The following is a 57,671-nucleotide window of genomic DNA, read 5'->3' on the forward strand; positions in this document are numbered from 1 at the left end:
TTAGAGCGGTCGCCGTCGCCGCAATCTCATCGATATCGAGGGGTGCCACCTTTACCGGGCTGATGGAGGCGATGCCAAACACCTTCTGTAGTGTGTCAATCATCTGTTCATACGGCTCCCCGTTTAATACAACGTATAATCGCCCAAACTCATGGTTCAGCTTTGCTTGCGGATAGTCCCGGAGCAGCTCCTTAACACGAGAAAGTGCAGCCCTCTCAAACCGTCCGCGGTTTCTCCCTTTAAGGGTAAACTCTCCGAAGCGTACCAGCAGCATATCATAATTCAATTTACCGTCCCCACCTTTCAACGCTTTTCAGCCGTTTCATCATTTCCTGTATAGCCAGTGCCAATTGCTTCACTTCTTCCGCGCTGTGACTATCTCCGAAGCTGATCCGGATTCCGCCCGATGCGGCACTCCCGCTTCTGCCCATGGCGATCAGCACCCGGCTCGGCTCCGCGAGTCTGGAGGAGCAGGCCGATTTCGTGGATACGGCTGCGCCCAGTTGCTCCAGCGTATGAAGCATAACCTCTGCCTTCATTCCCGGGTGGGAGAAATTCACGATATGCGGAGCTTCAGCCCCGCTGTTCAGCACAAGCGAAGGAATCTGACGCACTTCCTCCAAAATCATATCCCGCCATTCGGCCGTGCTGGCAGCAAACTGCTTGTGCCCTTCCTCAGCCATCCGTACTGCCTTGGCCAAACCTACGATCAGAGGTACGTTCTCCGTGCCGGCCCGCAGGTCAAATTCCTGTCCTCCCCCGGTCAACAGTGGTAAGAGCTTTATTCCTTCCCTAACATATAGAAGACCTGTACCCTTCGGTCCCCGTATTTTATGACCAGACAGACTGAACAAATCAATGCCCCAATCCTTGAGCTTAACCGGGAGCTTACCGAAGCTCTGCACGCCGTCTACATGAAACAGAACCTTCGGGTATTCAGCCTTCAGCCGTGGCCCAATTTCGTGAATCGGCTGCATACGTCCGGTTTCATTGTTCACATGCATAATGCTGACCAGCACCGTGTCTTTACGAATGGCCCCAGCAACCTGATCAGCGCTGACATGTCCCTGTTCGTCCACAGGCAACACGGTCAACTCATAGCCCATTTGCTCAAGCTGCCGGCAGCTCTCAAATACCGAAGGGTGCTCAGTTGCCGCCGTAACCAGGTGCCGACCTCTGGATGCATACTGAAGGACTGCGCCTTTTACAGCCAAATTATTGCTTTCTGTAGCCCCTGAGGTAAATATAATTTCCCCGGGCTTAGCATCCAAGGCGGCCGCGCACACTTCACGTGCCCGTTTTAGCAGCTTCCCGGCCTCTTCCCCGTATTTATGCAAGGATGACGGATTCCCGTAATGCCTTCTCATCAGCTCGGCAACCGTCTCAACAACCTCTTCATAAGGAGGAGTCGTTGCCGCATGATCAAAGTATAACAACTCTATGCCCCCTTTTCTTTCACCCAACACAAAAAGACCAACAGGAGGAGCGCTCGTCCAAGCCGGCTTCCCCGTATTGATCCTTTGGCGGACCCTCATCCGGTTGAGGAATATTCATTCACAGTCCATGCTTTAACCAGAAAATTTTGCGCGGGCGATTTGAATTTTAGCTACATAATTTTGCGTCTCGACCGGCAATTGATCCAGAACGGACATCAGCTCAGCATCACTGGATATTCCAAGTCGCTCCACCCTGGATGGACCAGCATTATAAGCCGCAAGCGCCATATTCTCCTGTCCGCCAAAACGCTTCAGTTGATAGGACAGGTAGCGGACACCTGCGTCAATGTTCTCCGCCGGATCAAACGGATCGTTGACACCCAGCCCCTGGGCAGTCGCATCCATCAACTGCATCAGCCCCTTGGCTCCTGCGGAGGAAACGGCATTCGGGTTAAAGGAGGACTCCGTATCGATGACTGCCTTGATCAAGGATTCGGAGACTCCGTATTTTCTGCTGGCCCCAGAAATCAGCGCATCGAAGGTTGAAGGAAGGCTGAATTCTTCTGCTGGTTGCACAGCACTATTCAACTGAACCGGGTAGGAGGATGCGCCTCTAGCCGAGCCAAGTTGCAGCCACAGCAGACCGTTCTCTTGCGTCATTGCACCTTGAACTGCAGGCTCTGCCTGTTGTTGTGCAACCTGCGTGATCAAACCGGCAAAATCGGAACCGCTGACCTGAGCATCACTTGTATTTGTGTTATTTACCAACTGCATATCGACGGCTTGCTTTGATACGCGCTGATCTATTTGCATGTATATTTCCCAACTTTCTTTTACATATAGTGTAAGCTGCTGGTCTGAAGCTGTATGCTGCCATATACGGCATTATTGCCTATGATACAACTTTTTGTTAGGGTCTGCCAGAGGTTTTGTCGAAAAAAAGCAGCCCCTTCCCGTTTGGGAAGGGGCTGCTCCGGCCAATTCTCTGAATTGTAGCTTATCGAACGAACGGAATAAATGCGAAGTAGCTGACCGTCGCCAGCACTCCCAAGCCGATAGCCCAACCGCCCAAGGTTTTTTTACCGTTCATGAAGGCATAGATACCAAGAACGGCTGCGATTGGACCAAGCACAATAGACCATATGAACATGGCCAGAATTCCCAGGACTATCCCTGTATAACCTGCGGTTTTACCTTTTTTACCGCTTTCCGTTACTTCTGCTCTGCCTTCTACTGGTCGGCCTGGGGCCACTTCAGCCGCATACTCCTCTCGGTGTTCCTTGCGCGGATAATCCACACGGTCACGCACAATAGGAGTTCTGGAGGACCGGAAATCCGCTGTCTTCTTGTCCTGAAACCGGTTGTTGTCTTCCATTAGGACTGCTGCACCTCCGCATGTTGTGTTAGGGCTACAAATCGGTCTGGATTACTTTGTTTTTTTCGGTGTAAAGGTGTGACAGCAGGTAGCAGCAGAAGTTTCCGCATAGTCACGTTCGCTGGTGCTAAACGTCTCTCCAGCGTATTCCTCATGCAGCTCCCTGCCTGCATGGCGGTCGATATCAATCATAATAACGTCCGCCTTACAAATGTTGTTTTGGTCCCAATAATGACAATTCGAAACACTGCACCGGACTGCCGGCTTGGACTGTTGACTCATATTTATCACCTCAGGCTCATTATGTCCCCTCCTGCCCGCCCATATGCCATAAGTGGCATGGGAGTTGATAACATAAGGAAAACGTCTATTGACGTACTTAAAAAAAGCCGCCGATGGCCCACCAAGTTCAGCTTGGTGTAAGCCATCGACGGCTTCTGAGTTTTATTCTAAGCGTGACTGCGCTGGTTCTGCATGCGGCGTTGGGTCAAATAGTCGCTCTCATAATAGGTGAGATCGTCGCGCAGCTCCTCGTAGCTTCTGGTAATATCCATAACAACCGCACGTACTTCAGGAAGAATAGCTCTGCGGAAGCGAATGGCATCCTGTCCTGTATAAGCATAACGACCGTCTTCCACATAGGATTCGTTCTTGGGATAGAAAAAGCTGTTCACACAGTCATGGTACACATTATACAGAGCCCTTTCGGCAAAATCGACATCAAAATTGGCGCGACGCAAAGCTACGCCCAGCTTTTCGTAAGAAACCTCCGAGAAAACAAGCAGGTGGCGGAGATCCGAAAGAAATCCCCTGTAATACTGCACGGTCTCTTCATCCTGCTCCCCGGACAGTTGTGGCAAGGCATGCTCATTTAAAAACAATTCCATACGCCCGATGGCGAATTTTAACTTCTCCCGAGTGGACTCACATAATTTTTGTACATTGACTGCTGACATAGGTGCAGCTCTCCCCCTCTAATCAATTCCTTCATTATCGGTGTACCCGATATAACTCCATTTAAACATCAACCCTTAATTTCAGTAATTATCCTACCACAAATGGCGGACAAACGGTATAAAAAACTGCGGAGTTTCTCACGCTAAAGCATACCCAAATTCGATTACAGGAGGACGACCTGACATGTCCCGTCACAGTTGGATCAAGGCAGCCTTAGGTGTCGCCGCCACATTGCTGATCGTTAGTGTGCTTCTGCCCTGGAACGATGGAAAGCAGAAGCAGCCGCAGTCTCCCCAAACCCTTTCCGACCGCCCGACGGACAGGCAAGGAACAGAGATGGAAATGAAACAGACGCTGCTATCGGAGGATATTAACGCTACAAAGAAACTGCTCAGACAGGATGCACAAGGCCATCTTCATGCGATGGTCGCTGCTTTAAGCAGCAGCAATGACGGCGGCATTACCGCATACGGGGAGCAAATGAAAAAAAGCCATGGCCAGCTCCATGCGCTGATTTGGGTAGATAGGCACAACGGGCGGTCCCGGCAGATCGCTGGAAGCGCTCTTGATCGTGATGCGGCAGGCAAGGCTCAATCAGTCCGCTTAGGCATCCAGGCTGCCAAAGAAGCGGTCAAGCACGGACGTTCCTATGAGTCCCCGTCGCTTCAGGCAGGAAAGGACCGCTATTTCATCCTGGCTGAGCCATCTGCAGACGGCAAGCATGCTGTCATCGGCCTCTTTAACGAGCATATTCTTCGTGCTGTCGAGGAGCATCAGCGACGCAATCTCCGTATGATCCCTTATCCCCGTGAAGGACGTTTTCGGGTTGAGTCCGTATACCCGAATACGATGCGGGACATCACCGTCAAAACCGGGCATGACAACGAGAATGCCAGCCATTTTTACGAAAATGAAATCGTCGTGCGTTTCCGAAATAAACCTGAAAAGGAACAGTTGCTTCAAATCCGCCGTGACCTGGGCAGCAAAGAGGAAGGACGAATGCTTGGGGATACCTATATTTTTCATTCCGAAAGTATGAGCTTCCGAGAGCTGAAGCAGTATTTTGTGAAAAGGTGGAATCCGCTCTATACCGAGCCGCATTACATGTATATGACCAATGACAATACGGCAAAGGATACCAAAGACGTATCCATGCCCAACGACATTCTCTTTTCCCAGTACCAATGGAATCTGCCGGCCGTTGAAGTCAATCGGGGCTGGAATTTGTCGAGAGGAAACAAGAACGTCACGGTAGCCGTTATAGATACAGGCGCGGACTTAGAGCATCCGGATCTGAAGGGACAGTTCGTTAAGGGCTACAACCTCATTGATCCCGCCAAAGCCCCCTACGATGATGTCGGACACGGCACGCATGTCGCGGGCATCATATCCGCACTGGTCAACAACAATGAAGGCGTGGCAGGCATGACCTGGTACAATAAAGTCATGCCTGTGAAGGTTCTGGACCAATCGGGTTCAGGCACAACTTATTCCGTCGCACAGGGCATCATTTGGGCCGCTGATCATGGAGCCAAGGTCATTAACTTGAGCCTTGGCAACTATGTGGACTCGCAATTCCTGCATGAAGCGATCAAATACGCTTATAACAAAGATGTAGTGCTCATATCGGCAGCCGGCAATGATAATACGGAACGACCGGGCTATCCGGCGGCGTACCCCGAGGTATTGGCCGTGGCCGCTACGGATTCGTCGATGAAGCGGGCCACTTATTCCAACTACGGGGATTACGTGGATGTATCCGCTCCCGGCACCAACATTGCCAGTACTTATCCTGGCAGCCAATACGCCGCCCTGTCTGGCACGTCCATGGCCAGCCCTCACGTATCTGCTGTAGCTGCATTGATACGCTCGCAGAATCCCGAGCTGCAGAATACGGAGGTCATGGATATTTTACGCAATAATGTTGTTGATCTGGGTGAAGCGGGACATGACAAGTATTTTGGATACGGGCAAATCGACGCATACAAGGCGCTTAGCGCAGCGCAAGGTGAAGGTGCTCCACTTCAGCTTTGGCCCCAGCATCTGCGCAGCAGGTTCGAATCGATCTTGCACAGATTCAATCCATAACGGTTAATCCGCGAAAAGGCAGATCCGAAGCAAGCACCTGGGTCTGCCTTTTCCATTTTCTTTCTTAAAGACTCCAAGCTGTTATACTGGCACTTTACTGTTATGCATTAAACCATGTATACTACTAAAAATTTTATTGTTAAGATTAGAAACGAAGGGCTATGGCTGCTGATGTCTGTTATCTACTATTTAATAGTTAACGGATTAATAGTTAACGGAATTTCAGTACAGTACATAACACCTGTTTCGTAACCCCTTTCAGGAGATGATCATATTGACCCACCATTTTTCAACCATGACCCAGCACTTGGGTTCGTCCGCAGTAAGAGACATTCTGAAATTAACTCAAGGAAAAGACATCCTGTCTTTGGCTGGCGGACTCCCCGCAGATGCCTTTTTCCCCGTTGATGCCGTACGAGAGGCATACGAGCGGGCATTGCAAGGTGGTGGTACCGCACTGCAATACGGATTGACCGAGGGCTTTCTCCCGCTGCGCGAGCGTATCTCCGAACAAATGGCCGCAGATGTCTGCCGGGTACATCCGGATGAAATACTCATGACGACTGGCTCCCAGCAATCGATTGATTTGATTTCACGTATTTTTCTTGACCCTGAAGATGTGATTCTGGTCGAGGCACCGACTTACCTGGCCGCACTTCAGGTATTCCAGTCGTACCGGGCCATCCCCATAAGTGTGGAGACCGATGAACACGGCATGCTGCCGGACGATCTGGAAGCGAAGCTGATTCGTCACCGCCCGAAATTCATCTATGTCATTCCGACCTTCTCCAACCCAGGAGGCAATGTGTGGAGTCTGGAACGCCGCGAGGCTGTTGTAGAGCTGTGCCGCAAGCACGGAGTGCTCATTTTTGAAGATGATCCATACGGGAAGCTGAAGTTTAATGCTGATCTTAATTTTCCATCCCTGTACTCCATGGATCAACAGTATGGAGAAGGTGGTAATGTCATCTATACCAGCACATTTTCCAAAACCGTGGCTCCAGGCGTTCGGACCGGTTGGGTTATGGCAGAGGCGTCTATCATACGTACTGCCGCCAAAGCCAAGCAGGCTGCTGATCTTCACTCCAGTATTATTGATCAGCGGGCACTGCATGAGCTACTCGGTTTCTTCGATCTGCAAGACCACATTCGGACGGTTTCCACAGAGTACCATACCCGCATGGTGAAAATGACCTCTTTAATCAAAGCTCGCCAATGGGAAGGCGTCTCGTGGATCGAGCCGCAAGGGGGAATGTTCCTGTGGGTACAATTACCTAAGCATGTAAAAGCCGACCTTCTCCTGCAGCATGCTGTCCGTGAAGGGGTCGCATTTGTCCCAGGCCAGGTGTTCTATACCGATGGTTCCGGCTTCAATCGGATGCGGTTGAACTTCACTCACACAGACCCGCATCTGCTTCCCGAGGCTATCGAACGTATGGAACGTGCTTTCAGCAGCTATGCGGCTGAAGTCGTCTCGATCTAAACCAGCTGCCAAAAAAACAAGGCCGTGCCAACCGGATTTCCGGAGGCACGGCCTTGTTTCATATAGGCTGTTCATCGTTAAAAAGAAATAAAAATGTTGCAGTTTGGAAAGCTTTCCGTAAGCCGGGTTCTGTACTCTTCGTGGTCCAAACGGGAACTACCCTCCCACCACAAGCGACAATCATCTATCTAGGCCGTACATTACTGCACAGCTCCAGCGACCAACCCGGACACGCCTCGGGCTAAGGCTGCTTCTCGAAGAAGCTGTGTCCCATTAGGTCTTGCTCCAGATGGGGTTTACCAGGAACGAAGTCACCAGCGTTCCTCGGGGTCTCTTACACCTCGGTTCCATCCTTGCCTGTGCCGCCACGTAAGCGGCCATCGGCGGTCCATTTCTGTGGCACTATCCTTCAACTCGCGCTGACTGGACGTTATCCAGCATCCTGCCCTACGGAGCCCGGACTTTCCTCTCGCGGCTTGCGCCACCAGCGATTGTCTGTCAAACTTTCCGCACAACATTGTATAGTATACAGGGTTTGGGCAAGCGGCACAAGACTATATTATCTGGAAGTCCGTCCTCTGCCTGCCACTGACTGCTACATAAACCGGAATGGCTCCGTATCGACGGCCGATGCCTGCACCTTCGTAGCGCAGCGGCTTTCCTCCAACTTGACACGAAGCCAGTTCGCGGTTTGCTCCTTCATCATTTTCTCTGCATTGTGCCCGGGGTCAACAATCGCAATTCCGGCCATAAGCGCGTCATGCGCAGTATGATAGTCAATGTCACCGGTTACGATCACATCGGCTCCTTTATACAGCGCTTTGTTCACGTAACGGCTCCCTGATCCGCCCAAAACAGCCGCCTTTTTCACGTCCCGGTCAAGATCCCCAACAACGCGGACATGAGGCACCTTCAGCCCTTTTTTTACAACGTCCACAAATTCACGAAGCGTACAGGGCTGCTTCAATTTGCCGACACGGCCTAGTCCGAAGGTACGTCCTTTCAGATCCATGGGGTACAGATCATAAGCCACTTCTTCATACGGGTGCGCTTTAAGCATCGCCTGGATGACCTTGCCACGTATTCCTGCCGGAACCATGGTCTCCACCCGCACCTCTTCCACCTGTTCCAGCTTACCCTGCTGGCCCAGATACGGATGGGCACCCTCCTGCGGTACAAAGGTGCCGATGCCCTCTATATTAAAGCTGCAGTGGCTGTAATTTCCGATATGGCCTGCTCCTGCCCGAAGCACAGCGTCCTGTACCTGCTGATGATGCGTTTTCGGCACAAATACGACCAGCTTGAACAATTGATCCGTGTGCACATCCTCCAGCGTACCTGAGCTTTCAATTCCCAGAGCATCAGCCATCCAGTCGTTCATGCCACCCTCGGCGGTATCCAGATTGGTATGGCTGATATAAACCGCGATATCGTTTTTAATTAGCTTCTCATACAGCTTTCCTACCGGCTGGTCGGTGTTTAAAGTTTTCAGTGGCCGGAAAATAATGGCATGATGCGCGATGATGAGATCCGCCCCAAGACCGATAGCCTCTTCTACCACTTCATCGGTCACATCAAGGGCAACCAGCACCTGCTTGATCTCCTTCTGCAGGCTGCCGAGTTGAAGTCCGATCCTGTCGTCCGGAACAGCCAGATGCTTCGGAGCTAGTTGCTCCATCAATTGAATCACAGTCTGTCCTTTTGCATACATGCAAGCACCTCCTCCAATTGTTCAATTTGCCTCCGTAGCTCTTCCTTTTTCTCGCGCGCGGATTCCAGCTCTGATCGTTCCACCTGCTTTAGCACAGACTGGAGCTTGGCAATTTCCCCCCGCCATTTTTTGAAAAAAACTTCGTTCGGCGTTTTGACGAGATGGGGACCCATACGAATGAGCAGGTCGGAGGCAAGGGCTAAACCGCCTTCAAGCTGAACAGGTGCATAGAGCTCCTCCTGGGACAGAGAGCTCTCCGCTTCCGGAAGAGCAGTCAGAACTTCGTATATTTTTCCGTCTTCCTCCAGAATATGTTCTCCGGTGATCACCCATCCGGAATGGAGCAGCCACCTCCGCAGCATATCTTCACCTACATTCGGCTGCAGCACAAGCTGACGGACACCGGACAGTTTGTCCTGTCCTTCATCCAGTATGGTCGCTATGAGCGCCCCTCCCATGCCCGCAATCGTAATTACATCCGCCTCACCTGCATTCAATACCTGCAGACCGTTGCCATGCCTTACATCGATCTTGCCGGAAAGGCCCGCATCTGCCACCTGTTTCCTTGCCGCCCGCAGCGGACCTGCATTGACCTCGCCCGCGATCCCCTTGATTACCCTCCCGCTTTGCACGGCCGCAACTGGCAGCAGAGCATGATCCGAGCCGATATCGGCCAGCACGGAGTCGGGCGGGATTTGTTCTAATATATACTGCAAACGTTGTGATAATTTCATGAAGCCACCCACGCAATCCATTTTTTTCTAGTTAAACATGATTTGCATTAGCGCTGGAAAAGAGCTAAAATAAAACCCAATAAAACAAATCAAGGAAATTATGACAAAAGAAGACATTCTAAGCAGAGAGTAAGCAATGAAAAAAGACCCTCTGCACTCAAGACGCAGAAGGTCCGCTTATTACCTATTCGAGAAAATCCTTGAGACGTTTGCTCCGACTCGGATGGCGAAGCTTGCGGAGAGCTTTGGCTTCAATCTGCCGAATCCGCTCGCGCGTGACGCCAAAGACCTTGCCGACTTCCTCCAATGTTCTGGTGCGGCCGTCATCAAGACCGAAACGAAGGCGCAATACGTTCTCTTCCCGTTCAGTTAGCGTATCCAGCACATCTTCAAGCTGCTCCTTGAGCAACTCATAGGCGGCAGCATCCGCAGGCGCCAGCGCCTCCTGATCCTCAATGAAGTCTCCAAGATGAGAGTCATCCTCTTCCCCAATCGGTGTTTCAAGCGAAACGGGCTCCTGAGCGATCTTCATGATTTCCCGCACTTTTTCCACACTTAGCTCCATTTCAGCCGCCACTTCCTCAGGTGAAGGCTCCCGTCCGAGCTCTTGCAGAAGCTGACGCGATACACGAATCAGCTTGTTGATCGTCTCAACCATATGAACCGGTATCCGGATCGTTCTGGCCTGGTCAGCAATTGCGCGTGTAATGGCCTGGCGAATCCACCAGGTTGCATAAGTACTGAATTTATAACCTTTGCTGTGGTCGAACTTCTCGACGGCTTTGATCAAGCCCATGTTGCCTTCCTGGATCAAATCCAGAAACAGCATGCCTCTGCCTACATAACGCTTAGCGATACTTACAACGAGACGCAGGTTAGCTTCAGCAAGCCGGCGCTTCGCTTCCTCGTCGCCTTTCTCAATACGTTTGGCCAGTTCTACTTCATCATCCGCAGACAGGAGCGGAACCCGGCCGATCTCTTTCAGATACATCCGGACAGGATCATTAATTTTGATGCCAGGCGGCAAGCTCAGGTCATCGTCAAAATTAAAATCGTCGCTGTCATTATTTCTATCTGGATCATCGCTTTGGCGCATCGTTGCAAGGTCCTCGTCGCTGTCATTGACAACCTCAATTCCCATGTCACCAAGCTGCTCGTAAAACTCATCCATTTGTTCGGGATCCTGGTCAAATGGCGACAGTTTTTCCATGATGTCTTTGTAATTCAGAGTAGATCTCTTTTTACCCGCTTCAATTAACTGATCCTTCACCTGATCCAGCGTCAATTCCGTTTCTAGTTCAGTATGCTGATCATTCGCCATAATTCGACTCCCTCCTCCCTAGAAACATCCGACCTACCTTTTATTGTCTCTCTAGGGCTATAATCTCACTTGCAATTTGGGCTGCCTCCAGAAAATCACCGGAACGTTCGGCCGCAATCATTTCTTCCCTCTTCCGATCCAGCATCTGCTGCAGCGGGTATTTCTTCACTTCCCGAATACAGTCATCCAAAATTTCCGACGACCACATTCCCGGTGTATCCATCATGACGATGGAACTGACCGCTTTTTCAAGACGGTCATCATGGAGGGAAGCGATAAACCGGCTGGAGTCCGGTGGCTTACCTTGTGCATAGTATGCATATAGATATGCTGCAATTGCCGCATAATCCTCAATGTTAAAGGCATCCCCCAGGTGATCCTCAACGTACCGGGCGGCCTCGGCATCCTGAAGCATCCAAGACAGCAGCCTTCGTTCAGCCGCATGGTAGGCAGGAAGCAAATTCGGTGTCGGTATGTGGCCTTTTTTATGCCTACCATTATTCCACCTTTTCTCGTTATTATCCCCTGCCTGTTGTTTTTTTTGCAGCGACTGCCTGAGCAGATTGCATTCCTGCTTCAGCGTTTCATAATCCACCTTGACCTCCGAGGATACCTCGCGGAGGTAAACCTCACGCTCTGTTGGAGAAGATAAGGGCGCGATCACCTTCAAAGCTTCGCGGGAATATGCAATCCTTCCTTCTTCTTCTAGCAGTATATGGTTTTTCCTCAGATATATAAGCTTAAATTTAACCGTTGAAACGGCACCGTCAATGATTTGCCTTTTGAAGCGTTCGCTCCCGTGCTGGCGAATGAAATCGTCCGGATCCATACCCTCATTTAACAGTCCGACTTTGACGTGCAGTCCGGCAGCCTCGAGTATAGGAAAATTTTTTAGCGCGGCGGCTTGTCCAGCAGAATCCCCATCGTAACAGATGATGACCTCGTCGCACAGACCTTTCAGCATCATGGCCTGATGCTCGGTTAGTGCAGTACCCATTCCCGCCGTCGCATGCTGAACCCCGGCTTCCCAGGCGGCAATCACATCCCCATACCCTTCAAAAAGAACCGCCTGCCTCAGCTTGCGAATCGCCGGCTTGGCCTGATGAAGGTTGTACAGCGTACGGCTCTTATTAAACAAACGTGTCTCCGGTGAATTGAGATATTTAGGCTGTCCTTCCCCGATAATCCGGCCCGCGAAGGCAATAACCTTACCGTTCCGGTTCCAGATAGGGAATATGACACGATCACGAAAGCGGTCAACATAACCGTCCTGTTCATGACGGGCCGACAGCAGGCCGCCCTTCTCCATTTCCGCAGGATCATAGGAGCGTTTCTCCAAAAATTGAACGAGTGTATCCCAGCGGTTGGGAGCATAACCGATCTGAAATTGGTCAATCACCTTATCGGTAAATCCTCTTGACCGAAGGTATTCCATTGCGGCTTTTCCATACTCCGTATTTTTAAGCAGAAAATGATACAGCTTTGCAGTTACCTCGTATGCCTGCAGCAACCGCTCCATTTCAGGATTCTGGTGAGCCGATTCACGGCCCTGCCAATCCCCCAGCGGTATGTGACTCTCTTCTGCCATCGATCTGACGGCCTCGGGAAAGGTTAATCCTTCGATTTCCATCGTAAATTTGATGGCATTTCCTCCCTTGCCGCAGCCGTAGCAGTAAAAGATCTGGCGCTCGGGCGTCACCGTGAAAGAAGGGGTTTTCTCCGAATGAAAAGGGCAGAGGCCTTTCATATATTTCCCCTGCTTGGTCAAATGCACGTACTTGCTTACCGTATCTACGATATCATGCTGCTGCAGCACCGATTCAATGATATGCTCCGGTATGTTCCCATGTCCGGCACTCATTCAAACCACCTTCATCTCTTTAGCACGTAAATATATTCGCTATTTCAACGCATTCTCCTGCAAGTCTGTTAAAAGTTTTGTCAATTTATGTTGAAATGTTATACGATCCTCTTCCGTAAGAGCTTTAGGACCCTTGCCATATCGCCCGCGCCGCCTCTCTTTGGCGGACACATGACGCCGGTCAAGCATAAAGTCAATCGAATCATCACTGTACAGCGCTCCACGGAAAGAAATAACGCTGCAGCCTTTGGCCAGCGCCAGCGCGGCTAGTCCGTAATCATTCGTTGCCACAACATCCCCCCGGCGGATATGATTTGCAATGTAGAGATCCGCACTCTGACTGCTGCGATCGACGGTAACGACCGTTATGCCGGAGCCGCCGTTTAACCTATGATCATAAGAAGATACCAATACAACCTGCATATGAAATTCGGATGCGGCTGCCGCTATTTCAGCTTTGACCGGGCAGGCATCCCCATCCACAACAATACGCCGGTCACTTAGATCCAAAGCCCTCACCGCCGCCCTCTATATAAAGCGTAAAATACGGAACGATGCTTAAAAAGCATCGTTCCGTACCTTATTTATACCCTTATCTTCCACTACGGTATACATTTAGGCAGCAATAGCCCTATCTCTACCAGACCAGCTTTGAGAAATCGGCGAATTGTTTCAGATCCCCATGGATGACAGCCAGCAGCGCCAACCGATTATTGCGGACTCCTTCATCTTCGGCCATAACCATAACGGAATCAAAGAATGAAGTTACGGCCCCTGTCAACTGACCGGCAAGGGTGAGAGCTTCCACGGCCTTGCGTCGGCCGAGCGCATCGAGATAAGGCTGGTGCACGTCCTGCCAGGCGGAGTACAACTCCCTCTCTCCCGCATCCGCAAACACATCAGGATTCACTGATGCATGTACGGCTTTACCAGCCAGGTTGCCCACCCGATTAAAGGATTCAACCGTATTCTTGAAAGCTTCCCCGGTCTGCACCGCATCCATTAACGCCGTACCGCGCGCCACGGCGGAAGCAACATCGTCATACCCGGCGCTGAGCACTGCGTCCACCACATCATAGCGCAGCGTTTCGGACAACAATTTTTTAACTCTGAGACCGAAGAACTCATGCAAATCCTTGCGAACTTCCTCAGCGGAGCGCTTCATACTGCCGTAGTTCTGATGAATGTCCAGCGCGATGCCGAACAGCGCCGACAATCCGATGGAAAGCTCTCTGTCTAGGACAATCTGCACAATCCCGGCAGCTTGACGGCGCAAAGCATACGGATCCTGGGAGCCTGTTGGAATAATGCCGATGGAGAAGCACCCGGTAATCGTATCCAGTTTATCGGCAATACTGACAATAGCTCCCGCCAGCGTCGACGGAACCTCATCGCCTGAAAACCGCGGCTGGTAATGCTCAAACACCGCTTTGGCCACTTCTTCTTTTTCACCAGCCTTACGGGCATAATCCTCTCCCATCAAGCCTTGCAGCTCAGGGAATTCGTAGACCATCTGTGTTACGAGGTCAAATTTGCAAATATCAGCGGCTCGGCTGACGGATTCTACCGTATCCGCCGGAGCACTCAGCTTCTGCGCGAGCGTATCCGCAAGGCGGCGCACCCGCCGCACCTTATCGCCAACTGTTCCAAGCTCCTCATGGAATACAATGGTCTCCAGCTTGGATACCGCCTCTTTAATTTCCAGCTTCTGATCTTCCTCATAGAAGAACTTCGCGTCCGACAGCCGTGCACGTAGCACCTTCTCGTTCCCTTTGGCAATCACGTCCAGCGAATCCTTGCCGCCATTGCGGACGGTTACGAAATAAGGAAGCAGTTCACCTTTCTCATCCAGAACCGGGAAGTAACGCTGATGCTCGCGCATAGACGTAATCAGCACCTCCTGCGGAATGTTCAGAAAAGAAGGATCAAATGTTCCGAACAGCACCGTCGGGGTTTCAACGAGGAAAAGCACTTCCTCCAGCAGATCATCCTTAACGGCGATTCTCCATTGCTTTTCCGCTGCCAGGGCATCAATCTGCTCCAGAATCATGCGCTGGCGCTCTTCGATATCGGCGATGACATGCTGCCCGCACAGTGTTTCCACATAAGCCGCAGGCTCGACAATTTCGGCAGCCTGCCCGAGGAAACGATGTCCGCGCGTCATATTGCCTGCCTTGACGTCGGTGATTTCCATCTCAATCACATCGGTTCCGTACATCGCAACAAGCCAACGGATCGGTCTTACAAATTTAAAATCATAGGCAGCCCAACGCATAAACTTCGGGAATGTCATGGCATGCAGAATACCCGTAAGTCCTTCTGCAAGCACCTCTGACGTCGGCACGCCAATGCTGCTCTTGGTTGCATAAATGTATTCTACCCCGCCCAACTCTTTGAAGGTAAACTGTTCAGGGTTTACTCCTTGACTACGGGCAAAGCCAAGCGCAGCCTTGCTCCAGTTCCCTTGCTCATCCTGCGCGATTTTGCGTGAAGGCCCTTTGACTTCCTCCTGCACATCCTCCTGCTTCTCCGCCACCTCACGAACGAGGACGGCCAGTCTGCGCGGTGTCGCATAACCTTCTACTGCGCCGTGAGCTATCCGTGAGCCGTCCAGCCATTGAGTCATTCTTTCCTTCAACTGGGCAATGGCTGCAGGAATAAAGCGGGCCGGTACTTCTTCAAGACCAATTTCAAACAGCAAATCCTTAGACATGCTCCGCACCTCTCTTCTTCATCAGCGGGAAGCCGAGCTTCTCGCGCTCCTCCAGATACGTTGCCGCCACCTGGCGGGCCAGATTGCGCACGCGCATAATATAACCGGTACGCTCGGTAACGCTGATCGCTCCGCGCGCATCAAGAAGGTTGAATGTGTGGGAGCATTTCAAGACATAATCATATGCAGGAAATACCAAGTGCTGCGCCATCGCCTTGTTCGCTTCTTCCTCATACATATTGAAGAGCGTAAACAGCATCTTCACATCCGATACCTCGAAGGTATACTTGGAATGCTCATATTCAGGCTGCTGGAATACATCTCCGTAGGTTACCCCGTCAACCCATTCCAGATCGAATACGTTCTCTTTATCCTGAATATAGGACGCAAGACGTTCCATTCCGTAAGTGATCTCCACCGCTACCGGGCTGGCGTCAATACCTCCAACCTGCTGAAAGTACGTAAACTGGGTGATTTCCATGCCGTCAAGCCATACTTCCCAGCCAAGTCCCCATGCACCAAGTGTCGGCGCTTCCCAGTTGTCTTCCACGAAACGGATGTCATGCTCAAGCGGGTTGATGCCAAGACGCTGCAGACTTTCCAGGTATAACTCTTGAATGTTGTCCGGTGAAGGCTTCAGAATAACCTGAAACTGATGGTGCTGATACAGCCTGTTCGGATTCTCGCCATAACGTCCGTCCGCCGGACGGCGTGAGGGCTCCACGTAAGCGACATTCCACGGCTCGGGCCCGATGGAACGAAGATAGGTCATCGGATTCATTGTACCGGCGCCTTTTTCCGTGTCATAAGGCTGCACGATGATGCAGTTTTGTTCAGCCCAGAACTGCTGAAGCGTCAGAATCATCTGCTGAAAATTCATGAATACATGCCTCATTTCCAATAAAATAGTTTCATAGCATGTACAGGGAGGCACAACACGGGCAGACACATGAAAAAGCCCCCGTCCCTCTACGCCTGTACAGACGTAGGGACGAGAGCTTGCTCCCGCGGTTCCACCCTACTTGACCACAGCACCCTTAATCTCTTAAGGATGACGCAATCCGCTTTTCCGTGTCTTCCATGCTCCCGGGCGCCGTTCACTGATGGTTCCCGCCAGGCTTCCACCGTCCCCGACTCGCTTGAAGAAAGGAATTGATCACCAGTTACTTTCCCGATCTTTGCATGTCTCAATTACGAGATAATTAACGATATATTACACGATAATAACACATTAGTCAAACAAAAATCGTTATTGAAATTCATACTTGTCCAGTTGATCAAGAAAATTACGGGACTTGAGCTGCATGCCAAGCTGCGCATCCATAAAGCGGCGCATGACACCTTTAATCTCATCCCGCGTCGATTCACTGACATCCACATTGCCCAGCCGGGTCAAATCCAGGCGGGCGAATAACCGCAGCAGCTTCATCGTACGGGGCGTTACACTGGCGGCAGCGGGGTCGAAATGCTTGCAAGCTCTGCACAGTACGCCCCCCAGAGCCGTGCTGATCCATTCCTGTGGCTCGTCCTGTGCACATGGTCTTCCACATGAAATACATTCTTCCAATTGGGGAGCATATCCCGCAGCCTGAAGAACTTTGAGCTCATAGATATTGACAATGACCTGAGGATCCTTTCCACTTTCCAGCGCTTCCAGACAAGCCTTGAGCTGCCTGAACCAAAAAGCCCCGGTATCTTCATCCTGCAGCACCCGGTCGAGCAGCTCGCAGGCATAGGAAGCATAGGCCGCCTTGAAGATGTCTTCCCTGAGTCCGTGATGGGATTCGATTAGCTCTCCAGCGTTCAGCGTGCCCAGCCCTGTGTTGCGAAAAAATACATACTGTCCATATGTAAAAGGCTGGGCAAGCGCGCCGTGGCGGCTTTTTGGTTTCTTGGCGCCACGTACGAGTATCCCGACCTTACCACCATGCTCCGTGCACAACGTAATGATTTTATTCCCCTCGCCGTAGTCCATGCTGCGGATGACGATGCCTTCCAATTTATAAAGCATTTCCCCGTCCCCCATATACCGGAAAAGCCTATTCTAAGGCTTCCTCCTGCTCGTCCGGCTCTATTTCGAATGCCGCCTGCTCTCCCAGTGCAGCAGCTTCTTTGTATAACAGATACGCATCGACATCTCCAGTCATCATAAAATACTTCCACGAAAAATCTCGCATTCGTATTCATCCTTTCTTCGGAAATGACGTCCGCATTTACGAGATAGGATGCTCGATGATCCAGGAACTATGCCAAGCAATAAATGGCTGCTGATCAGGCGTCCCGATGAAATCCAAGGTCGCGCAGCACGCGTTCCTGGTTGCGCCAGTCCTTCTTCACCTTGACCCATAACTCCAGGAAAATCTTGGACCCCAGCAGCTTCTGAATATCCTGCCGCGCCTGCTTGCCGACTTCTTTAAGCAGGGCTCCCTGCTTGCCGATAATAATCCCTTTCTGCGAGTCCCGTTCCACATAAATTACAGCCGAGATGTGGACAACACCGTTGCTCTCCACTCGCATGTCTTCAATCATGACAGCTATGGAATGGGGAACCTCCTCACGGGTCATGTGCAAAATTTTCTCCCGCACCAGCTCGGCAATGACAAACTGCTCGGGATGATCCGTCACCTGATCTTCGGGATAATATTGCGGGCCTGCGGGCAAATATTTCTCGATCTGCTCAAGCAGACGGTTCACATTATTACCCATTTTGGCCGAGATCGGCACAATTTCCGCAAAATCATACAGCTTACGGTATTCTTCAATTAGCGGAAGCAGTGCTTCCGGCTCGATTTTGTCTATTTTGTTCAGCACGAGAATGACGGGGGTAGATACCTTCTTCATCTGTTCGGCGATAAATCGGTCACCGCCTCCCATGCCCTCCGACGCATCCACAAGAAACAGCACAGCTTCCACTTCGCCGAGGGTGTTGAAGGCTGTCTGATTCATATAATCGCCCAGCTTAGATTGCCTTTTATGAATGCCTGGCGTATCCAGAAACACGATCTGCGTGTCCGAAGTCGTGTACACTCCGTGTATTTTGTTGCGGGTAGTTTGCGGTTTATCCGACATGATCGCAATTTTCTGGCCGATCACGTGATTCATTAATGTGGATTTTCCGACATTCGGTCTGCCGACAATCGCGACAAAACCTGATCTAAATTTAGCTTTACTCATATTCGTTCCTCCGACGCTCAGCGTCCTGTGTTCTTTTTATCCTTGGCAGTGCCCGGGTATTATGATCGCCCTTTGTCCAGATCAGATGGCCCAAACGCTCCCGGCAGCAGCTCGGACAGGGTGGTTTCCTTCATATCCCCCTTTAAATTGCCCAAATAAACCGGCATATCCGGCGGACACAGTTCTACCATAACCTGCCTGCACACACCGCATGGGGCAATCGGCTGTTCCGTATCCCCTACAACCGCCAGCGCTTTGAAGCTGCCCGGCTTCTGTCCTTGGGCTATCGCGCTAAAAAGGGCCGTGCGTTCGGCACAGTTACTCGGCCCATACGCGGCATTTTCAATATTACATCCGTGATGGATCTTCCCCTCGGCATCCAGCAACGCAGCACCAACACTGAAATGGGAATAAGGCACATATGCCTTATTCCGCGCTTTGACCGCTTCCTGCATTAACAACATTGGATCCATTTCAACCGACTCCCCACCAATTTAGATTGTATATAACCAATGCCGCAGCAAGGCCAACAAAGGTTGATAAAAAACGATTAGTCCTATAATGACAGCAAAAACCGCAGCCAGCAGCACAGCTCCGGCGGCGGTGTCTTTAGCTGCCTTGGCAAGCGGATGCGCATCAGGACTGACAAGGTCCACAACCGCCTCAACGGCGGTGTTGAGCAGCTCCGCCATCATGACCAAAGCGCAGGCTGTTATGATAAACAACCATTCCATTCGGGAGATATGGAACACTATACCCGCCGCAATAACACACAAGGATATGGCAGCATGCATCCTCATATTGATCTGCGTGCGAAGGGTGTACCTTATCCCTTCCAAGGCATAACGAAACGTAGATCTCCATGAATGGGGTGGCCTCATCAGCGTGTTAACCCCACTTCCGTGAGAACAGCCTCCTGCTTGCCCATCATTTCGGCTTCGCTGGCTTCATCCTGATGATCATATCCCAAGAGATGCAGGAAACCATGCACAAACAGAAATCCGATCTCCCTTTCCAGAGAATGGCCGTACTCCTCGCTTTGTGCCTTCGCCGTCTCTACTGAAATGATAATATCGCCAAGCACCTCAGGAAGGTCCGGTCCAGCCTCCTCTTCCCCGAGCTCATATACGATTTCCATTTCATCCTCCAGCCCTTCATTCATGGCAAAAGACAGCACATCCGTCGGGCGGTCGATACCGCGGTACTGCTTGTTCAGCTCGTGAATCTGCTTGTCCGTAACAAAGGTAAGCGCCACCTCGCCATCCTCCACTCCTTCGACTTCCCCCGCTTTGCGGAGAAGCACCTCCAGGGTGGTAATGAGCGATTCACTAATATTCATTATTTCCTGTTCATTATTCCATGCCAATTGCAGGCTCATGCTTTACGCTCCTTTTGTTACGATCTTTCCTTGTGTTAGTGCAGCTTTTCGTTCGCTGCCTTCGGTTTTTCTTCCGGATATTCGATCCGTGAATGGAATATGCCCATGACGGTTTCTTTCAGCGTTTGCGAGATGATTTCCAGCTCGCGCATGGTTAGATCGCAATCGTTGAACTGGTGATCGTCCAGCCGGCTTTTAATAATCTTCTCGATCATCGTCTCGATCTGCTCAACCGTCGGCTTGCGCAGCGACCGTACCGCGGCTTCCACACTGTCAGCAATGCCCACAACAGCCGATTCCTTAGATTGAGCTTTCGGACCCGGATAACGGAAATCATCCTCCGTAAAATCAGGCTCTATTCCCCGCTCTTCCGCCAGCCGCAAAGCTTTATGATAGAAGTAATGGAGGAACGTGGTCCCATGGTGCTGTTCAGCGATATCCCTGATCGGTTTCGGAAGCTTGTAATCCTTCTGCATTTCAACGCCGTCCCTGGCATGGGCAATGATGATGGACTTGCTGAGCTTGGGGTCCATATTGTCATGCGGATTGTCCATCCCGTTCTGATTTTCGATAAAATACGAAGGACGTTTGGTTTTGCCTACATCATGATAGTATGAACCGACACGGCATAATAATCCGTTGGCTCCGATCGCTTCCGCGGCTGCCTCGGACAGGTTGCCGACCATGACGCTGTGATGATAAGTGCCGGGTGTCTCGGTCAATAGCTTCCGCAGCAAAGGATGATTCGGGTTGGACAGCTCTACCAGCTTGAGGGCCGATAAAATACCAAACGTAGACTCGAAAAAAGGCATCAACCCAATGACCAATATGGCAGTAAGCACCCCTCCGACAATAGCTCCTACGACCGAGTAAAGCGTCGTCATCTGCGTCCAATTCCCCTGATCGATCAACGCTAGGGATAACACAGACAGCGCACCGAAAATGCATACCATAATCGATCCTTTAAACAGTGTGGAGCGCTGGCTGGCCCGATGAATTGTGAAGATGGCGGTAAGGGACACCACTACCGTAAACAAGCCATAATTAAAATCGAAAATTTGTCCCTGCCGTGCATTCAGGATGATGCTTGACAGAATGCTGATGATGACCGTACATATAAAAGCCAGCGACCTGTCCAGCAGCAGCGTAACCAGCATCGATCCAATCGCTACCGGGGCAAAATACCCGATATACGGCCGTTCACTCGTCTTCAGCACATTCGCAAGGAGCAGCACAACGATGGTGATGATGAAAATGAGTACAAGCATCAGAAGCTGCGCATTATTAAATTTGAACTGACGGGAATCCGCTTGACGGATGTACATAAGGAGTCCGAGAGCCAGCAGACAGGAAAGCATGAGCAGTCCGAACTGCGGCCAATAGTTAATCTCGTCCTTGAGCAAATTGTTCTCATCGAGCAAAGTGTATATATCCTGGGTAATGATCTCACCCTTGTGGACTAGGATCTCCCCTTGATCGATATATACAGTGGGTGTATTCTCACGCGCCTCGACCTTGGCAGTCTTGGTCGCTTCATCATCGTAAAATTTATTAGCCGTGATAACAAGCCTTGCCAGCTCCTGCACAACCTCACGGGAGGTGCGGTCACTCAGCGAACTGGTGCTGACCATTTCAGCCACCTTGGCTCTCGCTGTAGTAGCATCCGAAATCTGGTCATTCATCAGCCTAGTAACGATCTGGCGGGCAACCGGCTTCATTTCCGTAATGTTGTCCGAAGACAGACGCGGGATTTTGATGAAGGTTTCCTCAGGAATTTTGTAGGTTTGCTCGCTCGTCTTTTTAAGCACCTCATCCAGAAGCGTGTCCGGGTAAGCATCCGCATTTTTGCTGTTGTTGACAAAGTTCTTCACAGATTCAATTGCGCGCTGCGGAATTTCCTCTTTATAAATGGCCACCTTGTCTGCAGCTGAGATCTGATCATCCTGATTCAGCCGGTCGATGCGGTCCAAGATCGAAATCACCAGATTGTCGTTACGCATCGGCACAATCGTATAAATATCCTGCACTTTTTCCGCCGCCTGCTCCTGCGCCTGCAGCGTAGCCTTATTGTTGGGCAACTGCATCGGGGCGACGATTTCTTTCTCGCTTGACGTATTCACACGTATATCGTAACGCTCGGGAAGTAGCCCCGGAGCCAGGCTGACATAGAAAAGAATCACCAAAAACAAAAACAGAAGATAGCGTGTAACCACGCTATACTTCCATCCGTTCATTCTATACTGGGTCATCTTGCTGGTGCCTTTCGACAGCTCTTTCGGAGTCATAGAGACAATCCCTCTCTATACTTGATTTTCGGCAGCATGGTCATAGGCTATAATGATTTTTTGAACCAGGGAATGACGCACGACATCTTCTTCCGCAAACTGTACGAACCCGATCTCCTCAATGGAATTCAATATGGTCTTCGCTTCAATCAAACCCGATTTCTTGCCACGAGGCAGGTCAATCTGGGTAACATCGCCCGTGATCACCATTTTAGAACCAAAGCCGAGGCGCGTCAGAAACATCTTCATTTGCTCAGGCGTCGTATTCTGTGCTTCGTCGAGAATGATAAACGCATCATCCAGCGTGCGGCCCCTCATGTAGGCAAGAGGAGCAATCTCAATCAGGCCTCGTTCCAGCGCCTTGGCCGTCTGATCCGGTCCCATGACATCATACAAGGCGTCATAGAGCGGCCGTAAATAGGGATCTACCTTCTCCTGCAGATCGCCTGGCAAAAAGCCCAGATTCTCTCCCGCTTCCACAGCAGGACGGGTAAGTATAATCCGCTTGACAGAGCCTTCCTTGAGGGCGGCAACGGCCAGTACAACGGCCAGATACGTCTTGCCGGTCCCTGCCGGTCCGATGCCGAATACGACATCCCTTTTTTTGATCGTTGTAACATAGTGCTTCTGGCCAATCGTTTTCACCCGGATCGGCTTGCCGCGGAATGTCGTCGTAATCTCGCCTTTGAACAAGTCCAGCAACTGATCTGCTCTCAGATCCTTCGCAAGCTCTATAGCATAATGTATGTCCCGCTCACTCAGAACAAATCCATTGCGGATCAACTGCAGCAGCACGTCAAACAGTTGTTCCAGGATCTCGACCTCCTGCGGGCCGCCGTAGATGGCGATTTCCTCTGCCCGGGAATCGATCTTAGCCGGGATTTCCGTTTCGATTAATTTTAAGAAAGAATCCTGCGGGCCGAAAAGAGCCTGTCCCTCCCCCGCATTGTGCAAAGCAATTCGTATGCTGCGTTGTTGTTCAGCCAAATAGCCTCAATCTCCTCGGTTATAAACTAACGGAAGCTCTTCCGCGATCTCTTGCTCTACCTCGAACAGCACTTTCATATAAACTTTACCATTCTCTTTCTTCTCATGCAAAATTTTTTGTCCTAAAATTTTCGTTCCCTTCCCGTATTTCGCCAAAATATGGGTCCTCGCTCTTGTCAATCCCAGCTCTTTGGCGGCCTGCTCAGATACCGCATGCTGCTGTTCTTGGGTCTCCATGACTCTTTCAGTCATCCAGCCGAACGGAAGCTTTACGGAACGCCAGGTCAGCGGGTCGTATTCTGTTACTGTATCCGCTGCAGCATAGGGGTCTTTACCGTACCCCCAGAACTGAACCGCCCGATTGCCCAGCACCAGATACAGCCGTTCCCTGCTCTCGCCGGTATAGGTCTTACTGCGCTGGACCAGAGGCGTTGAAATCTCGTATTCATGCCAGACTAGTCCCCGTACCTGCCCCTTGGCCACAACCTGCTCCTGGTTCTCCTCATCCCCGAGCGTACCAGATATGAGGATGTCGCCTCTCTTTACTCTTGTATTTTTTTGCACGACAGGTCTTCCCTGCTCGGCATAAATTTCGGTAATGACCGCGTCCGCCTTGCTAATCAGATGACGGGGATCAAGCAGCGGTTTGGGTGCCGCCCTTGAAGCTTCTACGACCTGAATCGTAATGACGGTGCCCTGCTTTTCCACTCCGATCCACGAAGCATCCGGCAACTTGCGCATAAGATCTTTGGACAGCTTGTCCTGTCCTGCCAGCCGAAAGCTCCATTGCAAAGGATAAATCCCTTCCTCGCGGGCTGCCCGCAGCACTTCTTCCGTCGTCAGACTCTCATTGCCCTTAACCTCTACCGTCCATATCAGTGAAGACATCATGTAGATGGCAACAAAAAATAGTAAGAGGCCGGCGGCAAAAAACTTCCGCCGTCCGAGGCGCGCGGCTATAAAGGGAAATCCCGTTCTCCGGGTTACATGCATCCGGCAGCCTGTCCGCCGCAGCAGCGGACGCAGGGAGAATACATCCGGAAGCAGGAGCTTCATTTCCGCACGGTTGCCGTTCAGCGGCCTGACATCCCAAACCGGGATTTGCCGCTTTGACAGCAGATTCACAAAGCTCTCCACCTGACCGCCAGTCACTTCTATAACGACCATACCGCGCAGGCGGGTTAAAGCCGGTTGTCTCACAGGTCCTCCCCCGTTCTTTCAATGTGGATGTCCGTAATCTCGCCTTCCACGCTGATTTCTTCAGGCAATATACTCCGAATCACAAGGTCGCTACCCCCTATCCGGAGTCTCCCGCGAGAGAGGGCAAGCAACAGCTCTTCCGGAGTAAAGCTCAGGACACCCCGATGGTTTTCGATATATAACTGTTTGCTGCCAATCAAAGTCAAGCGCGGCATATCCAAAAGAATATCCTGCGGCAGGTCCAGCGCTTCACTCGTCCATTTGCGCAGCTTACGGCTGATCCGGGTCATTCGGGTGAGTCCCCCTTCCTGTACTAAACAACGTATGCGCGGTCCGCAGTAAATATGTAGCCATACCCTGCATCTTCTGAGACGCTCCGAGAACGAAGCATTCCTGCAATCGCTATTGACCCTTCGCGCCAAAGGCGAACGCTCCGCTTTTCCGGAATTGCTTCGTTCTCTCCGCTGCTGCGTGCATACACCTACATGCAAAAATAGGCCAACCAGAAGTTCTGGCTGACCTATGAATACAAAAATGATTCTTTTGTAATTTGCTACACGCCTTTTCGGCGGCGTTTCGCTTTGGGCGGTGACAAAATTTCCGACCAGATGATCCCGCTGCGGATTTCAGCCGTCCGAAAACGGGAAGCAGTCTCCAGTCTCTGTCCCTCTTCACCGTATACACTCAGTTCTCCACCTGTAATACGATCTAGCCTTTGCAGTACCCGCTGCCGTTCCTCTTCCATGGCACGGATTCGGCCCTCAAGCGTCGAATTTGCGTCCACATATTCGAGAGACTGCCCCTCGTCTAGGTCATCGGCAGCGGCGTTTCTGGTCGTATACTCGGCTGCTGTATTTTCATAAGGCTTCTTTTCGCGGAGGTCCCTGTCCACGAACACATATTCCGGCTCATCCTTGTCATCCTGCTTCGTTGTTCCGGGTGATGGGCGATCGACCGGTCCTCCGAATGACGGCATGTGACCGCCGCGTCTTTTGTGCTTTCCGCCAGAATTTGTCTTGCCCAGAAACGAGAGTAGGGCAAACACAATGACGGCTACGAGATATAAGTGTTGCACAATCCATTCAATCATTCTGCATCACCGCTTTCCTACGGACTCTGCTTTTTAGCTGCGTTCATTCGGCTGGTTTGGTCCAGAGTTGTCATTCGGCTTGCCAAGCGACTCTCTCATCTGTGTATCGGCTTCGATATTCTGCATGTTAATATAATCCATGACACCCAGATTACCATTGCGCAGCGCTTCCGCCATGGCAAGCGGCACCTGGGATTCAGATTCCACCACGCGCGCGCGCATTTCAACAACGCGCGCTTTCATTTCCTGCTCCTGCGCGACGGCCATGGCGCGTCGCTCCTCAGCCTTCGCCTGTGCAATCCGTTTATCCGCTTCAGCCTGCTCGGTCTGCAGGAACGCGCCGATATTTTTGCCTACATCCACATCAGCGATATCAATCGATAAAATTTCAAACGCCGTACCGGCATCCAGCCCTTTGGACAGCACCGTCCGAGAGATCGAATCCGGATTTTCCAACACATCCTTATGCGTGCCACTGGAGCCAACCGTGGTTACGATGCCTTCGCCTACACGGGCAATAATCGTCTCTTCACCGGCGCCACCAACCAATCGGTCGATGTTCGCGCGTACGGTAACACGTGCTTTAACCTTGACCTCAATACCGTCCTTGGCCACCGCGGCAACGATTGGAGTCTCAATCACACGCGGATTAACACTCATTTGCACCGCCTGCAGAACATCGCGTCCCGCCAGATCGATGGCAGCTGCCCGTTCAAATTCCAGCGGAATATCGGCACGCTGGGCGGCAATCAGGGCATTTACAACACGATCTACATTACCACCCGCTAGAAAGTGACTCTCCAACTGATTGATCGTCAGGCCAAGCCCTGCCTTGGTCGCTTTAATAAGTGGGTTAACGATTCTGCTTGGCGTTACCCGGCGCAAGCGCATCGCAACAAGTGTAATAATTCCGACCCGTACCCCTGAGGCCAGCGCGGAAATCCACAGCATGACCGGAAAAAAGCTGAAAAATACGCTAATCACGATAATCGCTACGACAGCAATCAGCAAAACACTAATCAAACCCGAATCCATCAAAGTTCATCATCCTCCAATTTGTTAGCCTTCTATCTCTATAAAAGCTCTTTAACTACAATACGGCCGCCTTCCACCTTAATTACACTAACTGGCTTGTTGCTCTCTATAAATCCGCCTTCTGTTACTACATCAATCCGTTCACCTTCGATCAGTACCGTCCCCGCCGGTCGAAGCGGCGTAAGACTGGTTCCTTGCATCCCCAGCAGCCGATCCTTGCTCATTACCGAAGAATAGCCCTGATCTGTCGTCAAGCTCTCCTTCAAAATAAACTTATTCCAAATTCCGCGATCCTTGAACGCAACCGCCACAATGGTGACCACGATGGCAGCAGCAGCAAAAGCAATGCCGAGCGCAAACAGCGCATCCGCCGTGTCATAAGCAGCCCGAACCACACCGGCCACAAGACTTACCGAGCCGAGCAAGCCAAGGATACCAAAGCTCGGTACAAACAGCTCAAGCGCAAGCAGGACCAACCCGATGATGAACAGCACCCATGTCTCATAACCAGCGAAACCTGCAACATAATTTCCGAAGAAATACAGACCGAAGGACAATATACCCAGGATGCCCGGCACACCGAACCCGGGCACGATCAGTTCAGTGACAATACCTGCAATACCGATAAACAGCAGCAGCACCTGCACCCAAGGGTGAGTTAAAAATTCAGCAAACCGTTCGGCCGGCGACTGGTCGATTTGAAAAAGATCCTGATTGGCAAACCCCATCCAACTAGCGACCTCCTCCGTAGAAGAGACAATACGGTCAGCATACCCCGTCCGGAGCGCCTCCTCACTGGTGAGCGAAATAATTTGCCCTTTGGCCTTGACCTTCCCGATTTCTGACATGCTTACTTCCAGGTTCACATCTACCATACCTTCGGCAATAGATGCATTTCTTCCGCCCGCCTGCGCTGCTGAAGCCATCATGCTTTTCCACGCCGCAATGGTCTTCGGATCATCCACTGGCGTGCCGAACTGAGTCACGAGCGCGGCTGCTCCGATCATACTCCCTGGTGACATGGCGATTTGGTCGGCATTCAGCGCAATATACGCCCCTGCGGACGCAGCATTTCCGTTTATGTAAGCTACTGTAGGAATATTGCTGCTTTTGATCAGCTCTCCGATTCTTTCAGCCGTATCCACCCGTCCCCCTGGCGTGTTGATTTCCAAAATAATCAGACCCGCCTTCGACTGTTCCGCTTCCCTGAAGCCACGTTCCATAATATTCTCCAGCCCGCGCTCAATCTCCTGATTGACTGGTATGACAAATACCGGACCTATCCCTTCAGCCGAGGCTGCTGCCATCGGTCTAATTCCGCCCAAAGGCAGCAATAGCAGAGCCAACAGCAGGAAAGCAAGCAACGCCTTGAAGTACAGTACGGATTTTCTTGCGTACATCCATCTCCCCCCTTCCGGCTATTATATACATCTTACCAGAATTCAACTTGTATGCTGGCCATTTCCCGAAAAATCAGCAAGTCAGCATTAACTTACATACGCCGTGAACCTTACATTGGTTTCAAGCTTAGCAATGGGCAGGAAGTTAGTTGATGAAGGCCTTAAAAAAAGAAAAAACACTCCCTGTTAGACAGAGAGTGCCTGCTCTTTTTGATTATTGCAGAAATTGCTGAACCGCTTGGTTCACGAGTTTTCCGTCCGCGCGACCCTTCACCTTAGGCATCAAGGCCGCCATCACTTTCCCCATATCGGCTTTCGAAGAAGCACCGGTTTCCTGGATGGTCTGCTGTACAATAACTTTAATTTCTTCTTCGGTAAGCTGCGCGGGAAGGTACTGACTGAGAATCTCGATTTCCGCTTTGTTGCTTTCCGCAAGCTCGTCGCGGCCTGCTTTTTCAAATTCTTGGAGGGCATCCTTGCGTTGTTTGATCTCACGACTCAGAATATCAAGCAATTCGTTGTCATCCAAATCCCGTTTCAATTCTATTTCAAGATTTTTTATCGTAGAACGAACCATTCGAATGGTAGAGAGTTTGAACTTGTCCTTACTCTTCATCGCCTGCTTCATATCTTCGTTCAATCGTTCGCTCAAATTCATGATGGCTTAGATCCTCCTAGAACTTTCTCTTACGAGCAGCCTCGGACTTTTTCTTGCGCTTTACGCTTGGCTTTTCATAATGCTTGCGTTTCTTCACCTCAGCCAATACGCCATCCTTAGCGATGGAACGCTTAAAGCGACGAAGTGCAGCATCAATTGTCTCGTTTTTGCGAACTTTAGTTTCAGACACCAGTTTTCCCTCCCTCCGACCAGACCGTCCAAGAGCAATAACACGGTTCATCAACTTTCATTATAGGTCAAAGCTAAAGCAGGTGTCAACCTATCGAAAAAAAAGGTGCTCAGCCTGCCGCGTGAGAGTCAGAAATCCCCGTCAGAGCACCCAGCTTGGCGCCGCCGAGCAGATGATAATGCAGGTGATGAACCGCCTGACCGCTGTCCGGCCCGCAGTTATTGATGAGACGGTAACCCGATTCGGACACGCCGAGCTGCTGGGCCACCTTTTGCGCAACACGATGGATTTCAGCGATCAGCGCCAAATCTTCCTCCACCACATCGTTCATAGAAACGATATGCTTCTTCGGAATGATCAGAACATGCACGGGCGCCGCAGGCTGAATATCATGAAATACGAGCATATCCTCCGTCTCCAGCACCTTCTTGGACGGTATGGAGCCTTCTGCAATTTTGCAAAACAGACAGTCCATATGTAATACTCCTCCTTCTTATATAGGCCATTATGTAATTATCATACCGGAAAAGAAGGGCGGACGTCCAATGAAGATGAAAAGAGAGCAGGACCCGGTCCCCTGTGGGATGGGCCCTGCTACGACACTTGCTGAACTGTCAATAATAAGGAAGAAGACCAATCGCCGTCAGCGCGGCAAGCGGCAGGATCAGCCGGTTAAACCGACGTCTTCCATAATAAGGATAGGATGGATAGCTATATCCGTAGCCGTTTCCATATCCCGGACCATAACCGTAACCCGGACCGTATCCGGGGAAAGGAGCAGGGTAACCAAAGGCGCGTGTCTGCATTCCTCCGCAACCACAGTCATTGTATGGCTTATTAGCCTCAGGCTGAACATTCTCAGGGTACGGCATATAGGCAGAAGGCTGAATATTTGCAGGGTTCTCCATATTGGCTGTATACGGCATATTGCCTGTGTATGGCATGCTTCCTGTGTACGGCATGTTGCCCATGTATGGCATGTTCCCTGTATTCGGCATGTTGCCCATGTATGGCATGTTGCCTGTATTCGGCATGTTGCCTGTATTGGGTATATTTGCGTTCTCTCCCCCGATCGGAACGGCCATATAGATGTTATCGTCATCCACCTGCTCCACAATTCCGTCATGTACCGATCCGTCCTTCATCCATACACACACATAACGGTGCATATGCTTCATACAGATTCCCTTTGTATCATTCTGTTCGTTCTTGATGTCATTGTTCTGTTCATTCACAGCAACATTTTCCATCTTCCGCACCTCCTTAGCGCTTGCAGGAAAGTTCACATCCCACTTTGCAATATCCTATTCAGATCTGGGCGTTTTGCCACTATCCATTTCAGGTTCAGGAGATAAAAAAAGCCACCCCTGGAAGCTCTGTTCGAGCTCCATGCGTGGCAGCGATTCCGAGAGCGGTGTCCCAGAATCACTGCCACAGCAGGGATGACTGTCAACAATATGTCGGCTTAGCTGTATTATAACAGCGCAATTAAACTGTATCTGTGATGTAGATCACCCGCTGCCTTTCCTCCAACGCTCTGGTCACAGCGTTTCGAGCACTACCCTCGAACCGCCTCCCGATTGTTCTGCCGGCAACACAACAAGCTTGCGCGGCAATCTTGCCCGCAGCTCCGGCACGTGGCTGATAACGCCGACCGACAGTTGATCATGGTGAAGCTTCTCCAAGGAAGTAATCACGGTATCAAGCAGCTCAGGGTCCAGCGTTCCGAAGCCTTCATCCAGAAAAAAGAACTGGAGCGGAAATTGGCCGCGCAGCTGAATTTGTGCGGACAGGGCCAGGGCCAATGAGAGCGAGGTAAGGAAGGTTTCGCCGCCAGACAAGGTGGATACCGGACGTTTGATGCCTCCGTTGGCATCGTCGCTGATAATAAAGCCACCGCCGGAGTCCACTTCGAGGGCATAACGCTGCTTCGTCAGGAAGCGGAGCCGCCTGGAAGCCGCCTGGCTGACCTGCATAAGCTGCTCCTCCGCGACATACTCGACAAAGGCATTGCCCCGCAGGCAGGACTGCAGCTTGGCCAATTTCTCCGCTTCACGCTGCAGATGCCCGCGTCTGCTCTCCAGCTCCATCCAGCGGACGTGACGCTGCTGCAGATCCTCCATGTCACGCTCCGCCTTGGCCTTGTCTCTAAGCGCCTCTTCATCCTGTTCACGGCATTCCCGCAGCCGAACGATACAAGCATTCCACTCCTCAGCAGACCAGCTTGTTCCCGCGAGTCTCTCCTCCAGATGGCGCAAATGGGCCGCCACCTCCTTCTCCCGCTCGCGGTGGCCGTTCACCTGCGCTTCCAGTCTGGCTGCATGCTCCGGCTCGATGCTGCTCTCCAGCACCTCTTCTTCACTGGCAAACGGGGAGGCCTCAAGCTGGGAACACCAGCGTGTTTCAGCGGCTTGCCTGCGCTCCGCAGCGGAATCAGCGGCCTGGCGGGCCATAACCGAGGCTTTGGCGGTTTCATGCTTGCGCTCATCAGCTTCCTTGCGCATCCGGTTGCAGGCATCCGCCTGCAACTTCAAATGCGACAGCCTGCTGCTTGCATCGGCCAGCAGCTGCTGCGCGCTGCCTCCGCCAATCCAGGCCTGCAGGCGCCCCATCTTCTCGCGCAGCAGCGCGTCTTTGCCCTGCAGCTCAGCCTGGCGGGCGATGATCAGCTTGTCCGCCGCGACGACCGTCTGCTCGATGAGCTGCACACTGCGTGACTTTTCCTCCAGGAAGGTCACGCTGGTCTCCAGGCGCGCCCGGATCTCGTCGGCGCGCATATCGCGCTCCTGCATGGCGCGATACTGCTGCTCCGCGCTGTCCGGCTCCACACCGGGCAGCGCGCCTTCCCAGCCGCTGCGCAGCTCCTGGCTGCGCGCAGCGGCATTCTCGCGCTTGCGCTGCGCCTGCGCAAGCGCCCCGGCGGCGGCCTCGTGCTCCGCCGCCGCACGGATGCGCCGCTGCTGCAGTCCGGCCTCCGCCTCCCGCAGGGCGGAGGCCTGCTCGCGCAGCGGTCCTGCGGCCGCGGCCAGCTCTGCCGCAGCGTGCTCCAGCGCGCCGCAGCGGGCCTGCCAGGCCGCGAGGTCGTGCGACGGCGCGTGCGGGCCGGTGCCGGCGGCCGGAGGCTCCTGCACGGCCGCCTCCGCGCCTGCGGCGCTCTCGGCCTGCGGCGCGTCAGCTTCGCCGCCAGCAGGCTGGAGCTGCGCCACCAGGCTGCGCCGCTCATGCAGCTGCTGGCGCAGCTCCAGCCGCAGTTCCTGCAGGCCGGCGCGCAACCGCTGCAGGCCATCGGCGGCGGCATGGTCTGCACCGCCGCGGGGCGCTTCCGCCGGCGCAGGGTGATGCAGCGAGCCGCAGACCGGGCAGGGCTCGCCGTCCTGCAGCTGCGCAGCCAGATCCTGCGCCAGCCTGCGCAGCTCACCGGCCCGGAGCTCGCTGCGCAGCGCTTCTTCCGCCGCGGCAAGCTCCTTTAGCTGGCGGACGCACTCCGTCTCCAGGCGGAGCAGCCTGCCGACCTGCTCCATGGCTGTCTGGTACACACTCGTGCGGGTCGCTTCTGTCCGCAGGACCTCCACTTCCGCCCGTGACAGTTCCTCCACCGCGCCGCGCAAGCGCTGCTCTTCAGCGATAGCCTCCTGTTCGGCTTCCCGCAGCTGCTCTGCTGCCGACTTCAGCTGCTGCAAGCGCTGCATCGCCTCCTGCAGCAGACGCCGCTCCTCGGCCTTCACCTCGCATGGCTTAAGCTGCTCCTGCAGCTCCTTCTGCCGGACCAGCCCACGGCTGTGAAGCTCCCGCTCCTTCTGCAGCTCTTGCTCATGATGCTTGCGGTCCGTCTCGGCTTCAGCAAGCAAGGCGGCGAGCTGATCGCGTCCGGTCCGCAGCGCATCCGTCTCCTTTTGCAGCTCCATAGCCTGCTCCAGCTGATCGATTCGCAGCAGCAGGCGCGGTTCCTCAGCAGCCAGCTCCTGACTGGCTCTCTCATCTGCCTGTACCGCCTGCTCCGCCTTCTCTTCCGCCTCACTGGCCAGCGCAGCCGCGGCGGCTGCAGCGGCTTCGCGTGCTGCCGCTGCAGTTGCGGACTGCTTCCAATCCTCCAAAGCCGGTTGCAAAGCCCAGGCCGCGGCTGACTGTTTCAGCTTCTTTTCAAGCACAGCCATTTCACGCTCCCGGACAGCCAGCTCCTGCAGCTCCTCCGTTCTGCGCTGCCTTTCTATTTCGAGGTCACGGATTTTCGACATCGCTTCAGCTTCACGTGATGCCACTTCAAGCTGGGCGCGTGAGGACAACGCGTGCTCCACTGCCAACCGCAAACGAAGCTCAGCCTCCTTCAAGACGTCTGCACTGGCATTGCCCAGGCCCTGCTGCTCCGCTGCCAGCGACTTCAGTGCCGAATCCGTGTCCTTGACTCTGCGGCTCAGCTTCTGTGCCAGCTGATCGCCATACTTCTCCAGATGGAACAGCCGCTGCAGCATCTGTCGCCGTTCGCTGCCCTTCAGGGAGAGGAATTCGGCGAATTTCCCCTGCGGCAGCACCACCGCCCTGGTGAAATCATCCATTTTCAAACCGATGATATCTTCCACACAACGCGTGACATCCGCCAGCTTGTCAGCCATCACCTGCTCGCCTTCATCCGTAATCTCCACGAACCGGCTCAGCGAGTTGCTGACCGACACACCCGCGGCCCGCTTGAACCTGCGCTCTACCCGGTATCTTTTGGGACCCTGCGCCGACATCAGCTCAAACGTGAAAGCGACGGACAACGTATCCTCCGCATGATTCATAATGCCCTGCGTGCCGTTGACAGCACGCTCCACCTTGCCGTACATAGCAAGTGTAATGGCATCCAGCAGCGTCGACTTGCCGCTTCCGGTCGGCCCGAAAATCCCGAACAGCCCCGTTTCCGTCAGCTCTTCGAAACGGATTTCCTGCTGCTCCCTGTAGCTTTGAAGCCCCGCTACCCTCAGCAATATCGGTCTCATGACACATGCCCCTCCGTTCCGTCATTCTCTCCATCTTCCTCCACAAGCTCCAGGAACAGCTGTACAAGCCCTTCATCCGGCTCTGCTCCTCCCGTCTGGCGCTGGTAAAAGGAGCGGAACAGCTCATGCAGCGGAATCCCGGAACGCTGCTGCTCCAGCTCGGCGGCGACCATTTCCGGGTAAACGGGCCTGATATGTACAATCCCGTCACGGCTCTTGCGCAGCCGTTGGATATCCCCGATCGACATAGCCTCGGTCAGTGAAATTTCCAGATCAATGAACGCATCCGCGTCCAGCCCGTCGTCCAGCCAGCGGTAAACTTCCTCCAGGCCTCCCCTGGCCCGCCAGCGCACCAGCGGGCGGCCGCTGCTGATATACAGCTCCTCGATGCGGACAGGCTGTCCGGGAGCCGCTTCAACAAGCGTGACAGACTTAGCCTGCCCTGCCTCGGAGAAGCTGTAAGCCAGCGGCGAACCGCTGTAGCGCAGAATTCCTTCTCCTTTCACATACTGGGGCCGGTGCAGATGCCCCAAGGCGGTATACTGCGCCCCTACAACAAGCGCCGACGGATCAACCGTATACGCACCACCCACCTGAATCGGCCGTTCGGAATCGGTCTCCAGGCCACCGAGCACATAGATGTGGCTCATCGCCAGATTGACTGTATCCGGGCGGAAAGAAGCGGCCAGCTGTGTCATCAGCCTGCTTACACGCCTGCTGTATGCCTCGCGCAGTACGCTTTCTTCCCCATCCTCGCTGAGAAGCTCGTTAAGGCGAGCCTCCGAAGGATAAGGCAACGCGGCGATGACCGCCGTCTCTCCTGTTCTTGGCGCAGTTACACGCACCGCCTCCGGGCTGGGCAAACCCAATAGCCTGATGCCCTGCTGACGGATGAGAGGGGTGACGGACGACACCCGTTCCGGCTGGTCATGATTGCCCGCAATCGCAACGAACTGCCTTCCTCCTTCGGCCAGCCGCGCAGCAGCCTCATAAAACAACTGCTCTGCCACTGCAGGCGGATTCACCGTATCATAGACATCTCCCGCCATCAGGATCAGATCCGCCTGCTGGTCCTCCGCCATGCGCACAAGCTCCTCAAGAAAGGCCTCCTGTTCCTTCAGCCTACTGCGACCTTCAAGCGTCCTGCCCAAATGCCAGTCGCCCGTATGCAGTATCCTCATTTCTCTTTCCTCCTTCTTTTCTACACCTGAACGCTTTCTCCCGCATCGAAGAAATAAAGCCATCTTTCCGCAATCTTCCGTCCAAGGATATCCTCCATGACCCGGGAGTACAGTTCAAGCTGAAAGCGGTACATGCCGGTCAAAACCTCCAGATTCCTGAACTCAGAGATCTGGTCTGTCTTATAATCCAGCAGGACGAGACCCTTCTCGTCCTCAAAGAGACAATCGACGATCCCTTTGACCAGCACTGTATCTCCTTCCAGTTCGGCCGCCACGCCTGTGTGCGTAGTGCCCCCTGGCTGCCGGATGTCCAGCGCCTGCCGGTTGGCCAACTGCGAAGCAGGCAGACCATAACTGAAAGGCAGCTCCCGCTGTACGGAAGAGGCGTGAAGCAGCCTCTGACCAAGCTCAGTCGCAAAAAAGCGTGTAATCTCTCCGGCATCAATCATGTCTGCATGCTGGCGGGACATGATTTCGGACTGCACCAGACGCTCCTTCGTTTCCTCAATAACAGGGGCAACAATGCTGCCCTGAAGAGGAAGATGAAACATCAGCGTATGGTACACCGTTCCCCGCTCACTAGGACTTAGCCCCTTCTGCTCCATGAATTTGGGACGGCGCAACTGCAGTCTTTCAAAGGTTGGCTGCTGCACGGACGTTTCCCCGCTTACGGCGCTCAGGACGTTCGTCCAATCCGCAGAAGGCGGCTCCTCACCAGTGACAGTCCGCTTTAACTCTGTTGCCGACGTACTCGCTGCGGTCCTGCCAGCAAGCGCATGCGGGTAGGTCCAGGACAGCGCATTCGCCAACTGTCCGGCCTGATTCACGGCGGCGCTATGCACTGGCTGCACTTGTCTGAGCGCCTCCACACGACTGCTTCTGTCCGGCAAAAGCTCCGTTTCCGGTCCAGCGTCAGCCGCCGCAATGGAAGCCGCCGCTTCCGCAGAATACAGGGATACAAGCCAACCGCCTTCATTGCCCTCCAAAGGGCGGTACGCCTCCGGCTGTAAACCCGCCGCCTCGCGCAAAACGGAAGCCGACGGATGACGAAGCAACGCCGGGCCAATCCAGTCGAGATAGCTCCTGCCCGCAGCCAGTAGATAATCAGGCAGCACCTCTTCCCGCTCGTCCTTGATGGCTGCCCAGGAAGCTGCCTGTGCAGCCGCATTTCTAACGGTGGCCGTGATGATCATTTTTTCGCGCGGACGGGTGAGCGCAACGTATAGTACCCGCATTTCCTCCGCCAGCAGCTCCAGTTGCGAACGTCTGCGGATCGCCAGATTGGGCAGGGTCGGATAGCTGACCCTATTGCCGTTGTCCACGAACTTGGGACCAAAACCAAGCCCTTTATGCATAAGAAAAGGCATGTTCAGGTCTTGTGTGTTGAACATTTTGGCCGCCCCCGCAATGAAGACGACCGGGAACTCCAGCCCCTTGCTTTTATGGATGGTCATGATGCGTACGGCTTGGTCTGGCTCTGTGGAGACACCTGAAGGTCCCAAGTCTCTGCCGTTTTCGCGCAACCTCGAGATGAACGTCAGGAAACGGAACAATCCGCGATTGGATGTCGTCTGCTCATATTGAAGCGCACGGTCATATAGTGTCTTCAGATTGTTCTGGCGCTGGACGCCTCCGGGCAGCCCGCCATTCCAGTCCATATAACCAGTCTCTTCATAAATTCGCCAGATCAGACTGCTGAGGCTGCCCTGAACCGCCTCCTGTCTCCATGCTTCAAGCTTATCCAGAAAACGCTGCAAATCCGCCGTGACCTTCGTTTCCGATGGGGCAAAGCCCTGCTCCAGCGCCGTTTCCGTCATGGCCTCAGCCGCCTCGGCTCGTCCTGCCTCGTCTTCACCGCCTGCGCTGCTTACGGCCGCTTCCACTGTAGCCGTCATAATCGCTTTGGCATTCCGGCCGGCGGCCGCCATGACCGCATCATAGAACGAACCGTTGGAGCGCTTCAGCCTGATCCGGGCCAGTTCATCCTCCGTCAAGCCAACCATCGGCGAACGAAGCACGGACGCAAGCGGGATATCCTGCCGCGGGTTATCGATAATGTGCAGCAGGGACAGCATGACTTCGATCTCAGTCGCCTTGAAGAAACCCTTCGTCTGCTCCCCTGCCGCCGGAATGCCGGCCTGCCGCAGCTCCTCCACTATCAGCGGAGCCCATACCGCCGCCGAACGCAGCAAAATGACGATATCGCCATAGACGGCAGGGCGCATCGTTTTGAGTCCCTTGTCGTAAACCTGCAGCGCTGGTCCGGTATCACCGACAATCTGCCTGATGCGTCCCGCAATCAAGCGTGCTTCCAGCTGCGCCGTCTCCAGCTCGGCCAGCTCTTCCTCCGGGGCAGTTGTCCCTTCCTCTGCTGCATCCGCCGGAATGGAAGAACCGGAGGCTCCTTTATCAATCAGAATCAGCTCCGGTTGATACGGGGTGCCGCTCTGTTCAGCAGCCTCCGGAAAATCCGCCCCGTGAACCAACCGAGCCCGCTCATCGTAATCAATTTCCGCCACATCGACACTCATCATCTGGCGGAACAGCAGATTAACCGCATCCACCACCTCACGGCGGCTACGGAAATTGCGCGCCAGGTCAATCAGCAGCCCGGGTTCATCCTTCTCGCCGAAACGGCGGTATTTATCAAGAAACAAACCCGGCTCGGCCAGTCTGAAACGGTATATACTTTGCTTGACGTCGCCAACCATGAAACGGTTCCCTGGCTGTGACCGGGCAAGCAGCCGCACAATGTCCTCCTGCACCGTATTCGTATCCTGATATTCGTCCAGCAGCACCTCGTCAAACTGGGCCTGATACTCCAGCGCCGCGTCCGAAGGAAGTAGCTGTGCCGGCGTCGAATCAGGGTGCCGCAATATTTGCAGACAGTAATGCTCCAGATCTGCGAAGTCCACAAGACCTTTTTCCTGCTTCTCCCGGCGGAACCTCTCTCCGAACTGAATGACGGTTTCCGCAAGCTCCTCCATCAGCGGGGCGGCCTGGCGCAGCTCGGCCAGAAATTGCTCCGGTGACCGTCCGAAGAGGGTGGCCTTCAAATCCGTCAGCGCCTTTTTGGCTCTTTCTCTTAATGACTTTACACGCTCCTGCAGCTCCGGATCGGTTTGATCCTTTTTGACAGCCTTCAGCTTGCCGAAGGACACCGTCTGAAACCTGTCATACAGCCGCTCCCAAGGCTCTTGTTCAAGCGCAAGCTGTAGGGTCCTGACCATTTCGGTTTCATCCGCAAGCGTCTGCGCATAAGGCGCAGGTCCTCCCGGCTCCATGGCCAGTCCGTGCGCCTGCTCCAGCAGACTGCAGACACCGCGCAGCTCCAGCCGCGCATCGGACATTAGACTGGCGACCCAGGAAGTGGCCCCCAGTTCGCTAAGACTGCCTATACGGAAAGCGCCAACCGTCTCCCGCAGCCAATGCCCCGGCCAGGGATGACTTTGCGAGAAATCGTACAGCCGCTGAACCAGCCCGTACACCGCGTCATCGGTCCGCTCCCCGCTGAACCAGTCCACCATCATCCGGAACACGCTGCCTTCCGGCTGTTCGCCGTACTTCTCCTCGAACAGCTCTTCCAGCAGTTCTTGCCTCATCAGCTCCGTTTCATGCTCGTTCATGATCCGAAAGCCGGGATCAAGCGGAATCGACTGATAATGGCGCCGGATCACCTCCATGCAAAACGAGTGCAGCGTCGTGATCGACGCCCTTCCGAGCAGGGACAGCTGACGCTGCAGATGCTCACTGCCGGGATTGTCCTCCAGCGCCCGTTCCAGCGCTTCACGGATTCTGTGGCGCATTTCTGCAGCCGCAGCCTTCGTAAAGGTCGCCACCAGCAGCCGGTCTACGCTGAATCCAAGCGTTGGATCGGCGATTTTACGAATAATACGTTCAACAAGCACCGCTGTTTTACCTGAGCCTGCTGCTGCAGCCACCAGCATATCGTCTCCGGATTGCACGATGGCCTGCCACTGCTCATCGCTCCAGAAGCTGCCTTCCGGCTTCGGTATAAACATCACTCCGTCCCCCCTCCTTCATGGTTGTCCAGCATATTCCACAGCTGTTCCTTCCCCGGCTTCGACAAATGCTTGAACTTGCTTCCGTCCAGACTGTCGTCAAACTGACACACAGATCTGTAGGAACAAAAATCGCAGGCGGTCTCCTGCTGGATGCGGTAAGGAACGATGTCGACCTCACCTTCCGTCATCCGTGTTCCGATGGTTCGGATATTGCTGCGCACGGCAGACAGCAGCGATTGCCACTGCTGCGGACTCGCTACCGCCGCGCTGCTGTAAAAACCGCCATCGGCCTTGACCGCCACAGGCAGGATGGCTGAATGGCCTTTGTCCAGCTCCACATCCATTTTGGTTATGACGTCCCGGTCGGCTAGCAGCAGGCCCTTCATCTTGAACTTTTTCAGCAGCTCCTGCTGCGCCTGCTCAGGGCTCATACCGTTAGCGGACTGCAGCAGCGGATTATGCACATGAAAATACAGCGTGCCTGCCGGATAGGCCGGCTCACCCAGCCACTCCTCTGCACTTGTCAGCAGCACATCCAGGTAGGTCAGCATCTGCAGGGCAAGACCGTAATAAACCTCGTGCAGCTTCAAATCCTTATGGCTTGATTTATAGTCAATAACCCGCAGCAGCAGGCCCTCTTCGCCTTCCGCCACATCGACCCGGTCAATCCGGCCGATCACTTCCATCACAACACCGTTCTCCAATTCAAACGTCAGCGGAGGAATCTCCTTGCCTGGTCCGAAATCCAGCTCAAGGCCGAGCGGTTCAAAGCTTCCCCTGCGGGCATGCTCGCCCAGAATCAGGGAGGCGCGGCTGACAATATCCTTCAGTTTGCGGAAAATGTAGCCGTAACGCTTCGAGCTCAGCAAAATTTCACCCTGCAGCCGCGGCGCCAGCCGGTCAACGGTCGCCTCGGCCTCCTGCCGGCATTGCTCCGGACTAAGGCTGCCCCAACTGCGGTTGCTTTCCTTCAGATGCAGCGCCATACTGCCCAGGGCCGCGTGAAACAACTGCCCGATGTCCGGCGCCTTCAGCTTATAGGTCTGACGCTCCTTCAGCTTGAGCCCATGGGACGCAAAATGTGAAAACGGGCAAGCCACAAAACGCTCCATTCGCGATACACTTGTCCGCAGCCGCGTGCCGTACAAGCTGCGGCTTGTCTCGCGCTGCAAGGGCTCGGCCCTGTTCTCGTAGAACAGAGAGGTCAGCAGCCTTTTCAGCTTCACGTATTCCCCTCCGCTGCTGCCCGCATACCAGTTGTAGACCTCCCACCACGGCTCGGCGATATCCGCACCACGCAGCCACTGCCGCAGCTGGACAACAAGCTGGGACAGCGCTGTAGGCGCATGCAGCGCATACTCCGACTGGGCCGTCCAATCCGCCCCTGGCAGCGGCTGGCTCGTCAGCGGCTTTTCTTTCAGTCCCTTGAACATCAGGCGCAGATGCCTGATGTATTCCGAGGGCAGCAGCGGCTTGCCCTCTTCATCGGCAACCGGGTAGCTAACCCACAGCTTGCGTCCCGCCGAGGTCATGGCCGTATAGGCGAGAAAGCGCTCATCCAGCAGTCTGCGCGTCACATCCGGGGCAAGAGCAATTCCCTGCTCGGCCAGCCTGCTTCGTTCCTGCTCGCTGAGCACGCCTTCCTCCTGCGGAACAGCGGGCATCACACCTTCGTTCACACCCAGCAAAAAGGCGTACTGAATCCCGCTGACTCTGGTGCGGTCCACGCTTCCGACCAGCACCTGATCCAGCGCGGGCGGGATCAGGGCAAGACGATATTCCGCCAGTCCCGTTTCCAGCATGCCTGCGAACAGCTCCACCGGCAGCTTCTCTTCGCCTACCATCTCGTTCATCTGATCAAGCAGCTCCAGCACAGCATCCCAGATCTGGCTGTGCTCCCTGGCACGCTCCGGCTCTCCATGCTTTTCCGAATGCAGTATCATCCGGTCCAGCTTGCGCCCGATATCCGCATCCTCCAACAAGCGATACACCGCTTCACATTGCTCCCTGGCGGTTTTCGCCTTGGATAGCCTTTTCGCGAAAGCATACAACGGTGCAACCACAACGGCCCGGCACCGCTCCATCCGCTCCAGTGTCTCGTCACGGGCTTTTACCCGCTCGGTTTCATTCATTTCCAGCGACAGGTTCGGCACGGCCCGCCAAGGCCTGCCGTCCGTCCAGCGGCTGCCCTGAATGCCGCAGGCCAGCGCATAATTCTCCAGCTCATCCATGCAGTCACGGGTCACATGCCCGTCTGACGGAAGCAGCAGGTCGGTCTTCACCGCTCTGAACACATCTTCATACCGCCAGTGCCGCCGCACAATATCCAATGCGGCTCGTACAAATTCAACGAGGGGATGGTGCAGAATATCCCGCTTCTGGTCGATAAACAATGGGACCTCGTACTTTGTAAACAAAGGCTCCAGCAGATGCTCATAGTCTGCCGGATTGCGGACGAACACGGCCATGTCGCGGTAACGTACCCCTTCCTCACGTGCCAGCCGCCTCATTTCACGGATTGCACCTTCGACCTCGGCCCGGCGGTCGGCTGCGGCATGCAGCTCGATACCCGCCGGGGGCTCAAGTGATGCCCACACCCTGCGCTGCCCAAATCCGGCCTCCAGATGGGCAAGCTCCGGGCTGGAGGCAAAGCGCGGCAAAATCTCAGGCTGCAGCACGTCAGTGCGAACATCAACCCCCAGCTCGCGCGCGATACCCTTCAGCTTCACATAGACGGAGGCTGTCGGATGAAATAGATCCAGCTCATGGGGAAGCTGTTCCGCCTCATACTCCCGATTCAGCGTCAGCGATACCGTCAGGGAAGAAGAGGACAACAGCAGTTGTTCGATCACTTTATATTCCTGCGGTGTAAAACCGCGGTACCCGTCCAGCCAGACATCGGCCCCATCCAGCCAGGAGGAATGCGGAAGCTGAGAGGCCAGACGCATCATCGTATCTTCTCCATCCAGATACAACGGGGCCAGCTCCTGCTCGAAATCCCGATACAGAGTCAGAATATCCTGAATTTTGCTGTTCAAGATCGGCGATCCTTGCTCGGCCTGTATGCGCTCCAGCTGCTCCGGCAGGGAAGCCGGATTCTCACCATATCTTTTAAATTCGGTGAACAAGGCGTTCAGACGGTCGACGAATCCGAGCTGATCACCCGAATCGCGAAATACCTGCAGTTCCTCCCGTCTACGCCGTACGATTTTGTAAAGCAGCATTTTCTTGCCTTCTTCCGTCACAGGGGTCAACGCCGTTCCACCTGTCTCCTGCATAATCCTGTAAGCAAGACGGCGGAAGCCCAACACCTGGGCCCGCACAGTCCCCTTGATTTCAGCTGATGACAGAAGAGCATGTTCTGTGTGGAAGGTAGCCTGTTCCGGGACAAGCAGAATAAGCGGCCTGCCCTGCGGCTGTTCTTTCAATTTTCCGATAATTTCCTGATGAATACGTGTCGTTTTGCCGCTGCCCGAGCGGCCGATCAAAAAACGGAGTGACACTAGCAGATCCCTCCAACTCTATTTCAGCATACTGCCTGCAATTCAACACTTGGCACACAGCATGCGACTGTTCATTTTCCTATCAGTATATCATATCGATCCAGCCAAAGAACGTATGTTTGGATGAAAAACACGGCAAACACCCCTTGCACAAGCAGGCTAAGCCTGCCCTTCAAGAGGTGAGCGTGATTTTTATCCACCTATTAACAAATCACATCCGGGAACGGCTCCGGACTTCAAAGATGGCGAATTTCAGGTAGTGACCCTCATCGACCCCCAAAATTTGGGGATGGTCTTTGCCGGCAGCACGCCATTCCACAAGACGCAAAATTTTCCCGGAATCCGCTGCCGCTTCCTGGATCGTATCCAGAAAAAGCTCAGGACGCATGTGGTAGGAACAGCTTGCCGTAACCAGATATCCACCCTCATTCACCAGCTTCATGCCGTGCAGGTTGATGTCCTTGTAGCCTCTGCACGCTCCCTTGACAGCACTCCTCGTCTTGGCGAACGCTGGCGGATCGAGGATCACAACGTCAAAGGTTCGGCCTGCACCCGCAAGCGGTTTGGAGGTATCAACCTTTTTCTGGCCCGCCTCTGCACGTAATGTACGCTCCTCGCTCCCTTTCACCTGCTCCCGCAGATATTTGAACGCGTCCTCAACCACAAATTCCACACGATCCTCAAAGCCGTTCAGGCGGACGTTTTCGCGCGCGCTCTCGATCGCATGCTCCGAAATATCAAGGCAGGTGACCTTTTTGGCTCCGAATTTGCAGGCATTCAGTGTGAAGCTGCCCGTATGGGAGAAGCATTCCAGCACCGTCGCTCCATCCCAATACGGAAATTCGACGATTTTTCCGCTTTTGTTGACTGGTCTTTGCAACTGCTGTCCATCAACCTCGACCGTCTGCAGCGTAATGCCGCTTCTGGCTCCCCAGCCCTTCATAAGCGGAGCGATGGCGGCCCTGTTCTCACGCTGATCGAAGAAATAGCCTGTCTTCTGGCCTTCTACGATATCCACCTTGATACTCAGTCCATTCTCCGTCACCGTGACATGACGCGGGCATTCACCATAAAGTGTCCCCTTCTGCTGTTCCAGCCCTTCCAGCTCCCGCACGGACACGTCACTTCGTTCATAAATCCCGGCAGGGCCGAACACCTCAACCAGCGCCTCCGTGATCTCCTCCCGGCGACGGTCCATGCCAAGCGTAAGCAGCTGCACCACCAGCACATCCTTAAAACGGTCCACGACCAGGCCTGGCAGAAAGTCAGCCTCCCCGTACACCAGCCTGTAAGCATCCCCTTCGGCAATAAAGCGATGGCGGTGCTGCAGGCAGTCACGGAAACGGGCTGCGAAAAACTCCTTATCCATCCGTTCCAGAGGCTGATAGGACACCACCCTTACGGTAATCTGGGAAGCGGGATTATAATAACCTGACGCCAGAAATCGCCCCTGGTGATTCACAATCGCAACCACTTCCCCGGCTGCCGGATCACCTTCTACGGACGTTATTTCATTTTTGAAAACCCAAGGATGCCCCTGCTCCAGCCTCTTCTTGCGGCCACGCTCCAATATAACTGATGCCACTGCATTACACTCCTCTATTTCCGTGAAGCGGCATCGGTGCCGCTTCCGGTCGTTCACTCATTTAAGCCTGTCATGGTTGTCCGCTCTCCTGCATATACGTGGTATAACCGGATTTTTTGAATCAGAACCGCGAACTGCATCAGAAAGGAGACTCCTCCGTGTTCTTTCATGTCATACTGCCCCTGTCAGGGGGGTTGTTCATTTTCTTGGGGGGGATGAAGCTGATGGAAGCCGCACTTAGGCAGTTGGGCGGTCCGCTGTTGTCCAAATGGCTGAACCGCGCCACCGCTTCTCCCTGGAAAGGACTACTCTTCAGCTCAGGCCTCACCGCTCTGCTGCAAAGCAGCACAGCCGTTACCGTGCTGACCATCGGGCTCGTCAACGCCGGGCTGCTCACTTATGGGCGAACACTCGGTATTATCCTGGGCACGAATGTCGGAACCGTCGTCACGACCGAGCTGCTCGGCCTGCAGCTTGGACGATGGGCGATGCCCTTGCTCGGTGTATCTCTGTTGTCTTGGGCAGTGTCCGTCATGCTCGTGGAGCGCGGAGCCCCTTTCCGTGCCAGTCCGCCGCGCAGGCTGCTTGCCTTCCAGTATGCCTGCCTTGCCTGCTCCGGCTTCGCCCTGCTGCTCGGCGGCATCCAGCTTATGCAGACGACCGGCCCCTGGGTCCGGGATGCCGGCGTGTTCCGCTGGTTTCTGGAGCATTCGGAGGACAGCATGTGGTGGGCATTCGCAGCCGGAGCCTGCCTGACGGCCATCATACACAGCAGCGCCGCCGTTATCGGCACAGCGATCAGCCTAGCGGCCGCCGGTGCTCTCCCCGTGGATGTCGGCATTGGGATCGTGATCGGCTCCAATGTGGGGACCTGTGTGACCGCGCTGATCGCCGCACTTGGCGGCAGCCGCGCAGGGCACTTTGTCGCTTGGTCACACACCGGTCTCAACATCGCCGGCGCGCTCCTGTTCATGCCCTTCATCAACGGACTGGAACAGGCTGCGGCCTGGATGTCCTCCGGTCCGGGAACCCAGATTGCACATGCTCAAACCTTGTTCAACCTCATCTGCTCCCTTGCCGTTCTGCCCATATGTTATTTGCCTGTCTGGGAACGAATGGGTTCCTCTCCGCCAGCGCAGCCTACTGTACGCTGATGTTCAGCAGGGCAAGCCCTTTGCGCACAATGGCGTCATTGTTATCGTAGCCATCTTCTCTCTGTCTGCGCCAGGCTGCCTGTGGCTCATACCACTCGACACCCTTGATTTCTTCCGCCTGTGCCTTCAGCGTGCCGTCTACGGCCTCAACCAGGTAATAATGGACCTCTTTGTCAACCTCGCCGTATTCCGCATGCTGGTAAGTATAAGCTATAATATCGACTTTATCCGTGATGCGGCCCGTAATCCCGGTTTCCTCCAAAATTTCGCGCAATGCGGTTTGTTCAACCGTTTCACCGGGCTCCATCTTGCCTTTGGCCAGCGATATTTTACCGTATCGGTCTGTGATCAGCTGGATTTCAAGCGCTCCGTCCTCACTACGGCGATACACGACGCCTCCCGCAGATATCTCTTTTTTGGCGGTCATCTCTAGTTCCCCTTTCTTTGTACAACAAAGGATTTCATCCCCCGGAAGCCGGAAAGACGAAATCCTTGTAGTCCCTTTCTAGCACTTGCAAAGCCGGGTGGTCAGTTAGAGCGCAGTCTGCAAACCTGTCTCCATAACGCGGACAAGCTGACCTCTGCTTTCGTTTACACTTGCTTCGGTCACTTTGACCCGGACAACTTTGCCGATCATATCCTTGGAGCCTTCGAACACCATCTGGATATAATTGTCGCTGTAGCCCTGAAGCAGCCCTGTTCCTTCGGAGCCCTTATGCTCTCCTTCCGGAATCACATCAAGCACCTGGCCTACGAATTTCTGCGCATAGGCAAGCTGCATTTGCTCGGAAAGATCGATCAATTCGTGCACGCGTGTGTTCTTCACTTCCTCATCGACCTGATCCTCCATCCGTGCCGCCGGCGTACCGCTGCGTTTGGAATAGGGGAAGACGTGCATTTCCGAGAAGCCGATTTTCTTCATCAACTCATAGCCGTTGCGGAACATCTCGTCCGTTTCACCCGGGAAACCAACGATGACGTCTGTCGTAATAGCCACATCAGGCATCGCTTTGCGGATCATCAGCATTTTGTTATAGAACTCTTCGGTTGTATATTTGCGGCGCATCCGTTTCAGCACGGTATCGTCACCGGCCTGCAGCGGGATATGGAAATGGCGCACAAGCTTGCTGGAGCGGTTCAGTACATCCAGCATTTTCTCGTCAATCTGGCTTGCTTCAATAGAGCTGATGCGAATACGCTCCAGCCCGTCCACTTTTTCAAGATCCCACAGCAGATCGGACAGATCATAATTCTCCATGTCATCGCCGTATCCGCCCGTATGAATGCCTGTCAGCACGATTTCCTTATAACCGGCCTGCACGAGCTGCCGCGCCTGCTTGATAATGCTCTGCGAATCACGGCTGCGGGACAGTCCACGCGACCACGGAATAATGCAGAACGTGCAGAAATTGTTGCATCCGTCCTGGATTTTCAGGAACGCACGGGTGCGGTCCTGAAAATCGGGAACATCCATCTCTTCAAATACACGGTTTTTCATAATATTGCGCACCGCGTTGATCGGCTGGCGGGATTCCTGAATTTGTTGTACATAAGGCAAAATTTTATCACGGTCCTGCGTCCCGACGACCAAATCCACACCAGGGATGTCCAAAATCTCCGCAGGGGAGGTCTGGGCGTAACAGCCGGTTACGGCTACGACTGCGTCCGGGTTGCGGCGGATCGCACGCCGGATGATTTGGCGGCTTTTCTTGTCTCCCGTATTCGTAACGGTACATGTATTAATTAAATAAACATCGGCTGTCTGCTCTTCGAAGTCGACCTGCTCGTAGCCTTCTTTTTTAAAAAGCTGCCAGATCGCTTCTGTATCATAAAAGTTGACTTTGCAGCCAAGCGTATAAAATGCCACGGACGGCATGTCAAATCCCTCCCATTTCTCCTGACTCATAAAGTATACATGCTAACGCGGTCATACCCGCGGTCTCGGCGCGTAAAATCCGGCGTCCCAGACCCGTGGAACGGGCACCTGCACTTTCGGCGGCCAGGCTCTCCTCTTCGGTGAAGCCTCCCTCCGGTCCAACGACAAGCAGAATACGGGGCTGCTCCCCTTGCTGCCTGCTCTGTTCCATAAAAGGAGCGATCACGTCGCGCAATTGGCGCCCATGCTCTTTTTCATAACAATAACATACCAAATCATACCCCGCAAAAGACGCCAGCAGCTCTTTCCAGGAAAGAGGCGAAGCGATGCCGGGTATGCGGTTGCGGTGGCTTTGCTCGGCTGCTTCCTTGGCGATTTTGCGCCAACGCTCAAGCCGTTTGCCTTCCTTTTTGGCGTCATACTGCACGACCGTGCGTGTGGACAGAAAAGGAACGAAGGCATAAGCGCCGATCTCCGTACATTTCTGGATCACCGTCTCCATTTTGTCGCCTTTGGGCAGGCTCTGGGCAATGGTTATCTTAACCTGCGGCTCCGAGGTCATTTCCAGCCCTTCGATAATTGCCGCGGTGACGCGGTCCTGCTCTATGTGTTCAAGCTCCGCGAGCGCTTCGCGAGTTAGCCCGTCACTGACGATGATCTTGTCGCCGGGACGTCCACGCATCACTTTGCCGATATGACGGGCGTCTTCACCTGTAATGGTGACGCTCTGCTCCTGAAACTGCTCAGGCGGAATAAAATAGCGCTGCATCGTGAGTTCCTCCCTGAATTGCCTGCATCCTTGTACCACGTATCCAAAATATCATCATACAACTTTTAAGGGTGAAAAACCATACCTTATCATGCCGTTCTAGCCGAGCAGAATAATCCCCATAAGCCCATGGAGCTGCTGTTTGAAGCAAGGTGACGCCCATACAAGCGTACCGAAAAAAGAAGAAGCCCTGCAGCGCAGGACTCCTCGTATATGATCAATCATTATGAATAAATCAGGATAAGTGCTCCATCCTTTATGCTTGTAACCCCTGATTTCGGCCTATTACTTCACGCTGTTCTTCACCAGTTCAGCAAAAGCCTCTGACCCTGCCTGGGTCAAATGCACACCGTCCCTTTCAAAATATTCATCATGCCCCTTGCTAGTGCTGTACCAGTCAATCAGAGATACGTTCGCATAACGTCCCGCGACGTCATTCAATACTTTGTTTACTGTCCGTTCCCAAGGACGCGGAACCCTCACGGTCACCAGATACACCTGTTTTTTATTTTTCAGGAGTTTAAGCACGGCATCCAGATTTTTAGAGTTGAAAGAACCGTTTGTCCCAAGCTCCAGTACCACGCTGCTGCCAAGTTGACCGCTATTCTCCAACTGCTGCAATACAGCCGTAGCTTCCCACATCTGGCGGCCAATCTTACCATCCACATGGATTCCAGCAATGGACTTCTCCAAATACGGCTTGGCATCCAGAATCACGGAGTCCCCGACAACGCTATAACTCACCTGACCTGAGAATGTGCCCTCGCCACCGTTCGGACCTGTGGTTTTGCCATCTTTATCCGTTTCGGTTTTCGAGGTATCCGTGCCGGTCGGTTTCTCTCCCTGGTTACTTGTCTCTTTCACATGCTGCTCTTCATTGCCTGTGGATTGCTGAGATGGCTTATTTCCGGCACCGGATGTCTGGGAGGAAGCAGCCAGGTCCTTAACCTGTCCCGGATCGGGCGGAGTTTTCCCGCTCAGCCTCACCAACATTGATTCCGAGTAGGAGGCCGAGCTTGCAGGCAAAGTCTTCATCATATGCGAAATGGTGAACGTCAGCAAAACAACGCTCAGCATCACACTCCCCCGTCTCCACAGCGTACGGCGGGTGAAAACCCAACCAAGCTCCCTTCCCCATACCCGTGACCAGGTATGCCTGAATCCGTTGCATCTGATCGGATTCTCGACATATTTGAACGACAACGAAGCCAGTATAACGGTGGCAAGCACCTGGAGCGCCATACGCAACGGATTTGCTCCATCCGTATCTACCGTTGGTGTAGTCAGGACAATGACCGGGTAATGCCACAGATACAAACCATAGGAGCGTTCGCCGATCCAGCGCAGCGGCGCGGACCCGATTATACGGGCCAGCTGTGACAAAGGATGAGCAAGCACAGCCACAAGCACAGTGGTTGCAAGAGCCTGAACAAGCATTCCTCCTTGATACAGCCATGAATCATACTCGTTGGTGCTCAGCATCATGTAGACCAGCAGCACCAGCGCGGCCAGACCGGATAGATCCAGAGACAGCTGCTGCTTGCCGGCCAATGCATGGGACAGCCTCCGGCTTGGCCACACCACGGCCAGCGCGGCTCCCGCGAGCAAGGCGAAAGCTCGTGTGTCCGTTCCGTAATATACACGGCTCGGGTCCAGATCCGGATTGTACATCATCGCCATCGCTCCAGCCGACAGTCCGGCCAGCACTACAATGGAGACGACCAGCCATCCCTTTTTCCTGAACGACACAATCATAACAAGCAGCAGCAGAGGCCACACAATATAGAACTGTTCTTCAACGGACAATGACCAGAAATGCCCAAATGGCGAAGGAGGACCAAAGCTCTCAAAATAGGACACATGATGAAAAATGTACCACCAGTTGCTTATGTATAACACCCCTGACACAATATCCCCGCGCAACGAGACAAGCCGGGCAGGATCGGTCATGAGCAGCCAGATCATCACAACAGCGGTCATGGTGAGCATGCCCGGAAGCAGTCTTCTGGCCCGCTTGATCCAAAAATCCCCCAACGTAATCCGACCCTGATCCTGCCACTGCATGACAAGAATGTCGGTAATGAGATAACCCGAAAGAACAAAAAATAGGCCCACCCCGAGCAAACCCCCGGGAATAAAATCAAGCTTCAAGTGATAAGCAATAACTCCTAATACAGCAATGGCGCGCAGTCCATCCAATCCATGCATGCGCCGTCCACTCTTCAATGGTTGTGACAAACCTGCCCCTCCTTCATGCTGTGAATCCGCAGCATCGCGGTCGGGAGAGGTTGGCTACGAAATGTTGCTCTGGTTGTTGTTAACATCACGTAAAGCACCTTTCATATTCAATTCCTCATCTTTATGTAAGAAAACATTTTATCGCCTGATGAACATTATACGACGAAGTTCGAGTTAAAAATTAACAATAACAGTTACAATTCAGTAAAGTAATTTTAAGCTTTTCCGTATCCGGCCAGCCTAAATTAAAGAAGGAGCCTGCCGGCTCCCTATTATTGAAAAATGAGCATTGCGAAGCTGGCAAACCCGTGTGCAATGGTATTCACCAGCTCATACAGCGGCGTGATCGTCACTGCCCGCAGCGGCGGCAGCACAAGAATCAGCAGAAAAATAAAGATAGACCATTGCTCAAACTGCTGCAGCTTCCGACGCAATGGAGTGGGAGCTATATCCTCCAAAATTCTGTACCCGTCCAGCGGTGGAAGCGGAATAAGATTGAACAAAAACAAAAGCACGTTGAGCGTAATCATATAATTGAAAAAGATGCGGACCGCTTCAAACACCCGCGGGTTGGAGTCCAAACCGGGCATACCCAAATGCACAATCGCAAAATAGATCAGGGTCGATAAAAAGGCAAGCAGCAGATTACTTAGCGGACCTGCGGCGGATACGATAATGCCCATCAGACGCGGGCGGCTGAAATTGTCGCGGTTGACCGGAACGGGCTTCGCCCATCCGAAGCCTGCAATTAGAATCAGCAGCGTTCCAAGTACATCCAGATGCACCGCCGGATTCAGCGTAACCCGTCCCAGCAGCTTGGCTGTAGGGTCGCCGAACTTGTTGGCAAAGTAGGCATGCGCAAATTCGTGCACAGTGAATGCGATGATCAGCGTCAGCAGAACAAACGGCAGCTCATCAAGGTTGAATTGGAAGAAGCTATTCAGAAAGTCCATCGTCAGCCCTTCCTCGCCACAAAGGCGATCCAGTCTTCATCACGGTGCTTATCCTGAATGGTGAAACCTGCGGCCGTCAGCGCTTCTTCTACGACCTGCTCTTTGTTCTTCCAGATGCCTGAAGCGATATAAATACCACCTGGCTCTAGTGCTTTATACACGTCCTCAACGAACAGCACAATGATCTCGGCCAGAATATTGGCCACTACAATTTTAACCGGCAACTGTACGCCCAATGAAGGATCATTGCCATCCAGCACGGATAGCAGATCACTTTCTTTGACCGTAATTTGCTGCTCCAGCTTGTTCAGGCTCGTATTGTCCAGCGCGCTGGACACCGCCACCGGGTCCAGGTCCAGCGCAAGCACATGCTTCGCACCAAGCTTCACCGCTCCGATTGCCAAAATGCCCGAACCCGTGCCGACGTCAATAATCTCCTCGCCGCCTTCAATGACAGATTCAAGCGTACGCAGACACAAGGAAGTCGTCGGATGTGTTCCTGTCCCGAAAGCCATGCCCGGGTCGAGCTCGATAATCTGCTCCGCTTCGCTCGCTGGCTCGTAATCCTCCCAAGTTGGCTTGATCGTCAGACGCTCCGATACGCGCTGCGGCTTGAAATACTGCTTCCAGGCGTCAGCCCAATCATCCTCGTTGACCGTCCGCTGCTCAAAGCTGTAATCCCCTGGATCAATGTCGAACGTTCTCAATTGCTCGATTCGCGGCTGAAGCCCGCTCTGAATTTCATTTAAGTCCGTTTCCTCGGAGAAGTACCCCTTGATGACCGCCTGGCCCTCGGGGATGTCGTTCAGGGGCCGTTCATACCATTGGCCGTAGGATGTATCCCGCTCCTTGTTCAAGGTTCCGGACTCTTCGATGGATACACCACCCGCCCCAGCTTCGTGCAGGAAGTTGGAAATCATCTCCACCGCTTCCTCTGTAGTATGAATTGTAAGCTCATGCCATAACATCTATCTATTTTCCTCCTCGTCTGCATGTATAACATTTATTGTACTATACATGCGCGTGCGAGTTCAAAAAGAGAGGATCGCATAGGTTTCATTGACCTAGGGTGCTGCTTTTTCCGTGGTGGGAGGCGCTCCGAGAACGAAGCATTCCTGCAATCACTGTTGGCCCTCCGGGCCAAAGGTGAACGCTCCGCTTTTCCGGAATTGCTTCGTTCTCTCCGCTGCTGCGTGCTTTCCCCCACTTCAAGACTAAAAAGACTCTTCGCGGGTCAAAAGGAACTTTTGCGATTCCTGGACAGGCAAAAAAGGTCGAGAGCATCTGCAGCTTCGCTGCTCTCGACCTTTGTAAACAATAAAAGAAATGCGCGGACGACCAGACCAGATCAAACGGAGAAGCCATCCCTCGTAGAGGGATTTACTTTAGAAATCCCATGGCTGCAGGCATGGGATGAATCGGCTCAGTCACAAGCTTTCTGTTGACAGAAGCGGGAGTGTCAAAGCTTGGTCTCTTTGTTCTTGGCCGGATCTGTCAAAATGCGCTCCTGGCGGTGGTTAGCCGCCTCGCTGCGGCGCAAGGCCTCCACATCCTCCTTATCTGCCAATTCGGCCGAAAATTCCACGTCCTCATTTTTGGCGGAGCTCATAATCTTCATTTTCTCCGTTTTCGTAAACGATTTATCATACCGCTTGTTTGCGGACATAACAACAGCTCCCTTCTCTTCTATACTTTTGTTGCTCGAATGGTGTGTTACAACATGCCGCCGGTCTGTTCCACAATAGAGAGCGCCTGATGGTGGACTGATTCATCCACCACAGCCGTCAGGAGGATATTTCTGCCTGTTGGCCCCCCTTGTCCACCATCGCTCATGCCGCTGGCCGAAGGATCGGCCGCTGCCAGAATACCGGAGGTACTATTCGTGAAATCTCCGCCGTGCACAAGCGAGGACAGACTGCCGAATTGTCCGGCCAGGGTCGGCATACCGCCCACAGGCCCGGTTCCCGAATATCTGCTGAAACGGTCGATGGACATATCTACCACCCTCAGCGCCTCCAGCTTTTTGGCCGCGGCCTGTGCCTCCTCCGGACTTTTGAAATAGGCTAAAATGTTCTTCTCACCCACACAACATCCCTCATTCCTCAGTTTTGGAGGTGCCGTCAAAAAATCCGCGCCCGCCAATGGGTAGCATATGCAGAAAATTAGAATTTATTTGGTTGACGTGATGCAACGCCGCTCACCATATCCAGGACTTCTTGTTTCATGTTGCTTCAAAAAATGTTTGACCCTCACACTGATGTTAGGGTTTATGATGGGGATATAACAGCACTCCAGGGAGGTGACGCCTGTGCAAATAGGGGAGCTGTCCAAAGCGACGGGAGCAAGTATTCGTTCCCTTCGTTATTACGAGAAAATGGGGCTGCTGACGGCCTCACGGCTGGAGAACGGATACAGGGAATACAATCCGCTGGCCGTGGAGCAGGTTCGCACGATCCGGCTCTATTTATCGCTGGGTTTGAGTACAGAGCAGATCGCGGGTTTTCTCCATTGCGTCATGAAGAGTAAGGAGGCGTTCTGCGAGGAGGTGCTGCCCATGTTCGAGAAGAAGCTGTCGGAGATCGACGGCCAGATTCTCTTGTTGTCGCAGATCCGGTCAAATCTGATCGACCGGATTGCATCCATTCGTGAGGAGAAAAAGGAGGAGAGCGCGCATGAGCATGCAAACGATCGATGAAAGCCAGTATTTGGAGTGGGTAGGAGGAGCGGATGCCGCCGTCCTGGAGTTCGGGGCAGGTTGGTGCCCTCCATGCAAAGTTTTGATGCCGATACTGCATGGTTTAGCAGATGAATACGGGGCCGCAGTCAAGTTCGCGACAGTGGATGCCGACGAGTCGCCAGAGCTGGCGTCGCAATTCGGCGTCATGAGTCTGCCGACGGTCATCTTTTTCAAGGATGGGCAACCTGTCGACAAGCTCGTCGGCTTGCGGCCGGCGGATGTGTACCGCAACGTGATCAACCGGCAGCTCGCACCATCAAGAGCCGAGCTATAATCCCAAATGACTAATGCTAGGCGTACGCAAAAAAGCGCCTCCCTGCACGGTGACTGCAGAGAGGCGCTTGATAAATAATTATATGATCCGTGCTTATTCAGCCGCGGAAAAAGTCATCGAATCCACGTTACCGACATACATCAGGCTGGATGTGGTGGAACCCTTGAATACGACGCAAATCGTTTGCACACCGTTGAGCGGCTGATCCAGCTTAGCGCTGGCGGTCTTGTACGTTCCCCAACCGCTTCCGGTATTCGGCAGCGCCACCGTACCAACAAGCTGGCCATCCTTATCGTTCAGCCTAATTTCCGCAGTAACACCCGCAGGGGCTTTTTGAGAAGGCGAATCATACACGATCTCGATATGATTTTTGTCCGCCGTACCGAAATCAACCTCGTTAAAGGTCAGCCATGCGCCGTCAAACGTGTTGCCCACAACCGTCCCGCCATTGCTGCTTTCCGTTTTCAACGGCTTGTTATTAAACGTATTGACCTCCGAAGACCAGGTGCTGCGATTCTCAAACTGCACAGTCACATCTGGCTGCGGTTGTTCAGGTTCTTCAGGCATTTCGTCTAAAAAGAAGCTCGCATTGTCAAAATTGCCGATATATTTGTACGTTGAATCGGTTGTTCCTTTGAATACGAGATAGACATCCTGCATACCGGTAATCGTCTGTGTAAGGCTGCCTTTCACCGTGGCATACGTGCCCCAGCCGCTTGCGGTTGGAGGCGTGGCAACGGTACCGACCAAGGTGCCGTTTATGCCGCCAAGGCGGATCTCAACAACCGCATCGGCGGCTGTGTTTCCGGTGTTGCCCACGTACTCAATGGAAAACTGGTTCGCTCCCGTTGTGCCAAAGTCCATATTGAGATAGGCCAGCCATGCGCCATTAAATGTATTTGCAACCTGCTGTCCGCTCTTTCCGGACTCTGTTTTCAACGGGCCGTTGTTTGCCGGATTCGCATCCGTGGACCACTGATCATAGGCTTCCAGCTCAAGCCGGGCATAATCGTTTCTGATCTTGAGATAATCCAGTGTGAAGCGGTCGAAATTACCCATGTAAAGACGGCTGCTGTCCGTGCTGCCCTTCATGACAAGATATAAATCCTGTGTCCCGGTTATCGTTTTGTCCAGGTTCGCTACCGCCTTACTGTATGTTCCCCAGCCGCTGCCTGTATTCGGCAGCTTGACCGTGCCTACAAGCTCGCCGTTAACCCCGCCCAATCGCAATTCAAGAATGCTGTCTGCCGGTGTTCTCGACGTTGGAGCATCATACTCAACCGTAACACGGTTCACTCCTCCCGCTCCGAAATCGACATCCTCATAGCTGAGCCATGCGCCGGTAAAGGTGTTAGCCACTACCGTTCCGCCATTGGCGGATTCCGTTTTCAGCGGATTGTTGTTAAATGTGTTGACCTCTGTGGACCATGCGCTGCGGTCTTCGAACTCAAACACACCGCCCGTGCCAGATTGCTCTCCGTCCTCCGGTATTTCAATGATTGGAGGCGTTTCCTCCTTCACTGGAAGCGGCAGGGGTTCAATTTCCGGCTCTTCCCCTGGTGTCCCCGGATTCGGATTCGGTTCCGGTTCAGGCGATGGAGCCGGCACCGGTTCGGCCTGGGATACGATTGGCTCAGCCAGCCACAGCGAATCGTACACATTGCCGTTGTAATCATCCACTAGGTAGATATTCAACTGATAATTGCCTGCATTGACGTTAAAGGTCTGCGAAAGATCGAAGCTTCCCGTCTCAACAGGCACGGCGTTGGACACCCAGGCTTGTTCACTGCCGTTCATCAGTTGGAACACAGCTACCGCCGAATCGACATATTGGCCTTTTAAAGTTCCGCTGATATCCACGACCATATTGCCCTTCCGGTTTACATCTGCTTGCAGATCAAAAACATCCCACAGAATGTCCGACGTATAAGCCTTATCCGACTTCAGCACCTCGCCGGTCGCCCGGCCCTGGCTTTCATCCTTCTTGACTCTGACCTGAATCTCTCCTGCCTCATATTCCGCCGGACCAACGATTTGCGGATTGGAGGTGGCAGTCTGCCAATGTGCACCGTTATCTGTACTGAATTCATAATCTGTCGGCTGTTCAAAACCGGGAACATTCGTCCAGCCGAACGTATTGGCAGCATCGTCCACGAGCGGCAGAGTCGGAGCAGCAGGTGTCGCCATCTCCTTGACGGCCGCCAGGCTGAATTCGAAGGCGATATCCGAGCTCGTGCCATTGGACTGATGAACCTCCGCAGTCAGCACGTTAGTGCCTTCAACCAGATAAGACGGATCAATCACATAACTGTTCACATTGCGCTCGTCACCGACCGTCGCATTCGCATAGGCGCCGTAGTCCACCTTTCCTTGCGCCATATTGGTGCGGATGATTTCACGGCCGTTCAGGTACACGACCGCTCCGTCATCCCGGATCAGGCCGGCTTCCAATTTCGTGATATCCTCAAGACCGGTCACCTCAAACGTTTTGCGGAAATAAGTGGTCGGATACTTGTTGTTTCCATCCGGGCCATAGCTGACCACTGTATTTGCAAAACCTTTGCTGTCGTAGCCGAGCGCTGCTTGTCCTATCGCCCAGGAGCTGTCGTCAAAATCGAGGGTTGTCCAGCCTTCGCCTGCATATTTGCCCTTGTCCAAATACTTCCATTCCGACTTCTCTGCAATCATATCCTGACGGATCAGATTGTTATCGATCTCTGTCGAGTAATCCGTTGCTGGCGGCATCGCGGCCTTGGAAGCGCCCCAGGACGTATTCGGCACAGAGCCCATCGAAAATTCCAGGGTACCGCCCTGCATAATATCCTCATAACGAATCCAGGCTTGATCAAAATTCGTGCCATTCAGCTCGGCGCTCTGAATAAAACGGTTGTCGCTGGAAACGTTGTTGGCCTTGATCGTAAAGGTCTTACCGTTATCCAGATGCAGTTTCACTTCCGAGAAAATCGGCGAGCCGATCAGGAACATCGCTTCACCCGGATTTCCCGGGTAAATGCCCATGGCGCTGTATACATACCAGGAGGACATCGCACCAGCGTCATCGTCCATCGACGGCAGATAACCTTCCGGATCAGCACGATAAACCCGCGACTTGATCGGATACGCATAACGGCCATGGTTATGGTAATTTTGCGTAACAACCTCTGTCGTATATTCCCTTGCATAATATTGCGTCAAATAAGGCATGCGCAAATAGTTAAACAGGTAAGGAGCATCGAGGTCAGTTTCATTAACCGCCATATATTCGTTGATTTCAAAGAAATGCAGCAGCTCGCCCGCCATGTCACGCATGCCGCCCATCAGGTC

49 protein-coding genes and 1 other RNA gene (2 of these 50 running past the window's edge) are annotated in these 57,671 nt (G+C 53.4%); 5 read left to right on the forward strand and 45 right to left on the reverse strand.

Annotated elements, in window-relative coordinates; translation table 11 throughout:
• The 6 genes from thiI to OIN60_RS09295 all read right to left on the reverse strand — a co-directional run.
• On the reverse strand, positions 1 to 286 hold the 5' end (the start) of the coding sequence (gene thiI / locus OIN60_RS09270) for a tRNA uracil 4-sulfurtransferase ThiI (protein ID WP_305754564.1). It extends 947 nt beyond the left edge of the window; 286 of the gene's 1,233 nt are visible here — the first part of the coding sequence; the start codon lies at positions 284 to 286; its stop codon lies off the left edge, out of view.
• Between the two features lies 1 nt (position 287).
• The gene (locus OIN60_RS09275) at positions 288 to 1,436 is read right to left on the reverse strand and encodes a cysteine desulfurase family protein (protein ID WP_305754565.1); all 1,149 of its coding nucleotides are present in this window, start codon (positions 1,434 to 1,436) and stop codon (positions 288 to 290) included.
• Positions 1,437 to 1,568: 132 nt separating this feature from the next.
• A complete protein-coding gene (locus tag OIN60_RS09280; protein ID WP_305754566.1) occupies positions 1,569 to 2,249 on the reverse strand; it encodes a lytic transglycosylase domain-containing protein in 681 nt (226 codons plus the stop codon).
• 184 nt (positions 2,250 to 2,433) lie between these two features.
• The gene (locus tag OIN60_RS09285) at positions 2,434 to 2,811 is read right to left on the reverse strand and encodes a hypothetical protein (RefSeq protein WP_305754567.1); all 378 of its coding nucleotides are present in this window, start codon (positions 2,809 to 2,811) and stop codon (positions 2,434 to 2,436) included.
• A 51-nt stretch (positions 2,812 to 2,862) separates the two neighbouring features.
• A complete protein-coding gene (locus OIN60_RS09290) occupies positions 2,863 to 3,093 on the reverse strand; it encodes a DUF1540 domain-containing protein (RefSeq protein WP_305754568.1) in 231 nt (76 codons plus the stop codon).
• Between the two features lie 167 nt (positions 3,094 to 3,260).
• Positions 3,261 to 3,767: a YpuI family protein gene (locus tag OIN60_RS09295; protein ID WP_305754569.1), complete on the reverse strand. Its 507-nt coding sequence runs from the start codon at positions 3,765 to 3,767 to the stop codon at positions 3,261 to 3,263.
• A gap of 184 nt (positions 3,768 to 3,951) precedes the next feature.
• Here OIN60_RS09295 and OIN60_RS09300 point away from each other — a divergent pair, with 184 nt between their 5' ends.
• Together OIN60_RS09300 and OIN60_RS09305 are read left to right on the forward strand one after the other, a co-directional pair.
• The gene (locus OIN60_RS09300; RefSeq protein ID WP_305754570.1) at positions 3,952 to 5,856 is read left to right on the forward strand and encodes a S8 family peptidase; all 1,905 of its coding nucleotides are present in this window, start codon (positions 3,952 to 3,954) and stop codon (positions 5,854 to 5,856) included.
• Positions 5,857 to 6,130: 274 nt separating this feature from the next.
• The gene (locus OIN60_RS09305; RefSeq protein WP_305754571.1) at positions 6,131 to 7,339 is read left to right on the forward strand and encodes an aminotransferase-like domain-containing protein; all 1,209 of its coding nucleotides are present in this window, start codon (positions 6,131 to 6,133) and stop codon (positions 7,337 to 7,339) included.
• A 103-nt stretch (positions 7,340 to 7,442) separates the two neighbouring features.
• On the opposite strand, the gene rnpB is transcribed toward OIN60_RS09305, so the two are convergent.
• The 30 genes from rnpB to OIN60_RS09455 form a co-directional block, all read right to left on the reverse strand.
• Positions 7,443 to 7,846, reverse strand: an RNA gene (gene rnpB, locus OIN60_RS09310) — RNase P RNA component class A.
• 88 nt (positions 7,847 to 7,934) lie between these two features.
• A complete protein-coding gene (locus tag OIN60_RS09315) occupies positions 7,935 to 9,050 on the reverse strand; it encodes a Nif3-like dinuclear metal center hexameric protein (protein WP_305754572.1) in 1,116 nt (371 codons plus the stop codon).
• Entirely contained in the window at positions 9,026 to 9,784 is a 759-nt protein-coding gene (locus OIN60_RS09320; protein WP_305754573.1) for a tRNA (adenine(22)-N(1))-methyltransferase, read from the reverse strand. Before OIN60_RS09320 ends, OIN60_RS09315 begins: the two co-directional genes overlap by 25 nt.
• 184 nt (positions 9,785 to 9,968) lie before the next feature.
• The gene (gene rpoD / locus OIN60_RS09325; RefSeq protein ID WP_305754574.1) at positions 9,969 to 11,105 is read right to left on the reverse strand and encodes an RNA polymerase sigma factor RpoD; all 1,137 of its coding nucleotides are present in this window, start codon (positions 11,103 to 11,105) and stop codon (positions 9,969 to 9,971) included.
• Between the two features lie 40 nt (positions 11,106 to 11,145).
• Positions 11,146 to 12,966, reverse strand: coding sequence for a DNA primase (dnaG, locus tag OIN60_RS09330; RefSeq protein WP_305754575.1), 1,821 nt, complete (start codon positions 12,964 to 12,966; stop codon positions 11,146 to 11,148).
• 39 nt (positions 12,967 to 13,005) lie between these two features.
• Positions 13,006 to 13,485 (reverse strand): YaiI/YqxD family protein, encoded by a 480-nt coding sequence (locus OIN60_RS09335; RefSeq protein WP_305754576.1) that lies wholly within the window; start codon positions 13,483 to 13,485, stop codon positions 13,006 to 13,008.
• Positions 13,486 to 13,603: 118 nt separating this feature from the next.
• Positions 13,604 to 15,679, reverse strand: a complete 2,076-nt coding sequence (glyS, locus tag OIN60_RS09340) for a glycine--tRNA ligase subunit beta (protein ID WP_305754577.1) — start codon at positions 15,677 to 15,679, stop codon at positions 13,604 to 13,606.
• Positions 15,672 to 16,559, reverse strand: coding sequence for a glycine--tRNA ligase subunit alpha (glyQ, locus tag OIN60_RS09345; protein WP_305754578.1), 888 nt, complete (start codon positions 16,557 to 16,559; stop codon positions 15,672 to 15,674). Before glyQ ends, glyS begins: the two co-directional genes overlap by 8 nt.
• 369 nt (positions 16,560 to 16,928) lie before the next feature.
• Positions 16,929 to 17,690 (reverse strand): DNA repair protein RecO, encoded by a 762-nt coding sequence (gene recO, locus OIN60_RS09350; RefSeq protein WP_305754579.1) that lies wholly within the window; start codon positions 17,688 to 17,690, stop codon positions 16,929 to 16,931.
• Positions 17,691 to 17,718: 28 nt separating this feature from the next.
• Positions 17,719 to 17,856: a YqzL family protein gene (locus OIN60_RS09355; protein ID WP_305754580.1), complete on the reverse strand. Its 138-nt coding sequence runs from the start codon at positions 17,854 to 17,856 to the stop codon at positions 17,719 to 17,721.
• Between the two features lie 94 nt (positions 17,857 to 17,950).
• Entirely contained in the window at positions 17,951 to 18,853 is a 903-nt protein-coding gene (gene era / locus OIN60_RS09360; RefSeq protein WP_305754581.1) for a GTPase Era, read from the reverse strand.
• A gap of 59 nt (positions 18,854 to 18,912) precedes the next feature.
• On the reverse strand, positions 18,913 to 19,326 hold the full coding sequence (locus OIN60_RS09365) for a cytidine deaminase (protein WP_305754582.1): 414 nt from the start codon (positions 19,324 to 19,326) through the stop codon (positions 18,913 to 18,915).
• 21 nt (positions 19,327 to 19,347) lie between these two features.
• Positions 19,348 to 19,734: a diacylglycerol kinase family protein gene (locus OIN60_RS09370; RefSeq protein WP_305754583.1), complete on the reverse strand. Its 387-nt coding sequence runs from the start codon at positions 19,732 to 19,734 to the stop codon at positions 19,348 to 19,350.
• Positions 19,734 to 20,231 carry an rRNA maturation RNase YbeY gene (gene ybeY, locus OIN60_RS09375; protein ID WP_305754584.1) on the reverse strand — a complete coding sequence of 166 codons (498 nt, stop codon included), beginning with the start codon at positions 20,229 to 20,231 and terminating at the stop codon, positions 19,734 to 19,736. Before ybeY ends, OIN60_RS09370 begins: the two co-directional genes overlap by 1 nt.
• Before the next feature lie 35 nt (positions 20,232 to 20,266).
• The gene (locus OIN60_RS09380) at positions 20,267 to 22,516 is read right to left on the reverse strand and encodes an HD family phosphohydrolase (protein ID WP_305754585.1); all 2,250 of its coding nucleotides are present in this window, start codon (positions 22,514 to 22,516) and stop codon (positions 20,267 to 20,269) included.
• Positions 22,517 to 22,531: 15 nt separating this feature from the next.
• Positions 22,532 to 23,503 carry a PhoH family protein gene (locus tag OIN60_RS09385; protein WP_305754586.1) on the reverse strand — a complete coding sequence of 324 codons (972 nt, stop codon included), beginning with the start codon at positions 23,501 to 23,503 and terminating at the stop codon, positions 22,532 to 22,534.
• Between the two features lie 6 nt (positions 23,504 to 23,509).
• Entirely contained in the window at positions 23,510 to 24,703 is a 1,194-nt protein-coding gene (gene yqfD / locus OIN60_RS09390) for a sporulation protein YqfD (protein WP_305754587.1), read from the reverse strand.
• Positions 24,700 to 24,993 carry a sporulation protein YqfC gene (gene yqfC, locus OIN60_RS09395; protein WP_305754588.1) on the reverse strand — a complete coding sequence of 98 codons (294 nt, stop codon included), beginning with the start codon at positions 24,991 to 24,993 and terminating at the stop codon, positions 24,700 to 24,702. Before yqfC ends, yqfD begins: the two co-directional genes overlap by 4 nt.
• 263 nt (positions 24,994 to 25,256) lie before the next feature.
• A complete protein-coding gene (locus OIN60_RS09400; protein WP_305754589.1) occupies positions 25,257 to 25,793 on the reverse strand; it encodes a hypothetical protein in 537 nt (178 codons plus the stop codon).
• 33 nt (positions 25,794 to 25,826) lie between these two features.
• Complete coding sequence (gene floA, locus OIN60_RS09405; RefSeq protein ID WP_370872445.1) at positions 25,827 to 26,828, reverse strand: flotillin-like protein FloA; 1,002 nt, start codon at positions 26,826 to 26,828, stop codon at positions 25,827 to 25,829.
• Positions 26,829 to 26,866: 38 nt separating this feature from the next.
• Positions 26,867 to 28,228, reverse strand: a complete 1,362-nt coding sequence (locus OIN60_RS09410) for an NfeD family protein (RefSeq protein WP_305754591.1) — start codon at positions 28,226 to 28,228, stop codon at positions 26,867 to 26,869.
• 214 nt (positions 28,229 to 28,442) lie between these two features.
• The gene (locus tag OIN60_RS09415; RefSeq protein WP_305754592.1) at positions 28,443 to 28,886 is read right to left on the reverse strand and encodes a GatB/YqeY domain-containing protein; all 444 of its coding nucleotides are present in this window, start codon (positions 28,884 to 28,886) and stop codon (positions 28,443 to 28,445) included.
• A 16-nt stretch (positions 28,887 to 28,902) separates the two neighbouring features.
• Entirely contained in the window at positions 28,903 to 29,076 is a 174-nt protein-coding gene (gene rpsU, locus OIN60_RS09420) for a 30S ribosomal protein S21 (protein ID WP_005547957.1), read from the reverse strand.
• 109 nt (positions 29,077 to 29,185) lie between these two features.
• The gene (locus tag OIN60_RS09425; protein ID WP_305754593.1) at positions 29,186 to 29,551 is read right to left on the reverse strand and encodes a histidine triad nucleotide-binding protein; all 366 of its coding nucleotides are present in this window, start codon (positions 29,549 to 29,551) and stop codon (positions 29,186 to 29,188) included.
• Between the two features lie 139 nt (positions 29,552 to 29,690).
• Positions 29,691 to 30,326: a hypothetical protein gene (locus OIN60_RS22610; protein WP_370872446.1), complete on the reverse strand. Its 636-nt coding sequence runs from the start codon at positions 30,324 to 30,326 to the stop codon at positions 29,691 to 29,693.
• Positions 30,327 to 30,617: 291 nt separating this feature from the next.
• Positions 30,618 to 34,052 carry an AAA family ATPase gene (locus OIN60_RS09435; RefSeq protein ID WP_305754594.1) on the reverse strand — a complete coding sequence of 1,145 codons (3,435 nt, stop codon included), beginning with the start codon at positions 34,050 to 34,052 and terminating at the stop codon, positions 30,618 to 30,620.
• Positions 34,049 to 35,233: an exonuclease SbcCD subunit D gene (locus OIN60_RS09440; protein ID WP_305754595.1), complete on the reverse strand. Its 1,185-nt coding sequence runs from the start codon at positions 35,231 to 35,233 to the stop codon at positions 34,049 to 34,051. Before OIN60_RS09440 ends, OIN60_RS09435 begins: the two co-directional genes overlap by 4 nt.
• A 20-nt stretch (positions 35,234 to 35,253) precedes the next feature.
• On the reverse strand, positions 35,254 to 39,255 hold the full coding sequence (gene addA, locus OIN60_RS09445) for a helicase-exonuclease AddAB subunit AddA (protein WP_305754657.1): 4,002 nt from the start codon (positions 39,253 to 39,255) through the stop codon (positions 35,254 to 35,256).
• Positions 39,255 to 42,761, reverse strand: a complete 3,507-nt coding sequence (gene addB / locus OIN60_RS09450; protein WP_305754596.1) for a helicase-exonuclease AddAB subunit AddB — start codon at positions 42,759 to 42,761, stop codon at positions 39,255 to 39,257. The genes addA and addB overlap by 1 nt, the downstream gene beginning before the upstream one ends.
• Positions 42,762 to 42,972: 211 nt before the next feature.
• On the reverse strand, positions 42,973 to 44,346 hold the full coding sequence (locus OIN60_RS09455) for a class I SAM-dependent rRNA methyltransferase (protein WP_305754597.1): 1,374 nt from the start codon (positions 44,344 to 44,346) through the stop codon (positions 42,973 to 42,975).
• A gap of 158 nt (positions 44,347 to 44,504) precedes the next feature.
• Here OIN60_RS09455 and OIN60_RS09460 point away from each other — a divergent pair, with 158 nt between their 5' ends.
• Positions 44,505 to 45,500, forward strand: coding sequence for a Na/Pi cotransporter family protein (locus OIN60_RS09460; protein WP_305754598.1), 996 nt, complete (start codon positions 44,505 to 44,507; stop codon positions 45,498 to 45,500).
• Here the strand turns inward: OIN60_RS09460 and OIN60_RS09465 are convergent.
• The 8 genes from OIN60_RS09465 to OIN60_RS09500 all read right to left on the reverse strand — a co-directional run bounded on the left by OIN60_RS09465 (position 45,487) and on the right by OIN60_RS09500 (position 53,421).
• Positions 45,487 to 45,927 (reverse strand): NUDIX hydrolase, encoded by a 441-nt coding sequence (locus OIN60_RS09465; RefSeq protein WP_305754599.1) that lies wholly within the window; start codon positions 45,925 to 45,927, stop codon positions 45,487 to 45,489. The genes OIN60_RS09460 and OIN60_RS09465 overlap by 14 nt on opposite strands.
• 105 nt (positions 45,928 to 46,032) lie before the next feature.
• The gene (mtaB, locus tag OIN60_RS09470; protein WP_305754600.1) at positions 46,033 to 47,376 is read right to left on the reverse strand and encodes a tRNA (N(6)-L-threonylcarbamoyladenosine(37)-C(2))-methylthiotransferase MtaB; all 1,344 of its coding nucleotides are present in this window, start codon (positions 47,374 to 47,376) and stop codon (positions 46,033 to 46,035) included.
• Between the two features lies 1 nt (position 47,377).
• Positions 47,378 to 48,145: a 16S rRNA (uracil(1498)-N(3))-methyltransferase gene (locus tag OIN60_RS09475; protein WP_305754601.1), complete on the reverse strand. Its 768-nt coding sequence runs from the start codon at positions 48,143 to 48,145 to the stop codon at positions 47,378 to 47,380.
• A 285-nt stretch (positions 48,146 to 48,430) separates the two neighbouring features.
• Positions 48,431 to 50,383 carry an acyltransferase family protein gene (locus OIN60_RS09480; protein ID WP_305754602.1) on the reverse strand — a complete coding sequence of 651 codons (1,953 nt, stop codon included), beginning with the start codon at positions 50,381 to 50,383 and terminating at the stop codon, positions 48,431 to 48,433.
• A 272-nt stretch (positions 50,384 to 50,655) separates the two neighbouring features.
• The gene (locus OIN60_RS09485) at positions 50,656 to 51,336 is read right to left on the reverse strand and encodes a site-2 protease family protein (RefSeq protein ID WP_305754603.1); all 681 of its coding nucleotides are present in this window, start codon (positions 51,334 to 51,336) and stop codon (positions 50,656 to 50,658) included.
• A 2-nt stretch (positions 51,337 to 51,338) separates the two neighbouring features.
• Positions 51,339 to 52,304: a 50S ribosomal protein L11 methyltransferase gene (gene prmA / locus OIN60_RS09490; RefSeq protein WP_305754604.1), complete on the reverse strand. Its 966-nt coding sequence runs from the start codon at positions 52,302 to 52,304 to the stop codon at positions 51,339 to 51,341.
• Between the two features lie 491 nt (positions 52,305 to 52,795).
• Positions 52,796 to 53,002: a YfhD family protein gene (locus OIN60_RS09495; RefSeq protein WP_305754605.1), complete on the reverse strand. Its 207-nt coding sequence runs from the start codon at positions 53,000 to 53,002 to the stop codon at positions 52,796 to 52,798.
• 47 nt (positions 53,003 to 53,049) lie between these two features.
• Positions 53,050 to 53,421 (reverse strand): hypothetical protein, encoded by a 372-nt coding sequence (locus OIN60_RS09500; protein ID WP_305754606.1) that lies wholly within the window; start codon positions 53,419 to 53,421, stop codon positions 53,050 to 53,052.
• Positions 53,422 to 53,644: 223 nt separating this feature from the next.
• Here OIN60_RS09500 and OIN60_RS09505 point away from each other — a divergent pair, with 223 nt between their 5' ends.
• Both OIN60_RS09505 and OIN60_RS09510 read left to right on the forward strand, forming a co-directional pair.
• On the forward strand, positions 53,645 to 54,031 hold the full coding sequence (locus OIN60_RS09505) for a MerR family transcriptional regulator (protein ID WP_305754607.1): 387 nt from the start codon (positions 53,645 to 53,647) through the stop codon (positions 54,029 to 54,031).
• Positions 54,009 to 54,347, forward strand: a complete 339-nt coding sequence (locus tag OIN60_RS09510; protein ID WP_305754608.1) for a thioredoxin family protein — start codon at positions 54,009 to 54,011, stop codon at positions 54,345 to 54,347. The genes OIN60_RS09505 and OIN60_RS09510 overlap by 23 nt, the downstream gene beginning before the upstream one ends.
• 93 nt (positions 54,348 to 54,440) lie before the next feature.
• Here OIN60_RS09510 and OIN60_RS09515 read toward each other — a convergent pair whose 3' ends face one another.
• Positions 54,441 to 57,671, reverse strand: the 3' portion of a protein-coding gene (locus tag OIN60_RS09515; protein WP_305754609.1) for a GH92 family glycosyl hydrolase. The gene runs 2,124 nt beyond the window's last position; 3,231 of the gene's 5,355 nt are visible here — the last part of the coding sequence; the start codon falls outside the window, past its right edge — the gene reads right to left on this strand; it ends in the stop codon at positions 54,441 to 54,443.

This window comes from Paenibacillus zeirhizosphaerae, from assembly GCF_030705605.1.
Lineage (GTDB): Bacteria > Bacillota > Bacilli > Paenibacillales > Paenibacillaceae > Paenibacillus > Paenibacillus zeirhizosphaerae.

Excerpts from the sequence above, each read along its gene's own strand:
- OIN60_RS09280 (WP_305754566.1), bottom strand. The coding sequence starts at position 2,249 with ATGCAAATAGATCAGCGCGTATCAAAGCAAGCCGTCGATATGCAGTTG.
- OIN60_RS09285 (WP_305754567.1), bottom strand. The coding sequence starts at position 2,811 with ATGGAAGACAACAACCGGTTTCAGGACAAGAAGACAGCGGATTTCCGG.
- OIN60_RS09290 (WP_305754568.1), bottom strand. The coding sequence starts at position 3,093 with ATGAGTCAACAGTCCAAGCCGGCAGTCCGGTGCAGTGTTTCGAATTGT.
- OIN60_RS09295 (WP_305754569.1), bottom strand. The coding sequence starts at position 3,767 with ATGTCAGCAGTCAATGTACAAAAATTATGTGAGTCCACTCGGGAGAAG.
- OIN60_RS09300 (WP_305754570.1), top strand. The coding sequence starts at position 3,952 with ATGTCCCGTCACAGTTGGATCAAGGCAGCCTTAGGTGTCGCCGCCACA.
- OIN60_RS09315 (WP_305754572.1), bottom strand. The coding sequence starts at position 9,050 with ATGTATGCAAAAGGACAGACTGTGATTCAATTGATGGAGCAACTAGCT.
- OIN60_RS09320 (WP_305754573.1), bottom strand. The coding sequence starts at position 9,784 with ATGAAATTATCACAACGTTTGCAGTATATATTAGAACAAATCCCGCCC.
- rpoD (WP_305754574.1), bottom strand. The coding sequence starts at position 11,105 with ATGGCGAATGATCAGCATACTGAACTAGAAACGGAATTGACGCTGGAT.
- dnaG (WP_305754575.1), bottom strand. The coding sequence starts at position 12,966 with ATGAGTGCCGGACATGGGAACATACCGGAGCATATCATTGAATCGGTG.
- glyS (WP_305754577.1), bottom strand. The coding sequence starts at position 15,679 with ATGTCTAAGGATTTGCTGTTTGAAATTGGTCTTGAAGAAGTACCGGCC.
- glyQ (WP_305754578.1), bottom strand. The coding sequence starts at position 16,559 with ATGAATTTTCAGCAGATGATTCTGACGCTTCAGCAGTTCTGGGCTGAA.
- recO (WP_305754579.1), bottom strand. The coding sequence starts at position 17,690 with ATGCTTTATAAATTGGAAGGCATCGTCATCCGCAGCATGGACTACGGC.
- OIN60_RS09355 (WP_305754580.1), bottom strand. The coding sequence starts at position 17,856 with ATGCGAGATTTTTCGTGGAAGTATTTTATGATGACTGGAGATGTCGAT.
- era (WP_305754581.1), bottom strand. The coding sequence starts at position 18,853 with ATGAGTAAAGCTAAATTTAGATCAGGTTTTGTCGCGATTGTCGGCAGA.
- OIN60_RS09365 (WP_305754582.1), bottom strand. The coding sequence starts at position 19,326 with ATGGATCCAATGTTGTTAATGCAGGAAGCGGTCAAAGCGCGGAATAAG.
- OIN60_RS09370 (WP_305754583.1), bottom strand. The coding sequence starts at position 19,734 with ATGAGGCCACCCCATTCATGGAGATCTACGTTTCGTTATGCCTTGGAA.
- ybeY (WP_305754584.1), bottom strand. The coding sequence starts at position 20,231 with ATGAGCCTGCAATTGGCATGGAATAATGAACAGGAAATAATGAATATT.
- OIN60_RS09380 (WP_305754585.1), bottom strand. The coding sequence starts at position 22,516 with ATGACTCCGAAAGAGCTGTCGAAAGGCACCAGCAAGATGACCCAGTAT.
- yqfC (WP_305754588.1), bottom strand. The coding sequence starts at position 24,993 with ATGACCCGGATCAGCCGTAAGCTGCGCAAATGGACGAGTGAAGCGCTG.
- OIN60_RS09400 (WP_305754589.1), bottom strand. The coding sequence starts at position 25,793 with ATGATTGAATGGATTGTGCAACACTTATATCTCGTAGCCGTCATTGTG.
- floA (WP_370872445.1), bottom strand. The coding sequence starts at position 26,828 with ATGGATTCGGGTTTGATTAGTGTTTTGCTGATTGCTGTCGTAGCGATT.
- OIN60_RS09410 (WP_305754591.1), bottom strand. The coding sequence starts at position 28,228 with ATGTACGCAAGAAAATCCGTACTGTACTTCAAGGCGTTGCTTGCTTTC.
- OIN60_RS09415 (WP_305754592.1), bottom strand. The coding sequence starts at position 28,886 with ATGAATTTGAGCGAACGATTGAACGAAGATATGAAGCAGGCGATGAAG.
- OIN60_RS09425 (WP_305754593.1), bottom strand. The coding sequence starts at position 29,551 with ATGGACTGTCTGTTTTGCAAAATTGCAGAAGGCTCCATACCGTCCAAG.
- OIN60_RS22610 (WP_370872446.1), bottom strand. The coding sequence starts at position 30,326 with ATGGAAAATGTTGCTGTGAATGAACAGAACAATGACATCAAGAACGAA.
- OIN60_RS09435 (WP_305754594.1), bottom strand. The coding sequence starts at position 34,052 with ATGAGACCGATATTGCTGAGGGTAGCGGGGCTTCAAAGCTACAGGGAG.
- OIN60_RS09440 (WP_305754595.1), bottom strand. The coding sequence starts at position 35,233 with ATGAGGATACTGCATACGGGCGACTGGCATTTGGGCAGGACGCTTGAA.
- addA (WP_305754657.1), bottom strand. The coding sequence starts at position 39,255 with ATGTTTATACCGAAGCCGGAAGGCAGCTTCTGGAGCGATGAGCAGTGG.
- OIN60_RS09465 (WP_305754599.1), bottom strand. The coding sequence starts at position 45,927 with ATGACCGCCAAAAAAGAGATATCTGCGGGAGGCGTCGTGTATCGCCGT.
- mtaB (WP_305754600.1), bottom strand. The coding sequence starts at position 47,376 with ATGCCGTCCGTGGCATTTTATACGCTTGGCTGCAAAGTCAACTTTTAT.
- OIN60_RS09475 (WP_305754601.1), bottom strand. The coding sequence starts at position 48,145 with ATGCAGCGCTATTTTATTCCGCCTGAGCAGTTTCAGGAGCAGAGCGTC.
- OIN60_RS09485 (WP_305754603.1), bottom strand. The coding sequence starts at position 51,336 with ATGGACTTTCTGAATAGCTTCTTCCAATTCAACCTTGATGAGCTGCCG.
- prmA (WP_305754604.1), bottom strand. The coding sequence starts at position 52,304 with ATGTTATGGCATGAGCTTACAATTCATACTACAGAGGAAGCGGTGGAG.
- OIN60_RS09495 (WP_305754605.1), bottom strand. The coding sequence starts at position 53,002 with ATGTCCGCAAACAAGCGGTATGATAAATCGTTTACGAAAACGGAGAAA.
- OIN60_RS09510 (WP_305754608.1), top strand. The coding sequence starts at position 54,009 with ATGAGCATGCAAACGATCGATGAAAGCCAGTATTTGGAGTGGGTAGGA.